The organism is Parabacteroides leei (assembly GCF_023369805.1).
Classification (GTDB): Bacteria; Bacteroidota; Bacteroidia; order Bacteroidales; family Tannerellaceae; genus Parabacteroides; species Parabacteroides leei.
Genome location: NZ_JAMBQG010000003.1, coordinates 1 through 57,671, shown reverse-complemented (window position 1 = coordinate 57,671; position 57,671 = coordinate 1). Strand labels below are relative to the sequence as shown.

Below are 57,671 nucleotides of genomic sequence, written 5' to 3'. Positions count from 1 at the left end.
TCTTTCGCCGGATAAGTCCAGTTGACCTATACGTTTTATTTTCTCTATCGTTAAAATAGAACAACGGTTGGATGCGGAAAGTTCTATGTTACAAGGTTTAAGTGTTGTAAATCCAATTTCTGTCAGCATATTTGTTATTCCTTAACAACCGGATGTTTTCCAGGTCACTTGCGTTGAACTCGTAATAACGGTTATTATCTGTATGAGTGAAAAAATAGTCCATCAGTGAACGCTTCAATTCATCGATGGAAGTGGGTTTCGGAAACATACCGGATAGGTTTGTGACCGGACTTTTTACCGATTTAACAAAATAAGGACGGGAGATGGTTCCGTGAGCGGATAAAATATCTGATGGTTGAAGAACCCGGTTAAGTATATCCAGATCCGTGGAAAATAATAAGGTGGCATGATGCATCATCCTGCGTTTATGGATAGCCTGTGCACTTCCGGATATTTTTAATCCGTTGACGGTTAATCCCTGTCGTTCATCGGCTTTCGCATGAATTCCGAGAGTTCCGAGAAAACGGATTATACTTTCTGTAAACCGGATGGAGTCGATCTGGCTGCTATTTTCAATAAAGGTGAGGTTCAGGTTTCCCATATCGTGATACACAGCACCACCTCCGGAGAAACGGCGGGCTATCCGTATCTGTTTTTCCTGTATAAACTCCATATCTGCTTCTGCCCATATATTCTGATGTTTCCCGATAACGACAGCCGGTTCATTCTGCCACAACATAAAGATATCTTCCGAAAAGTTCTTTAGAAGATATTCTTCTGCTGCGAGATTGAACCAGGCGTCTGTATAGGTGTTGTAAATGCAAAGCATTACAGGTATAAACTTTCATGTATGACTTCTCCAACCGTAGGATGGGGAAAGACATTTTTTTTGAATTGCTCTGTCGTGTAACCGTTTTCTACGGCAATGCCGGCTGCAATAATGATTTCCGACGCAGGGTTTCCTAATAGATGGCAACCGATAATACGGTCGTCTGTGTCGGTGATTAGCTTGCATAGTCCGGTTCCCGTCTCATTCTCTGCCATAAAACGACCGGAATAAGTCATAGGGATCTTTACCACATTATAGGAGGTACCTTCTGCTTTCAATTCTTCTTCTGTTTTTCCTACGCCTGCGACTTCCGGGTTGGTGTAAACAACGGCTGGAATAGCTTTGTAGCTCATCCTGTCTTCACGTCTCAGCAGATGATTGATAGCAACTTCCGCTTCCCGGTAGGCCGTATGAGCCAACATGGAGAAACCGGTTACGTCACCACAGGCATACACATGAGGGTGGGAGGTTTGCATATATTCGTTCACTTTCACTCCATTGCGGAGAAGTTCCACAGAGAGTGTTTCAAGCCCCAGATTACTAACATTTGCTCTACGGCCGACGCTGACCAATATTTTGTCTGCTTCGATCTTCTCTGTTTTTCCGTTTTTTTCCACAATGACACTGTCGGGTGTTACCTCGATAACTTTTGTCTCAAGGAAAAACTCGACACCTCTCTTTGCGTACTCTGTACGGAGCATAGCCGACGCTTCTTTATCCATAGCCCCAAGTATTTCAGGCATCATTTCAATTACCTTCACTTTGACGCCCATACTGTTAAAGAATGAAGCAAATTCGATGCCGATCACTCCACCTCCGATAATAGCAATCGACCGGGGAAGCTCTTTCATGTCCAGTGCTTCTTTTGAAGTCCAGTACTCTACGTCCGACAATCCTTTGATGGGAGGGATGACTGTTTCAGAACCGGTACAAAGCAGGATGTTTCTTACAGCGAATACCTCTTCACCGCATTGGATCAGGATATATTCGTCTTCTTCACCCCGGATAACCGCTTCTCCCTGCACGATTGTTACACCGTTACCATTGAGTTTGGCTTTGACTCCGAGCGTCAGTTTTTTTACAGTCTTGTTTTTTCGGGCAATGATTTTACCCAAATCGAAGCCCGGAGAAGCATCCGCCTGTATTCCATATTTGGAGGCACTCTTTATATTATCCAGTATTTTGGCTGAATATAATAATGTCTTGGTAGGAATACATCCTTCGTTCAGGCATACTCCACCGATGGCATTCTTTTCAAAGAGAATAGTTTTTAACCCATTTTCAGCGGCCCGTTCACCGGCAGTGTAGCCGGCAGGTCCTCCTCCGATAATGGCTATATCGTATTTCATAATGGATGAATTTTAAATGTTTGAAAATCTTAGATAACAATCTTTGTATATACTTTTGTCTAATATATAAACAGCCGGAATTTCTGTTTTGTTGTGGAAATAAATTTAGTATTTGAAAACAATATTAAGGTGTGATATTTTGATCTGAAGGATTTATTTATGTAGTTTTGTGGAAAATCAATGATAAAATGGCAAAACAATCACATTCATACGAATTAAGGGACAAGAAGCCTTCTCCCAAGTTAGAGGAGCCTGTTGTTGCTTATGTTTCTGTTAACTTGCGAGAGACTTATTTGGATATTGTCTCTGAAGATATGTTCAGAAATACCATATCGAAGGCTGTTTCTGATTTTGAGAATGGGCTGACAATGCCCCATGATAAGATAGATGAATTGGTGAAAGTTCGAATGGGATGGAAATAGTTTGGTCATCTCTGGCTACAGAAGGGCTTCTTTCCATATTGGAATATGTTGAAACTGATTTTGGTAGCTATATATCTCAAAGAGTATATACAGATTTGACAGGATATATAGAAACTTTAACTCAATACCCTAATTTAGATATCCATGATGAATTATTTTCTACTGTAACTTAAGAGGTTCGTTATTTGATTTACAAGCAAAATATAATTTATTATTTGATCTATAAGGAGACAATATATATTTTGTCGATAGCGAACTCAAATCAGTCCCCGGAGCGTATACGAAAAGTGATATTAGATTATTTGCGGTCATATAAATAAAGATCGTTTTGAAGACCGGAAAAGTCTCAAAACGATCTTTATTTATGAAATATTTTATTTGAATACCAGAACCCTTTCACTCAGCGGTTTGAAATCTTTTTTACCCGGTTCTTTGGTCGGTGTTCCGAACGGCATTTGGGCGATCAGTTTCCAGTTGGGGTTGATGTTCCATTCTTCCCGTATCCTTTCATCGATCAATGGATTATAATGTTGCAGGGAAGCACCCAGACCGGCATCCTCTAGCATTGTCCATATAGCGAACTGATGCATCGCTGATGTCTGCTGCGACCAAATAGGGAAGTTATCTTTGTAGCTTGGAAATGCTTTCTGTAAATTCTCCACCACTTCCATATCTTCATAAAACAGGATAGTGCCGTATCCGCAATCGAAGCTGGTATTTATCTTGGCTAGTGTTTTTTCAAACGCTTCTGCCGGTACGATAACACGCAGGGCTTCTTTTGTGATATCCCAGAACTTCTTATGATTTTCACCTAAAAGAAGAACAATCCTTGTCGATTGTGAATTGAATGCAGAAGGAACGTTCGTTACGGCAAAGTCGATAATCTCTTTAATTTCATTGTCTGATATAGGAGAACTGTTAGTGATATTATAATAGGATCTCCTGTGTTTTACTGCTTCTTTAAAATTTTTAGCCATATTCATTGTAAGTTTTTATGTATCTATTTTAATAATATAACCATTTAGGCAGCTGTTTTGTTGCTCTAATTGATTTTCGTCTAAAAAACAATTGTATTTGTAATCAAAAACAACTGTTTTTAAAATCAAATACAATTGTTTTTGCTACTGAAAACGATTATCTGCAAACACTAAAGGGAAGGTTTGTATCAGCAAAGTGAAATGTGCTCTTTGATTCCTTTTAAAAGCTGAAAAAAATGCCGAAGGCCTTATATAATCTTTATATAAAATAATCTTTCTATATTTAAAGAGAAAAATAAGGCCATCCCCGATGTCTAATATGACGGTTACTTAAACGACTGGTAATAAGTTTACTAAAGGAGTAAATCCGTAATAATGCGCTAATATGAAATATCAACTAAAAAAATAGTATCATGATCTGTTTGAAAGGCGTTGTAAATGAGAGTGTTATATTAATCTATCCGGGGAATTTTATAAAGAGGCACAGGAATAAACGTCTGTCTATACAGTGAAATACTTGTTTGAGCCTAAAAAAACGGATGATACCGTTTTCGGAGATTTGTTGTAATATTTTTGGGCGTTTTGTATGGAATAATAAAAAATATTTTTTACCTTTGCGCCCTGTAAAGAGAGAAACTCTATTAGAATCTTCGTTCTGATCATGATGCTAGTTCGGAAAGGGAAGACAGATAGCAGGAGTTGTAATTAATTTATTGCGTTAATAAAAAAAGAAGATAGCAATGTCTAAAATTTGTCAAATTACCGGAAAGAAAGCAATGGTTGGCAACAACGTTTCTCACTCTAAGAGAAGAACGAAACGTAAGTTTGATGTTAACCTGTTTACTAAAAAGTTCTACTGGGTAGAACAGGATTGTTGGGTTAGCCTGAATATTTCAGCCGCAGGCTTGCGTACTATCAATAAGCTGGGTCTAGACGCAGCGATTAAAAAGGCAGCTGAAAAAGGTCATTTAAACGCTTAATTTGGAGGAGAATAAGAAATGGCAAAGAAAGCAAAAGGTAACAGAGTTCAGGTAATCATGGAATGTACCGAACACAAAGAAAGCGGTATGCCGGGTACATCCAGATATATCACTACCAAGAATAGAAAAAATACAACTCAGAGATTGGAATTGATGAAATACAACCCGATCCTGAAGAAGATGACTTTACACAAAGAAATTAAGTAATAGGAGATTTTAAACGATGGCAAAAAAAGCAGTTGCAACATTTAAGAAAGGTGACGGTCGTACTTACTCAAAAGTAATTAAGATGGTTAAGTCTCCGAAAACTGGTGCTTATATCTTCCAGGAAGAAATGATTCCTAACGAAGCGGTAAAAGATTATTTTGCGAAATAATTTTTATTCTATAAAATACAGAAAGAGGTTCTCCCCAAAAGAGAACCTCTTTTTTTTGTTCTTTTCTTTCAGGAGAAAAGAACGTATATAATAATGCTTCAAATCAAATATTTTTTTACTTTTGTATGGGCGTTTATGACGCATCGTGAATAAAATGTATAATAATAAGATTAATAATATAAACAATTAAGAACCATGAGATTTGATGTATCCAGCACTGCGCTGTTATCCCGTTTGCAGTCTATCAGCAAAGTTATTGCGTCTAAGAATTCTTTACCTATTCTCGACAGTTTCCTGTTCGACCTTGACGGTAATAAACTGACTATAACAGCTTCGGATGCTGAAACACGTCTGGTTACTTCTGTTGAGGTGATGAATTCAAAAGGCACCGGGCTTTTCGCTGTTTCTGCCAAGATACTGCTCGACCCTTTGAAAGAATTGCCGGAGCAACCGCTTACTTTTGATATCAACGATGAGAACCTGGAGATCTTTATCCATTTCCAGAACGGAAAGTATAATTTCATCGGGCAGAAAGGAGATACCTATCCGCAACAGAAACCGCTGAATGATAACGCGATTGCAATTACTGTCGAATCGCAGATGTTGCTCAACGGTATCAGCCGCTCTTTATTTGCAACAGCCGACGACGAGCTTCGTCCGGTGATGAACGGTGTCTATTTCGACATCCATACGGACGACCTGACTTTTGTCGCTTCAGACGGACATAAACTGGTTCGTTTACGTAACCTGTCGGTGAAATCGCCGGAAAGAGCTTCTTTCATCCTGCCGAAGAAACCGGCCAACCTATTGAAGAATGTACTGGCTAAAGGTTCAGAAATGGTAAGTATCAAGTTTGATGACAATAATGCTTATGTGAATTGTACGAACTTTGAAATGGTTTGCCGCCTGATCGAAGGACGTTATCCGAACTATAACAGCGTAATCCCGCAGGAAAATCCGTTTAAGGTAACGATCGATCGTGTTTCATTTCTAAATGCACTGAAACGTGTATCTGTTTTCTCCAACCCGGCGAGCAGCCTGGTTAAGTTGCAGTTGAAGGAAAGTGAAATGGTTGTTTCTGCACAGGATATCGATTTCTCTACTTCTGCGGAAGAAAAGATCGTATGCCAGTTTGACGGAACAGAACTGAATATCGGTTTCAAGGCGACTTATCTGATTGAAATATTGAGTAACATTAACTCGGAAGAAGTAATTCTGGAATTGGCTGATCCATCACGTGCCGGTTTGATCGTTCCTGCAGAAAATGAAGAGAACGAAGACTTATTGATGCTTCTCATGCCGATGATGTTGAATGACTAACAAATAAAAAATGCAATTAAACTTAAAGAACCCGATAGTCTTCTTCGACCTGGAGACTACGGGTATAAATATAGTAAAAGACCGTATCGTTGAAATCTCTTTTGTGAAGGTTCACCCTAACGGCAAGGAAGAGACGAAGACGAGAAGGATCAATCCGGAAATGCCGATTCCACCGGAGTCGACAGCCATTCATGGTATTACGGATGAAGATGTAAAAGATTGTCCTACCTTTAAAGAAATAGCCAAGTCACTGGCTGCACAGATCGAGGGTTGCGACCTGGCTGGATACAACTCTAACCGTTTCGATATTCCTCTGCTGGCGGAAGAATTCCTTCGGGCAGGCGTGGATATCGATCTCAACAAACGAAAATTTGTCGATGTACAGACTATTTTCCATAAAATGGAACAACGTACATTGTCGGCTGCCTATAAGTTCTATTGTGACAAGAGTCTGGAAAATGCCCATACGGCAGAAGCAGATACAATGGCTACCTACGAGATCCTGAAAGCGCAGCTGGACCGCTATTCCGAATTACAGAACGATATTGATTTTCTTTCCAAATATTCCAGCTTTACCGACAATGTGGATTTTGCCGGACGCATGGTGTATAACGAAAAGGGAGAGGAAGTGATCAATTTCGGTAAATATAAAGGAAAGCTGGTGGAAGAAGTATTAAAGACAGACCCCGGATATTATTCATGGATTATGAACGGTGACTTCCCGCTGAACACCAAGAAGATACTCACCGAAATTAAATTGAGAGGTTTTAATTCGAAATAACAGCAATGAATAACTTTGAGTTTGCCAATCCTGTAAAGGTTGTCTTCGGGAAAGGCTCAATTGCACGTTTATCCGCTTTGATCCCTTCTGGAAGCAAGGTATTGATGGTCTACGGAGGCGGAAGTATAAAGAAGAACGGTATCTATGACCAGGTGACAGAGGCATTGAAAGGTTTTGAGGTGACTGAATTTCAGGGAGTCGAAGCCAATCCGCACTATGAAACCTGCATGAAAGCGGTAGAGATCGTCAAGGAGAAAAACAGTAACTTTCTGTTGGCTGTAGGTGGAGGGTCGGTTATCGACGCTACCAAATTTATTGCGGCCGCTTATTATTACGAAGGAGAGCCCTGGGATATTCTATCGAAAGGTGGAGTGATAAAACAGGCATTGCCATTGGGCGCTGTCTTGACTTTATCGGCTACCGGTTCGGAAATGAACGAACGTTCTGTTATCTCACGTGTCGAGACTCGCGAGAAACTGAATTTTGCCAGTCCGTTAGTTTTCCCTCAGTTTGCTATCCTGGACCCGGAAGTGACCTATTCATTACCTGCCAGGCAAGTGGCAAACGGCGTGGTGGACTCGTTTATCCATGTCGTCGAACAATATCTGACCTATCCCGTTAATGCAAAAGTACAGGATGCTTTCTCCGAAGGCCTGATGAAGGTAATCTATGAAGAAGGAATGAAAGTACTGGATCATCCGAACGATTATGATATCCGTGCCAACCTGATGTGGGCTGCTACCAATGCATTGAATGTATGGATCGGACAAGGAGTGCCTCAGGACTGGTCGTCCCACCGGATGGGATATGCCCTGACTGCCCAGTTCGGTTTGGATCATGCACAGACACTGGCTATTCTGTTGCCGGGTGTTATGACTTACATGTTCAAGGAAAAACAGGTGAAGCTGGCACGTATGGGTGAAGTCGTATTCGGTATTGCAGAAGGAACGGAAGAAGAACGTGCCCGTAAAACGATTGCTGCCTGTGAAAATTTCTTCCGTCATATGGGGTTGAAAACCCGTTTAGGTGAATGCGGCATTAAGGAAAGCGATCTGGATGCACTGGCTGCCCCGGTAGATAAGCAGGGCTGGCATCTGGGTGAACACCATAATATTGATAGTAAGGTAACGCGCGACATCCTGATGTTGCGTTTATAAGAAAAAAAGATGTTGAAAGGTAAACATATCATACTGGGAATTACAGGAAGTATAGCGGCATACAAGGCAGCTTATATTATCCGTGCCCTGGTGAAGAAAGGTGCCGAAGTACAGGTGGTGATAACCCCTGCCGGAAAAGAGTTTATTACACCGATAACGCTTTCTGCTTTAAGTAGTAAGCCGGTTATCAGTGAGTTTTTCTCTAACCGGGACGGTTCATGGAATAGTCATGTCGACCTCGGATTATGGGCGGATGCTATGCTGATTGCTCCGGCTACGGCTTCGACGATCGGTAAGATGGCGAACGGTATTGCAGATAATATGTTGATCACGACTTATCTGTCATGTAAAGCTCCGGTGTTTGTGGCTCCCGCTATGGACCTGGATATGTTTGCCCATCCTTCTACACAGCAGAACCTTGATCGTCTCCGTTCATTCGGAAACCATATCATTGAACCGGCCGAAGGCGAGTTGGCGAGCCATCTGGTCGGTAAGGGAAGGATGGAAGAACCGGACAAAATAATCACTGTCCTGGAAGAGTTTTTTGCCTCCCGATCCATACTTGAAAAAAAAAAGATTGTAATAACAGCCGGTCCGACGTACGAAAAGATTGATCCCGTACGTTTTATAGGTAACTATTCTTCCGGAAAGATGGGATTTGCACTGGCGGAAGCCTGTGCAGCACAGGGAGCGGAAGTTACATTGATCGCTGGACCGGTTTCGTTGACAACGACGCATCCGAATATACACCGGGTCGATGTAGAGTCTGCCGAAGAGATGTACGAGGCGGCTATGGCTGTCTATCCGGAGGCGGATGCCGGGATTTTGTGTGCTGCCGTGGCGGATTACCGTCCGGAGGTACAGGCTGGCGAGAAGATCAAACGGGAAAGTAAAGGGGATATTATGCTTCACCTCGTACCCAACAAGGATATTGCTGCCTTTTTAGGAGCAATCAAACGGGAGGGGCAGGTGCTGGTCGGTTTTGCGTTGGAGACGAACAATGAAGCGACCAATGCTGAAAGTAAGCTGAAGCGGAAAAACCTCGATTTCATCGTGTTGAATTCACTTCGCGATGCCGGTGCCGGATTTCGTTGCGATACCAATAAGATCTCAATTATCGACAACAAGGGAGAAGTAGCCAGCTATCCGCTGAAAAGTAAACAGGGGGTGGCGACTGATATCGTAAACAAGTTGGCAACATTATTGAAATGAAAATGATTAAAAGACTGTTATTCCTGTTCCTGTTGGGAACCATACCTTTCACCGGTAAAGCACAAGAATTGAATGCCCAGGTCAAAATCAACAGAGAAAAGATCCAGGGTACCATGACGGTGTTTGAAACGTTGGAAAAGGCATTGACCGAGTTTATCAATAACCGGAAATGGACGGATGCAACCTTCGCTGTCAACGAACGGATTGACTGTACTTTTAATATTATCATCAATGAAAAGCCTTCCGATAATAGCTTCAAGGCTGAAATACAGGTGCAGGCACGCCGTCCGGTCTATAACTCCAGTTATACAACCACATTATTGAACTTCCGTGATACTCAGCTCGATTTCGATTATACGGAATACGAACCGTTTGAATATACGGAAAATTCATTGAGCAGTAATTTGACGGCTACACTTGTTTTCTATATTTATACCATTCTGGGACTAGACTTCGACAGTTTTGCTCCGAAGGGGGGAAATCCTTTCTTCCAGCAGGCACAACAGATCGTAACCCTGGCGCAGGCACAGATGTCGTGGAACGGCTGGAAGGCTTTCGACAGCGACCGTAACCGTCATGCTCTTGCTACTGCCCTGACAGAGAATAGTTCCGAGGCTTTTCGTAATATGTGGTACGACTATCACCGTAAAGGCCTCGATGAAATGGCTGCTAATCCTGATCGTGGCCGTACGACAATCATATCTCTGTTACCGGTTATGGAGGAGTTGAAGAAAACCCGGCCGAACTCCGTCCTGTTGCAGATGTTTGCCGATGCTAAACTGGATGAAATTGTTGCTATCTATTCTAAAGCGACTACAACGGAGAAACAGGAAGGATATAAATTGCTTTCTAATCTCTATCCGGCAATGACTACCCGTTTGGAGGCACTTAAAAAATAAAAATGAACTATGCTGAAATCTTTATTTATACAGAATTTTGTCTTAATAGATAGTCTGGATATTCAGTTCGATAACGGCTTTTCGGTGATAACCGGTGAAACGGGAGCCGGAAAGTCTATTATTTTAGGGGCATTATCATTGGTTCTCGGTCAGCGTGCAGACGGGAAGAGCATAAAGAACGGCTCCGACAAATGTGTGATCGAGGCGACTTTTGATGTTTCCAAATACCAGTTGGAAGAGTTTTTCCATACCAATGATCTGGAGTATGATCCGGAGATCTGTATCCTTCGCCGGGAATTATTCGCTTCCGGTAAATCGCGCGCTTTCGTAAATGACTCGCCTGTCTCTCTGAATGTGATGAAGGAGTTAGGCAGCCGTTTGATCGATATCCACTCGCAGCATCAGAACTTGTTGTTGGGGGATAACCGTTTTCAGTTGAAAGTGATCGATGTAATGGCAGAGAACGAGATCCTGTTGATTCTGTATCGTAAGGAGTTCCGGCGTTACCAGTCTCTGAAAAGGGAATTGAGGGAAGTGACGGAGAAAGCCGACCAGAACCGACAGGAAGAGGATTATATTCGTTTCCAGCTGGAGCAATTGACGGAAGCCCGTTTGATTGCCGGTGAACAGGAAGAACTGGAACAGGAGCTGGAAACGTTGTCGCATGCCGAAGATATCAAAGGTTCATTATATAAGATAACCGAGTTGCTGAATGGAGAGGAACAGGGGAGTGTCCGCTTGATAAAAGAGGCGCTTTCTACTGCCGACTCACTGGAACGTTATTACCCTAAAGCGAAAGAGATTGCCGAACGTTTGCGGTCGGCTTATATCGACCTGAATGATTTGGCTTCCGAAACCGATGTCCTGAAAGAAGATGTGGAATTCAGCCCCGAACGTCTGGATTGGGTGAACGAACGTTTGAATACGCTTTATACCTTGGAGCAGAAACATCGCGTTTCTACCGTCGAGGAACTGATTACCATACAGGATAAATATACAGAGCAACTACGTGATATCGACTCGTTCGACGAACAGATAGAAGCAATAAAGGGACAGTTGGATATTTCTCACCAGGAACTGCTTCAACAGGCTGCCGTACTGAGCGAACAGCGTAAGATTGCCTCCCGTGCGATTGCTTCCCAATTAGTCGAGATGGTCATTCCGTTGGGAATGCCTAATGTGCAGTTTGCCGTCGATTTCGTTTCCCGTCCCGAACCTGAAAGCGATGGAATGGACGATATCCGTTTTCTCTTCTCTGCCAATAAGAGCGGCGAACTGCAACCGGTGGCACAAACAGCATCCGGTGGTGAAATTTCCCGCCTGATGTTATGTATAAAGGCAATGATTGCCGGTTTTACAGCTCTTCCTGCAATTATTTTTGATGAAGTGGATACAGGAGTTTCCGGAGATATTGCCGATAAAATGGGGGATATTATGCAGGATCTGGGTGCAAAAATGCAGGTGATCACCATTACGCATCTACCACAGATCGCAGCAAAAGGCAAAGAGCATTTCTTTGTCTATAAGGAAGATACGACAGAACGTACAATTACGCGTATCAAGAAACTGAACAAAGAAGAGCGCATAAAGGAAGTGGCCCGTATGTTGAGCGGTGCCTCCCTGACTGGGGCTTCGATTGCCAATGCGAAAGAGTTGTTGAAAGTGAAACGATGATTTTGCCTGTTAAACCATTTCATCCGAGATTGGTCATAGTAATAATTACTAACTAAAAACTAAAAGTCATGAAACGGATTAGCTTTATATGTTTGTTGATTTTGTTGTGTAGTTTGCCGGGACGAGCTCAGTTTTGGATCAGTTTTGGTTGGAATGAACCACATTGCCAGAGTTGCCTTTGGATGGAACAGGCCATGCGTCTGAATGGACGACAAGCTGCCGATTATCACAATATCGTTCATAAATACGGCCAGAAGATAGAGAAAGAGGCTCGTAAACATTACCGTTACTGGGATCAGTCTGCCAAAAAGATATTTAACCTGCGTATGGAACGCGACCGTAAGTTGCAACGCGTTCTTTCTCCTTCACAGTTCCGCCTGTATGTTCGTTTCGTTCGCGAACGTCCGCAGCGTATCCATGATTATCAGGGATGGTATAACAACCCTCATTATCCGGAATATCGCCCGTCGAATGTTTGCTGGCGTTATGAGGATCATTACTGGCATAACCAGTGGGAATATACTAACGGACGATGGAATGGACATTTTGATGATGGTAAATGGTATCCGGGTAAATATGATCGCCCCGGTCATCCCGAACATCGTCCCGACCGTCCTAATCATAACAACGGTCAATGGCGCCCGGATAAAAATAACCGTCCCGGTCATAATCAGCATTACGACAGACCTTCCAGACCGAAGAACGACCGGTATAATAAAGATAAAAATTCCGATAACAGGAAAGATCGTGATAAAGACCGGAAAGACAAAGATCGTAAGGAAAAAGATAAGAAAGATAGCAAACGACAGGAAAGTAAGCGTTCTGAAGTTTATCGCAGAAGCTGAAAGTCGGAATGAACTGAAACGGTTTACCGGACAGTATTCACAGGTAAATATCCGCCGGTTGCGGGCTGAGTTAGGCACTTATTTACTCCTGGGATTGGAATTGTTGATCGCCTCCGATATTCTTAAAACCGTCTTGGAGCCTAGTTTGGATGAACTGGCTATCCTTGGCGGTATTGTTGTTTTAAGGACAGTCCTGTCTGTCTTCTTAAATAAAGAGATCAAGGAATTAGATAGTGAAAAGAACGCTTCATAGTCAGTCGGAATTAGGATATATCGTTAAAAATCGTACTTTTGCATTGCAGTAAAAGTAGACGAATGTTCAGAGTCAATAAGCACATATTATTATTAATAGCCGGTTGTGTATGGATCATAGCAGGAATTAATATTCTACGGATCGGAATTCTTACATGGATGCATGATGCCCATTACTCGGTGCTTAAGGTGGGAGAAGCAGTTATCGTATTTTTGTTGTTCCTTAATTTTGTGTTTCTACGTCTTTTCAGGAAGCATAGCGAACGTATTGCCCGAAAGGGAGAAAAAAATTGTCCTTTCTCTTTCTTTGATGTAAAAGGTTGGATTGTGATGATTTTTATGATCACTTTCGGTGTAGGAATCCGTCATTCCCGTATATTGCCTGACTCCTTTATTTCTGTTTTTTATACGGGCCTTTCTTCAGCCCTTATCATAACCGGAATATTATTTCTTATTCAAGGCATGAAGGAACGGCAAAACAGTAAATAATGTTTGTATATTTGCATTCGCATTCAATTGAAAGAATACAGTTAATATATATTTGATGAAAGAGAACGAAATGGTATTCGGCATACGTGCCGTGATAGAGGCTATCCAGGCCGATAAGGAAATAGATAAAATTCTTATAAAGCGCGAGTTGCAGGGAGAGTTGTCCCGTGAACTGTTTGAAGTACTGAAAGGACGTGAGATTCCTGTTCAACGTGTACCGGCAGAGCGTCTCGATCGTTTGACCCGGAAAAATCACCAGGGAGTGATTGCATTTATTCCGGCTGTGACTTATCAGCGTCTGGAAGATATCATACCTTTTGTTTATGAGCAGGGAAAAAGCCCTTTCATCGTACTTTTGGACGGAGTTACCGATGTCCGTAATTTTGGAGCGATAGCCCGTACTTGCGAATGTGCAGGAGTCGATGCTATCGTTATTCCGACAAAAGGAAGCGTCACTGTCAATGCTGATGCGATTAAGACATCTGCCGGAGCCCTGCATGTATTACCCGTTTGTAAAGAGAAGAGCATTTCGGAAGCGATCCGTTTCCTGCAGGCAAGCGGAGTGAAAGTATATGCTGCGAGCGAGAAAGCCTACGAGAACTATACGGCTATCAAATATGCGGGTCCCGTTGCTATCGTAATGGGAGCGGAAGATACAGGTGTCTCGATGGATAACCTGCGTATCTGCGACAGTATGGTGAAGATTCCTCAGTTCGGAACGATCGGTTCACTCAACGTGTCGGTGGCAAGTTCTATCCTTATTTACGAGGTAGTGCGTCAGCGTATGAATGAAGAACAAAACAACTAATAGATAAACACAATGAAAAAAGTTATTGCAACAAAAAATGCACCTGCCGCAATAGGCCCTTACAGCCAGGCAGTACAAGTAGGAAATATGTTATTTGCTTCCGGACAGTTAGGTATCGATCCGGCAACAGGCAACTTCGTGGAAGGTACTGTTAAGGAGCAGACAGCACAGGCATTCAAAAACGTGAAAGCTATCCTGACAGAAGCAGGATACGATATCGACGATGTTGTTAAAACAACCGTATTCCTTGCCGATATGGGTGATTTCGTAGCAATGAATGAAGTATATGCTTCACAGTTTGAAGGAACTTTCCCGGCTCGCTCTGCCGTAGCCGTAAAAACATTACCGAAGAATGGTTTGGTAGAGATTGAAGTGATTGCTGTAAAGGCTTGATAATTGGATGGTGTGTTAAGAAAGTATTTGTTTATATTCCTTAATGTGAGCTTTTGACACACCATCCCATTTTTTACCCACCTCATTACCCTGCTTTCCTTCTATATCTGAAAATTACCGTTAGATACAATTATGTTCATCATAGTTGTGGTGAACTAATTGGTTACAAATTGAAAAAAGGTTTTGTATCGCTTGCGAAGGGTTATACTAAATATCTCAAAGGCTACTTATCGAGTAAGGTTGAGCTTACTTGAGGAGTAGCCTTTGCTTTACTCGAGGAGTAAGATGAAGCTTACTCGATAAGTGGGGTTTGAGTTCACCTAAAATCATATTTTTATGATTCGAAGAACTTTTGTTTTGTCAAACTCTTTTTGGACAAAAAAAGGTTATCGTCTTAAAGATGTGAAAATAAATGGAGTTAGTAAAGGAAAAATCACATCTTATGTTGCAAGCGTTGGCAAAAACTATCAAATAGAACCTATCTGGGAGAAGAAGCCAGAAACTTATACTGTAAAGGTTACTTATTTGGATGGTGGAAATGTAAAAGTAGATGATCAATCCATTACTTATACCGGTCAATCGGTCACAGTATCCGCAGATGCTGATGTGAAAATAACAATAATACCTTATACAGATTATCATATTCAACAAGTTAAGTTAGGAAATGAAGATGTGACTGATCGAGTAAATAATAATGTATTGACTATATTATCAATATCAGCCGATCAAGAAATAGATGTTAAGTTTGAAAAGGATGTACCAAAGACTTATACAGTGAAAATTACTTGTTCAGAAGGTGGAAGTGTAAGAGTCAATGACCAGTTTGTCACTACGGGTCAATCAGTAACAGTTGTTGCTGATTCGAATGTAAAAATTACTGTAATGTCTCAAAATGATTATCATGTTAAGTACATAAAACAGGGGGCAACAGATGTAACCAGTCGGTTAAGTAATAATGTACTAACTATATCATCAATATCAGCCGATCAGGAAATAGACGTTAAGTTTGAAGAGGATGTACCGAAAACTTATACAGTAAAAATTACTTATTCAGAAGGAGGAAGTGCAAAGGTGAATGACCAGTCTATCATTTCAGGTCAATCAGTAACAGTTACAGCAGCTACTGATGTGAAAGTAACTATAATGTTCCAAAATGGGTATCACCTTAAAGAGGTAAAGTTAGGAACAGCAGATGTTACTAGTCAGATAAATAATAACATTCTGATAATTTCATCCGTTTCTTCCAATCAAGAGATAACTATTATTTTTGAAAAAGATGAACCTGTAAGTTATACTTTTCAGGTTTATCTTTTGGGCAATGGAGAGGTTAAAGTGAATGGGCTAACGATACAAATGGAAACTCTGTGTCAGTGCCTGTATCGGAAATTAAATTAGAATTTTTACCAAATGACCAATATTATACGGCAAAGGTTATGCTTGGTTCACAAGACATAACCGATAAGATTGTCAATAATGTATATAAAATAGCTTCTGTTTCTTCAGATATGTCACTTTCTGTGACGTTTGAGAAGATACCAACTTATACATTAAATATTAATATGACAGGAGGAACAGGCTGTATAAAGGTAGAAGATAAAACTATAACGGAATCTGATTGTATATCGGATCTGAAAAAAGGAACTATGTTTAAACTTTATTTTCAGCCAGATAATTCATTCTGCAAATACAATTCCGGATAAAGCATTTTACAATAATCAGACATTACAGTATGTCTATTTACCGTATTCAATAGAAGTTATAGGAAAGCAATCTTTTTCAGGCTCTACTATTTCCACATTCTATTCATTTGAAGGAGAAAAAATAGAATCATTGAGAGAGATAGGAGAAGAAGCTTTTAAGGATTGTAAAAACTTAGTACATTTTCCTTTTTATGTAACTACTATTGAAAGAGCTTCTTTTGAGAATTGTTCGAGTTTGACTTATGTAACTTTACCTATTACACAGGAAATAAAAAGCAGTGCTTTTAAGAAATGTTTGAGTTTAATAGAGTTACCAAGTTTTGAGAATTGTTTGAAAATGCAATCTATAGTATTCCCTCCGAATATCAAACAAGTTCCCTCAAATTTGTTTATTGGATGTAGTTCTCTTCAAAAAGTACATATGACAGAGAGTGTTTCGGTAATAGATGAATATGCATTTAAAGATAGTCCCTCTATTGATTATGTATATTTATCATCCGATAAAGTTCCACAAGTTTCAGAAAATAGCTTTTGTAGTTCTGTTTATCAATCAGCAAGATTGTTTGTTCCGGTAAATAGTTTACAATTTTATAAAGAAGATGCCGTTTGGGGGAAATTTGAAAATATACGTACGAGTGGGATTGCAACAAATTATAGGGTTGAAATGCTTTTGTCAGAAGGAGGAACTGTCGGAATACGACAAAATGAAGATGATTGGGAATATTATTATTATGGTTATATAGAAAGAACAGAATCTTCTCGTATAGAATTTCATATTCGACCCAAACAGGACTATATTATCGAATCTGTTGTCTTAAATGATAAAGATATAACTAATACGTTGGACGAAAACAATGAGTTTGTGATTCCTTATCTAATGGAAAATACTTATTTATCTGTTAAGTTTAAAAAAGATGATCCTACAGCAAATGAAAAGATAGAGGTTTATAAATATGTCTATCGTTCTGCTCCTGGACGTTTATGTTTATCAGGTTTTGAAATAGGAGATTCTGTGTATATTTTCGATGCCGGTGGACGATTAGTTACATCAAAAAAGATTAGTAATAACATAGAAGAAGTGGATTTATCCACAAAAGGTTTATATTTGATTCGTTCGGGAAAAGATTTGTTTAAAGTGATTTTGTAAAAAGAGAAATGATTAAAATGAAAAAAGGTGTATTTAATGTAGGTTTGGTAGAGATCGAAGTGGTCGCTGTAAAGGCTTGATAATCAATATCCAAAAAAACAAGGGACTTTTCAAGTTAAAAGTCAGGACTTTCGTTTTTAAAAGTCCTGTCTTAACATTTCAAAAGTCCCTTACTTTTTATACGGGCATCTGTTATCCTATTCTTTCGTCAGCGGCAAGCCTAAAACTTTGAAGCAGGAATCGCAGTCACTTTCGATGAAATCGACTGTTTTTGTGTCAGCGGGCAGGGGAGGAAAATGCAGTTTAAAAGAATATTCTCCCGATTCGGGCATGGTGAAGCGTTCTTCGGGTGTAATGCCGTCTGCAGATTTCAAAGGAAAATGCGTGCCGTCTTCGGTTTTCAGATACGTATCCTTGCTGATGCTTACCCAATATCCCGGAGCATTGAATGCCTTCATATAAAAGACTGTTTCCGTATCGGTTAGTTCTATTCGGTTGATCTCTATCGTTTCCGTATTGCTGGATTTCTCTATTGGAGACTCGACGATCGTCGTGTTCCCTTCCTTTTTTACAGTCATGATACGTTTTGCCTTGTTTATCCATTTGTTGAGCTTGCGTTTGAGCAATCCTTTGCCGTATCCGTTCCAGGAATGCAGGATAATTCCTTCGGGGGAGATAATGACATAATGAGGTATTCCTCTCACGTTATATTTTGCAGCCAGTCCGCTCATTCCTCCAAAGTCATTCAGGTTTACCCACGGCATATCTTTTGTCTTGGAGACTTCTTTCCAGCCTTTTTCTGTGTCCGTACTCAGACTAATAACGGTTACTTTGTCCTTTTGGGTTTCGAATATCTCTCTCATTTCCGGTAAAGCCATCATACAAGGACCACAACCACGGCTCCAGAAATCAATCAGGAGATATTTTCCTTTGTAATCAGCCAGATGATGGATGTTCCCTGCCAGGTCGTACAAGTCGGCATCTGCCATTTCATCGCCTTCTTTGACTGTAACGGGGGGATATAAATAGACGGAAATTTCTTTACCTATTGCTGATTGTTGCTCGTCATCCGATAGTTTTTCATATAGGGCAAAGACTTCTTTTTTATACGGAAAATCTTTCATGTATTTCATTTCCATACTTAATCCCCGTAATTTGTCCATCCAAATGGTTTCTATAGGTGTTTGCTGCATGATTTCAATCTCTTTTTGGGAGATGATGTGTCTCACCGAATCTTGTTTCTTTTCGAGTTTGCTCATTTCCCTTTTCAGCTTTTCACTATCCTCTGTAGAAAGATTTCCGGATTGCAGAAGAGGTATTTTCTTCATCCTTTCGATGGATAACTCCTGATCCAGATTAGTTTCGTTGATTGTAGCTTGCCTGTATCGGTTCAATATTTGCTGTTCCTTGATAGTACTGGATACATCCCAGGTGCGTAGCAACTTATTATTGCCTCTGACGGTACTGACTGTGTTCGGAGCCACCCATACATCCAGCCAGGTACTGGGAAAATCTTTGTCCCTCGCCATGATCATTAATGCTTCCGGCTTGTCTTCCGCAGTTTTCTCCTTGAAGCAGAAAGATTCATTAAGGACTGTATCCTGGGCGATCGAACTCATGACCCGTCCGTCACTTCGGTAGAGCATTATCACGGTACTGTCTTTTAATCCGGTTACCGTTCCTTTTATTGTAAACTCGTTTTGTGCCTGTGCAGACACCGCCAGAATGAGCGATATGCCTGTAAAAAGTGCTTTTACCATATTTGTATGAATTAAGTAAATGCAATATTACGAATTTTTCGTAATTAACAAGCAGAATAAACGGAATATTATCACTTACCGTCCGAATAATTTGTTGAGTAAATCCTTCTTTCCCATCTTTTGTAATGCCTGGGTAATCTGGCGGCGAAACTCCGGTTTATACCAAAAGAAAAACTGTCGTTGTGCCAGTTTTTGTTCCTTTGTACGGGCGGTATATACTTTTTCCAATGTGTATGGATGATACCCCGTGTAATACATTTCCGTAGCCAGTGTCATGGGTGTAGGAGTGAAGTCCTGTACCTGTTCCAGCTGGAAATGCAGCTTTTTTGTTTCGATAGCCAGGTTGGCCATGTCCATATCCGTACATCCCGGATGGCTGGAAATAAAATACGGTATTAACTGTTGGTTGAGTCCGTATTGTTTGTTGACGCGGTCGAATATCCTTTTAAATTGTCCGAACTGTTCGAAAGATGGCTTGCGCATCATTTTCAGTACGTTATCTTCCGTATGTTCGGGAGCTACCTTCAGACGTCCGGATACGTGCCGGGCGATCAACTCTTCCGTGTAACTCTGTATTGACTTATTCACGATTTCATCGTCATAACGATGCAAAAGAAGGTCGTAGCGTACTCCACTGCCGATAAACGATCGTTTGATACCGGGCAGACGGTCGACAGCTTTGTAGATATCCAGTAGTGGGGTATGGTCTGCATTCAGGTTTTTGCATATGACAGGAGAGATACAGGACGGCTTTTTGCATTTGGCACAGATACTCTGATCCTTGCCTCTCATCTTGTACATATTAGCCGAAGGACCTCCCAAGTCGCTCAGGTTACCTTTGAAATCGGGCATTTCCGTAATTGCTTTTACTTCTTTCAGAATAGACTCTTTGCTTCGGGAAGCAATGAACTTTCCCTGATGTGCAGAGATCGTACAGAAGGCACAACCACCAAAACATCCCCGGTGCATATTTACGGAGAATTTGATCATCTCGAATGCCGGTATCGTTTTCCCTTTGTATTTAGGATGTGGCAGGCGGGTATAAGGCAAATCGAATGAGGCATCCACTTCTGCTTCCGTCATGGGCGGGAAAGGAGGGTTGACGACAATTGTCCGTTTCCCCACCTGCTGGAGGATACGGGATGCATTATATTTATTTGATTCTTCTTCGATATGCCGGAAGTTTTTGGCCTGTTTCAGTTTGTCGGACAAACATTCCTCATGTGAGAAAAGTACGATGTCATCGGGCTTTTTCTCTTCTTTATCAGTCAGGTAAACTGTTTGGCGGATATCTCTCAGTTGATCGAACGATTCTCCTTTCTGCAAGCGGGTGACCAGTTCTCTGATAGGTAATTCGCCCATTCCATAGATCAGCAAATCGGCCGGACTGTCTATTAGAATACCGGGCCGAAGTTTGTCCTGCCAGTAGTCGTAATGAGTCAGTCTGCGTAAAGAAGCCTCGATTCCACCGAGTACGACTGGTATATCAGGATAGAGTTCTTTTAATATTTTGGTATAGACTATGCTAGGGTAATCCGGTCGCATACCTGCCCGTCGATCCGGTGTGTATGCATCATCACTGCGCAACCGTTTGTTGGCAGTGTAATGATTAATCATCGAATCCATCGCACCGGGAGATACACCGAAGAAGAGACGTGGAACTCCCAGCTTTTTGAAATCCCGATAATCTCCACGCCAGTCCGGCTGCGGTACGATCGCGACACGAAGCCCCATAGCCTCGAGCGTACGTCCGATAACGGCAGCGCCAAACGAGGGATGATCCACGTAAGCATCCCCACTAAAAAGAATTACATCTATATAATCCCATCCACGTGCTTCAACTTCTTTTTTAGTTGTAGGCAACCAGGCATCAGGTCTGAAAGTTTTCATGTTGCAAAGGTAGACATTTGGGGTATAACTTTAGCTTATAGGGGATAGAATTTAATGATTGGTATATAAAAAAAGGATCCTTTACCTTTGTAGCCGAAAAGAAAAATATAAGTGAAACAGCAAACATTATCAATAAGATATGTGTTATCCTGGCAAACACAATTATTAAAAACAATACAGTATGAAAGCATTAACAGACGAAAAGCTGACCATTGTAGGTGCAGCAGGTATGATCGGTTCTAACATGGCCCAAACAGCTTTAATGATGGGGTTAACCTCTAATATTTGTCTTTATGATCCTTTTGCTCCGGCTCTGGAAGGTGTAGCAGAAGAAATGTTCCAATCCGGATTTGAATATGCCAATATTACTTACACTTCTGATATCAGCGAGGCATTAAGAGGTGCTAAATATGTCGTTTCATCCGGTGGTGCAGCCCGTAAAGCAGGTATGACCCGCGAAGATTTACTGAAAGGTAATGCCGAAATTGCAGCCCAGTTCGGTAAAGATATACGCTCTTATTGCCCGGATGTAAAGCATGTGGTAGTGATCTTTAATCCGGCCGATATTACCGGATTGATTACCTTGTTATATTCCGGCCTGAAACCTTCACAGGTGAGTACGTTGGCTGCTTTGGACAGTACACGTTTGCAAACAGCACTGGCACAACATTTCGGTATTCGTCAAAACCTGGTGAAAGGATGTCGTACCTATGGAGGACATGGCGAACAAATGGCTGTTTTTGCATCTACTGCGACTGTCGACGGCAAACCACTACTGGATCTGATCGGTACTCCCGAACTGACTGACGAACAGTGGGAAGACCTGAAGGTAAAAGTGATACAAGGAGGAAAACGCATCATCGAACTTCGTGGCCGCTCTTCGTTCCAGAGCCCGTCTTACCTGTCAATCGAAATGATCCGTGCCGCTATGGGTGGTGAATCTTTCCGTTGGCCTGCCGGAACTTATGTGCATACCGGTAAATTCGATCATATCATGATGGCTATGGAAACAGAAATTACCAAAGACGGTATTTTCTATAAAGAAGTAGAAGGTACGCCGAAAGAAAATGCAGAACTGGCGGAAAGTTATGTACACTTGAGTAAGTTGCGTGACGAAGTGATCGGTATGGGTATTATCCCTGAAATTCATTTGTGGCATACATTAAACCCACATATTAAATAAGCAGTTTCTTAATATTATATACGAAGAAAGGAGTGACCGGTTTACCGGCACTCCCTTTCTTTTTTATGGTGTTCTATTTATTATAAATTTCTTTCCGGATACATCGCATCCCACCATTCCGGTTCATCCTTCAGCCATTTGGCGAACCAACTGAAGATCGTGTTCTGCCATTCAAGACGTTTTTTATAGTCGACAACTCCGTGGTTTTCACCGTCTACCTGGATAAATTCGACTGTCTTACCGAGCATTTTTAATGCCAGGAACATCTGGATACTTTCACCGATAGGGACATTGGTGTCCGCATTACCGTGAAGTAACAGGAGAGGAGTCTTTATCTTATCGGCATTGAACAACGGACTCTGTTTGGTAAAGAACTCCGGATTATTCCACGGATAAGTCCCTGTATTGGCAACCGAGCAATAGCCATATCCCCAATAACCTTCTCCCCAGTAACTGCTCAGAGCACTGATACCGGCATGGCTGACTGCTGCCGCAAACAGATCGGTACGTGTTTGTAGATATTGTGTCATAAAACCACCGTAACTGGCTCCTGCACAACCAATCTTTTTAGGATTTACGAAGGAATGTTCTTTACAGAATAATTCCGTACCGCGGATAATTTCTTCGGCTGTTACTTTTCCCCAGGCATTAACGTGGCGGGCGGCAAATTCTTGTCCGAAACCGGTTGTCCCGCTCGGATTAAGCGTGTAGACAACGTAGCCTAATGCTGCGTACATGTGCATGGAGTAGCTGAACTCTAAAGCACGGTTTGTCGGGGATGTGCCACCGTAATAGTAAACGATCATCGGATATTTCTTTGACGGATCGAAGTTCGGTGGCAGGTAATACCGTCCCTGGATAGTTGAACCTTCGGCAGAGGTGAAGTTCCAGTCGTGTACTTCTCCCAATTTGATGTCTTTCAGCTTTTCGGCAGACAGGTCATAGATCAGACGGCTCTTCCCGTTTTTCAAATCAAAGGCATACAGTCGATTGGCGTTGGAAACGCTTTGTCCGTAATAGTACATGACCGGGGCCGTTTCCGCTAATGAATAGTTATAGACTACATCCTCAGAAGTATTCAGTTGCTTGATTTTTCCGTTTGAAGGATTGCAGGTATAAATACGCAGGTAATCCTGATCTTCCGTCTGCATATAGATTTGACCGTCGTATTTGTTCCAGACGGCATTTGTTACGTTCGGATCGAAGTCTTTGGTCAGGGCCGTCGCTTTCCGGGTGGCCGGGTCATAGAGGAACAATTGTCCGTCGTATGTATTTGAGATTTGCCCTTCCTTAATATTTAATCCGATTCCACCGAAAGCATTTCCCGAACCACTAACCAACAACTGTTTCCCATCGGGAGAGAAAGAACCGCCATTTACGTATTTGGCCTTTTCCCAGATGGTGTCGACCGCCATTGTCTGTAAGTCGAGTTTATAAAGGGAATTGCTGGAGAAAGGCAAAGAGGTGTAATCCTGTTCGCTGGTACTGAACAGCAGGTAACGGCTATCCGGACTTACATCGTTGATGTAAGTGCTGTTGTGCCCGAATGTCAACTGTTCGTACAAACCGGATTGCAGGTCATACCGCCAGATGAAGTAACGGTTGCGGAAACCCGGCAGACGGTCGTTGGGTTCGAGGATACGGAGCATGTCGGGGCCATCCTTCGGACCTTCTTCCTGTATGGTGAAAAGGAGGCTTTTTTCGTCAGGCGTGAAGCTGAAACTACCTTCCGGCAAATTGTTTGCCAGTATTTCTTCCTGCATAGTGGCGGGATCGACGGCAACCAACTCTTTTCCTGTTGAGCCTGTACGTGTGAAATACATCTTATTGCTTGTCGGCATCCAGCTGGCTTCCATTATAAATCCTTTATCCTGCAAGAGGATACGTCCGGTTGAAGCATCGCGCAATTGGGCGAAAGATTCACTTTTGCCACCTTCCAGACGGGTATAGTATTTGACCAATACATATTTCCCGTTGGGTGAAACACTGGCTCCACGGAAGTTTGTTCCTTCCAGAACGTCACGCGAAGTATAACGTTTCTCTGGATTGAGGGATGCAATGACTTCGGCCTTTTCACCGCTTTTATAGATCGCTTTTAAGGTAGGAGGACAGGTGTCGTTCTCGGCTGCCAGGTATTTGATCACAACTTCATACCGGTGGGGTTCCATCGTTAATTCGGAAGTGGCACTTACCGGCTTGTTGTTTACATACACGTCGAATGAGCCGGGACCGGAAACTTCCAGTGTCCCTTTAGTATACCGGTCACTGTTCAGATAGAACGAGAAAAGGTGAAGTGCATATCCCTTTTCCGGAGCTTTGAAACGGACCATTCCGGCTGTATCGGCATCCAGAACAGTTGCATTCGACAAGGCCCGGTTAAAAGGCACAGTCGATTTGAGCAGATTCTTTATCTCAAAAGGTTTACCGTTCACATTCAGGCTGTCGGCCATGATCGGTTTGTTCACCGGAATAGGACCGGCGTGCAGGTACTGCATTACTTTTATATCTTCTGTCGCTTGTAAGGTAAAGGCGGAGAAAAGCATTGCAGAGAGAAGGTAGGTACATTTATTCATATAACTTGTGTTTATTGATTGCGTATGCCACTGACCAGGAAAAGATTGTCGGTATCTTCCATATCCTGTATATGGAAGAACGGTTCCATCATTGCGGCTACTTCCCGTACGGGAGGCAGACCGAATGAAATCCGGTTGGCTTGTTTGTTGTGGTGCCCGTTGATCGATTCGCGTCCTTCGCTATGGCAGATCACGAGTTCCCCACCGGGAACAAGCAATCCGGCCAGATGGGCGATCAGTTTTTCCGGCTGTTCAAAATGAGGAAATACACTGTAGGCTATGATGAAGTCGAACTGTTCATCTTTCAGATCCATCACATCCATACAGCGGAAATCGACCGTATCCACCCCATATTTATTGCGGGCCTGCTCGATCATCCGGGGAGAAATATCTATCCCTGTGATATGGGCAGGGGAATAAGTAAGTAGATATTGTTCCAGTATACCTGTTCCGCATCCCACATCTAATATCTTCAGCCCTTTATGCAAGGTGGTATGTTCCAGTATATAAGTGATCTTTTCGGGATCATGGTAACAAAGTTCGTCCCACCGATCGGCTAGGGCATCGAAGAAACCGGCTATTATATTCATGTTAATTGCCCCTCCCAGACAAAGCAACCGGAAAACTGCTCTTTCAGGTGAATCGGATTTTCAAACAGTCCGAATACGGAAGAGCCTGACCCGGACATAGATGCATATACGGCCCCCGCCTGGTAAAGCGTTTCTTTGATTTGTCCGATAACCGGATGTTTGGTGAATACGCTTTGTTCAAAATCATTTATCATCAACTTTTTCCATTCGGAAACGGGCCTGTTTATAATCTCCTTAAGAGATTGAGCCGGGGCTGCCGGTGTGACCAGTGAATAGGCTTCGGGAGTGGATACCGCTACATCGGGTTTTACCAGACAGAGATGATAATCTTTCAACGATAGCTCGACAGGTTCAAAAATATTTCCCGTACCTGTAGCAAAGACAGGTGTGTTACGGATAAAGAAAGGACAGTCGGCACCGATGGTCGCTGCTAACTTCTCCAGTTCTTCCGGTTGTATATTCAACTGACAGAAGTCATTCAACAGTTTCAACATGAAAGCGGCATCAGCCGATCCTCCGCCTAGCCCGGCACCGAAAGGGATTGCTTTCAGTAAATGGACTTCCAAAGCCGGAATATCATATTGGGTTTTAAGCAGGTTCAATGCTTTTATTACCAGGTTCTTTTCCATAGGGGCATCTACTTGTATGCCGGTTTGGGTGAAAGATAACTCATTCGCACTTACTATTTCAAGTGCGTCTTTCACGGGTATGGGATAGAATACAGTTTCAATATTATGATAACCGTCCGGTCGCTTATTGACGACGTTTAGACCCAGGTTTATTTTGGCATTAGGAAAACAAATCATAGATAGAGTTTTTTAATTATGTTTTGTAGACAAACGTAGACAAAATAATCTTTATAAGCAAGTTGTTTTGCTTGGTTTTGTGTCGTTCATATAGGTGATGTGTTAGGGATGGCTTTATTATTCTTTTTTGGAAATAAGGAAGCGTTGATTTCTCGAAATATTGATTATCTTCGCCGCGTGCTAATTTAATTCTAATCGACAAATTCAAGAAAATGAAACGAATCGTTTTTTTAGACTATGTACGCGTGTTTGCCTGCTTCCTTGTTATGGTCGTTCACGCCAGTGAAAATTTTTATGGTGCTCCCGGATCCACAGACATGGCGGGGCCGCAATCCTTTTTAGCTAATGAGGCAGACCGGCTGTGGGTGGCTGTGTATGACGGTTTCTCACGTATGGCAGTTCCCCTGTTTATGATTGTCTCCGCCTTTCTTCTTGCACCGATGAAAGAAGGACAGACCATGTGGCAATTTTACCGCCAGCGTTGTATCCGTATCCTGCCGCCATTTTTCATATTCATGATATTATACAGTACTTTGCCTATGTTGTGGGGGCAGATAGATGGAGAAACGTCAATAAAGGATTTATCGCGAATATTGCTGAATTTCCCTACGTTGGCCGGGCACTTATGGTTTATGTATCCTCTGATCAGCCTTTATCTCTTTATACCTATCATATCACCCTGGCTGAGTAAAGCTACGGCGAAGGAAGAACGCTTCTTTATCGGACTGTTCCTGTTAACGACATGTATACCGTATCTCAACCGCTGGTGCGGTGAAGTGTGGGGGCAGTGTTTCTGGAACGAATACCATATGTTGTGGTACTTCTCCGGTTATCTGGGATATCTTGTTCTGGCACATTACATACGTGTTCATCTTACTTGGGATCGCTCCAAACGTCTTGCCATAGGATTCGTCCTGATGGTCGTAGGGGCTGCACTGACCATCTATTCGTTCTATGTCCAGGCTATACCCGGAGAACTTCATATTACTCCCGTAATAGAAATAGGATGGGCTTTCTGTACGATCAACTGTGTGCTTCTTACCGCGGGCACATTCCTTATGTTCACATGTATAGACCGTCTGAAGGCTCCAAAGCTGATAACAGAAATGTCGAAACTCAGCTATGGTATGTACCTTATGCATATATTCTGGCTCGGATTATGGGTAACGGTGTTCAAGCAAACTTTGGCATTGCCGACTGTTGCCGCCATACCCAGCATTGCTGTGAGTACTTTCGTCAGCTGTTATGTAACGACAAAGATTCTTTCGTTCTTACCCGGTAGTAAATGGATAATCGGAGATTAAGATAATGGAAGTGTTTTAGTATAAAAAAAGTCCCGGTATTTTACTCGCAGAAGAAAATACCGGGACTTTTTTATGATTACCTTAGTTCATTAAGGCTCTGCAATCGTTTCTTCTGCGAGGATACGTGCTTTATCGGCATCGCTCTGGATATTGGGCTGTTCCAGACCGTAATGTTTGATTTTATCTTCACGCTTTAACAGTAAAGCGATGATCAATGCCAACACACCGAAACAGGTAAAGATTGCCATTGGCAGCGTATAATCGTAGGCCGGCTTTCCGGTACCGTTGTCGATCTTGCAATAGGTATCCAATACCCATCCGATCAGAAGTGGAACCATACTTAATCCGATATTCTGAACCCAGAAGATCAGGGCATAAGCCGTACCCAACTGCTTTTCCGGGATGATCTTCGGAACGGAAGGCCACATGGCTGACGGAACCAGGGAGAAAGCAATACCCAATACGACCATAACGATGGTAGCAAACCACCATTCGTTGAGGATCGGCAAAGTGAACAGCAAATGAACACCTATCAGCATTAATGCACCGTAGATCATGATAGTAGCTCCTTTTCCTTTACGGTCGTACAGGTTTCCGAAGAACGGTGTCAACAGGATCGTACCGAAAGGCAGGATGGCAGGAATGTTACCCGCCAGATCGGGGCTTACATTGTATTTATTGACCATTAGGTCTGTCGCATATTTCAGGAAGGGGAATACGGCTGAATAGAACAGTACGCAAAGCAGGGCGACTAACCAGAAACCTTTGTTGGTAACGATCAATACGATATCTTTCAGACGGAACGGTTCTTCCTCTTCAGCCTGTTCCATTGCATCCATTGAACTATCGAGTTTGCGGTCCATCACACAGAATACAAGGAATGCGATCAGACCGATACACAACATACAAAGGCAAAGCAGGATAGGAGCGGAGATGCTACCGAAGAATTTCGCTGCCGGAACAGTGACCGATAATGCCAATGCCGTACCCAGACGTGCCGTAGCCATTTCCAGCCCCATAGCCAATGCCATTTCTTTTCCTTTGAACCATCGTACGATGATCTTGGAAACAGTGATTCCGGCTGTTTCCACACCCACACCGAAGATTGCATAACCGAGGGCAGCCACCATTACCTGGGCTTTCCAGCCGAACAATTCACCATCCATTGTGAAGAAGTCGGAGATTGCATAATATTTAAGTGAACAACCGACGATCATTAATACACAGGCACCGACTCCGGTAAAACGGACACCCATCTTATCCAGTACGATCCCTCCGATGATCAACATGAAAAGAAAAACGTTGAACCAACCGTAGGCGCTTGTGAAGAAGCCGTATTCTGTACTGCTCCAGGAAAGTTGTTCTTCCAGCATCGGTTTAAGCGGGGCCATCACATCGGTGAGGAAATATCCGCAAAGCATGGTAAATGCGACGAGCGCGAGTACGCTCCATCGAGCGACTTTTGAGTCGCTCAGTTTCTGGTGAATTTGTTCAATCATGATATTTGTTTTAATTAAGTTATATTACTTGTCTTCTTTCTTAAAGAGGGGGAGTGCATCGGCTACGATAAATGTACTTCCTCCGATAAAGATCGTATCCTCTTCATGAGCCCGTTCCAAAGCCCGTGCAACGGCATCGGCTACGCTGTCACAGATAACTCCGCTAAGTCCGTGTCCAACCGCCATCGCTGCAAAATCGGTGGCAGACATGGCTCGTGCAACCGATGCCTGGGTGAAATAATAGAAGGCGTCTTTGGGCATCAGTTCCAGTACGCCGTTAATATCCTTGTCGTTTACCATTCCGACGATCATGTGAGTTTGTCGTGAATGTTTTATTACTTCATTCAGTTGTATATTCAGGTATTCCCAGCCCCCTATGTTATGGCCTGTGTCGCATATCACCTTCGGTTTTTCCTGTAAGGTCTGCCAACGTCCCATTAATCCGGTCAGTTCTACCACACGTTCGAAACCTTCCCGCACCGCTTCCTGTGGAATATCGACTCCCACACTTTCGAGCAGGTTGAGGGCTGCCAATACGGTTTTTGCATTCCTTACCTGTACTACACCGCCCAGTTCTCCGAACAATTGTCCGTATTCAACGGAATCGAGGTACCATTCGCCGGTATCCATCAGGTAAGACTCTCCGAGCAAATCCTCTTCAGAAGCAAAATACACCAGTGTCTCGTTTTTGACAGCTGCTTCGGAAAATACTTTGGCCACGCTGTGAGTATACACTTCTCCGACCAATGCAGGTACATTCGGTTTGATGATTCCCGCTTTTTCGAAAGCGATCTTCTCGACCGTGTCGCCCAGAAACTGGGTATGGTCGAGACTGATGTTCGTTATGATGCTCAGAATCGGAGTAATGATGTTCGTACTGTCCAGGCGTCCGCCCATACCGACTTCAATAACGGCGAAGTCTACCTTCTCGGCACGGAAATAATCGAAAGCCATGGTAGAAGTCAGTTCAAAGAAGGAGGGATGAAGAGGCTCGAAGGTGCTACGGTGGCGTTCAACAAAATCTACAACATATTCCTGTGGAATCATTTTTCCGTTGACGCGGATACGTTCGCGGAAATCAATCAGGTGGGGAGAGGTGAAAAGTCCTACTTTATATCCGGCCTGCCGGAGAATCGCGGCCAATAAGTGGCTGACGGAACCTTTACCGTTTGTCCCCGCTACGTGAATCGTTTTATAGGTTTTATGCGGATTACCCAGATAGTTGTCCAGTGCGATACTGGTGTCTAATCCCGGCTTGTAAGCGGAAGCTCCGCTGTGCTGAAATACCGGAATGCTTGTATATAGATAGTGAAGCGTTTCTTCGTAAGTCATGCTGTTCGTTTTTATAATTGGCAAAAGTAGTTAATTTTATTTATACCTTTGCACCCTGTTAATATAAAAATAAGAGTAGAAAGGAGATGAATAAACAACGTGTAGCTTATACTCCGAGCGGTGGAGTATGTTCTAAAATGATGATTGTGGATGCGGAAGATAACATTATTACCGGCGTGCAGATTGTAGGCGGTTGCCAGGGTAATACGCAGGGATTGAGTAAACTCTTGATCGGTATGGGAGTACAGGATGCCATCCGACGGCTGGAAGGTATCGACTGCCGCGAACGGGGTACCTCCTGTCCGGATCAGTTGGCACAGGCCTTAAAGAAAATCAATCAATAATCAGCTTGTATCCGATTCCCCGGACGTTCAGTATCTTTATCGATTCGTCTTTCGATAGTTTGTGCCGCAGTTTCGTAATAAAGACGTGCAGACTGCGGGCGTTGAAGAATGAGTCGTCGCCCCAAAGGTCTAATAGTACGTCTTTCATCGGCAATACGTGGTCTTTGTTTTCGCAAAGCCGTTTGAGTATTTCCGATTCACGGTTGCTCAGGAGCTGTTTCTCTCCGCAATAGAGGAGCGTTTGCGTGATCGCATCGAAGGTATATTGTCCGAGATTAAAGGTCGATTTTTCTTCCTTCCGGACAGTGATCTTGTTCAACAGGGCTTTGATACGGACGATCAGCTCCGCCATACCGAAAGGCTTTTTCAGGTAATCGTTGCCACCCAGCTCGAAACCTTCGACTACATCATTGGCAGAGGAACGGGCAGAAAGGAAAAGGACCGGTATCTGGCTGTCTGTTTTACGGATATGCCGTATCAGGGTGAAGCCGTCTATTTTAGGCATCATGATGTCGGTCACGATAATATCCGGTTTGATCTCTTTGTAAAGCGCCAGTCCTTCTTCACCGTTGGCTGCCAATACGATGTCGAATTCTTCACCGTCCAGCGTATCCTTGATGATCATTGCCAGTGTCGGCTCGTCTTCTACTAATAAAACTTTTATCTTTGCCATTGTCTTTTCTTTTAGTTTTTGAAATGAAGAGTGAATGTGGTTCCTTTGCCCGGTTGGCTTTTTACGGTGACCGATCCTCCATGTTTCGACATCATATCTTTTACATAATATAATCCCAGTCCGAACCCTTTTACGTTATGCAGGTTGCCACTGGGTACGCGGTAAAACTTGTCGAATATTTGTTGCTGGTTTGCCTCGCTGATACCGATGCCGTTGTCCGTAACGGATACACGGATCTCATTCGACAGCTTTTCAGCACTGATGAAAATTTCAGCCGGATTATCTCCGGAGTATTTTACAGCATTGTCGATCAGGTTGCCCAGTATATTATAGAAATGAGTCCGGTCGGCAAATACAGCAATTGCCTCCGGTATATTTGTCGTTATGTTGACAGGTTTACCGGCTTTCAGTTTATGCTGTTCAATGAGCGGAACGATTAACTCGGAGATAAGGATCGATTCCTGTTTCAGGCGGAAGGTATTGCGATTTTCCACGGAAAGAGTGAGTATTTGTTCTACGAGGCCGGTCAACTGTGTGAGCTGCTCGCGGACGATACTCAGGTATTTCTTTTGTTTTTCGCTGACGTTGGTGTCGTAATTGAGCAGAACGTCATTGGCTGCATAAGCAACGGAGATAGGTGTTTTCAACTCGTGTGTCATATTGTTGGTGAAGTCCGTCTTTAGTTCTTCCACCGTTTTCTGGCGAAGGATGGTATAAATCAGGTAAACAAATGCAATCAGGATCAGGATGACCAATAAGAAAGATGAAATAAGTATTCCTGACATTTGTTTGAAGACCAACTGGAAAGGTGTTTTTAACGTTAGTCGGTAATATACTTCCGGCTGTGTACCTTTGATCGGATAGGTAAATTCTAAGCCTTTGGTACTGAGCGTGTCGGCCGACCGGAATGTTATAACAGTCTCCGGCAGGCTGTCTTTTACCTGAACCACTTCCAGTTTATAAGGGACGGAAATATCGTGCTGTTTGAGTTCCTGAACCAGCAGACTGTCGAATAAAGCATAGTCGATCGGTTTCAGTGAATCGAGCTTCTCATGTAAGGCTCCCTGTATCTGACCTTCCATCGAGGTCAACAGGGCCAGGTATTCGTTGAGCGATTCTGCGGTTTCGTCATATTTGAATGGGTTCTTATCTGCTTTTACAGAGAAGGTATCCATTAATCCGTTTCGGGAAATTTCTTCTGTGCTGTCTTTTGAAATTTTGAACTTTGAAGTGATGGTTCCCGGGCTTTTATTCTCTGTCAGCGAATCCATTCGGATGAAAAGTTCCTTATAATCGGCCATACGCATGGCATCCTGTATATTCCCGTTTACTTGCTCCCAGGTGGAATCGTAGAGCCCTTTCAACCAATACCCCTGTGAAAACAATAACGCTGCCAGCGATAAACTTATCAAAGTGGCTATGATTTTGAAACTTAATTTAGTTTTCATATATTGTTCCTGATCTTTCAGACAAAAATAATGGATATGTTTGGGAGTTTGGGATTACGGTAAGACTAAATAACACTTTTAGGGAATATAACAAATATCGTTTATTCCAAAAAGTCCATTTTATTTTATAGCTTTGCGCCTTATTTCCTATAAGATAGCCAGATGTCGATATTAAGATACCTTTTCATATTGTCAGCCTGTTCGCTGATCACTTCTGAATTACAAGCTCAGTTTCTGGATTATGGTGCGGATCCGGCCCGGTTTAAATGGAATGTGGCGAAGTTGCCGCACTACAATCTTATTTATCCCCAGGGTAACGATTCGATGGCTTACCGGTATGCTTTGTATCTTGAAAATGTATATCCGCGCGTTAAGAAGACGATAGGGGAACCGATGAAGATCAAATTTCCGGTTATTCTCCATCCCGGCAGTATGTCGTCGAACGGATTGGTTTCGTGGGCGCCGCGCCGTATGGAGTTGATTACGACTCCTTCGTCGAAACTGGATGCGCAAAGCTGGGACAAGCATCTGGTGTTGCATGAATCGCGCCATGTGATCCAGATGGGAAAGCTGATGCATGGTATCTTCCGGCCATTGTATTATATAATAGGAGAGCAGGCGGCAGGTGTGGCCGCCTTCTTTTTACCGACCTGGTTTCTGGAAGGGGATGCGGTAAGTACCGAAACGGCCATGTCGAATGCCGGGCGGGGACGGTTGCCGGAATTTAATATGACCTATCGTGCCCAGATGCTGGGAGATGGCAAATTGTTTTCGTTTGACAAGTTACTACTCGGTTCTTATAAAGATTATACCGGCGATTATTATGCGTTGGGGTACGATCTGACCTCTTATGCCCGTTACCGTTATGGCAGTGATATCTGGGATAAGACGACGAGTCGCTATGTCTCTGTTCCGTTTCTTTTTTCGAGTGCCTTCAAACATCATACGGGGATCAGTATAGATAGGCATTATAAGGAGACATTCGATTACCTGCGGGATGAATGGAAGAAGCAGGATACGGCTGTACTTGTTCCCTCTTATCTTTCTCCGGCAAAAGATAAATATACCTCTTACCGGTATCCCCAGTTATTGAACGACTCTTCTGTTATTGCAGTCAAATCCGGTTTGGAGGATCTGAACTCTTTGGTCTTACTGACAAATGGAAAAGAAAAACGTCTGAGCTATATCGGACGTATCAACAGTCGTCTTAACCTTCGTAACGGACAGGTTTTCTGGACTGAGATTGTACCGGGGCTTCGCTGGACACATGAGAATTATTCGGTATTGAAACGTTATGATCCGGCAACCGGACGCATTACGACTCTCACTCCGCGTCAACGTTATCTGGCTCCTGCTATCGATGAAGCAGGAAAGACGGCTGCCGTTTCCCGTTTTACTATGGCCGGGAAGAGTGAACTTGTACTGGTCGATCTGGAAAATGGAAAAGAACGGGTCTGTTTCGATGTACCCGACAATGCTTTTATCAAAGAGTTGACGTTCGGAGAAGATGGGAATGTGGTCGCCATAGCTGTCAGCGATGCCGGAATGGGGATTCTACAATTGAATACTCAAACTGGTGATTGGACTGAATTGATAGAGACTACTTCTGCCAATATTACTGCTCCGGTCTGGAATAAAGGACGTTTGTTCTTTGAATCCGGTGTTTCCGGTACGAATAATATTTATAGCCTGAATCCTTCGGACAGTCTGGCTTATCGTTTGACCTCTTCCCGGTTCGGTGCTTTCGACCCGGCTTTCAATCCGCAAGGGGACCGTTTATTCTTTTCGGATTATCAGGCAAAGGGATACCGGGTGGCTTCCCTGTCGACAGATAGTTTATTGGCAGAGGCCACGGATTTAGGCCAGCCGTATCGTTTCCCTTTAGCAGAGACATTGGTTGAACAGGAACAGTTCAATCTGGATTCGGCCCGGTTGGATTCGATCGACTTCAATCCTGTACCTTACCGGAAAGGATTGCATACGTTTAAAATACATAGCTGGGCTCCGTTCTATTATGATGTGGCCGAGGCGATGAATAGTGGAGCCGATGATCTGGCTACCATCGTAAAGCCCGGTGTCATGGTCTTATCGCAGAATTCGTTGAATACGGCTATCATGCAGGCCGGTTGGTATTATAAAAAAGGGTATCATCACGGTAGGATGGCTTTTACCTATAAAGGTTGGTTTCCTGTGTTCGACCTGGCTCTCGATTATGGAGAGAAAGCATTCGATATGAGCTGGACTAAGAATGAGGAAGGGAAAGAGGTGACCCAATTGCAATACACCCATCGTAACCAGTTGGAAGCCGATGTCCGCGTTTATCTGCCTTTTAACCTGACAAGGAATCACTATACACGTGGTATCCAGCCTTCTCTTACCTATTATTATACCAATAATAAATACCAGCAGTTCGAGAGCAGGAAGTTCAGAAATTTCCAGTATATCTTACCGGAGTTACGGTTTTATAATTACCGGCAGCTGGCACAACGTGATATTTTGCCTCGCTGGGGATATCAGGTTCGTTTGCAGTATCTGCATTCTCCCTTCAATACGGAGAATTATGGGGATTTGTATGCAGCACGTCTGACGACTTATTGGCCGGGAATTATTCGCAATCATGGTTTGATGCTTCGTCTCGGTTATCAATATCAGACATTGGATGGAAAGTCGTTGTATCTTCCCAAACGTTTATTGGATGAAACCCGAGGGTATAATTATTTGTATCAGACCCGCCAGCAATGGGCGCTCAAAGCTGATTATGCCTTTTCGATCTTTTCACCCGATTTGAGTCTGGGACAATTCGTTTATATCCGTCGTTTGAGGGCGAATCTCTTTTATGACCTGACTCGTAACCAGGCCCGTAAAGCCGGGGGATGGGCTACCCAAAGCTCGTATGGTACCGACCTGATATTCGACTGGAATCTCCTTCGTATGACTTTCCCTTTGACTACGGGTGTGCGTCTGATACAGCCAATTAACTATGGCAAATTCCAGGCAGAGATGTTGTTCTCGATTAGTTTCTAATGCGGAGTAACAACTGTAATTGCTACCCGTGTTCAAATGTCACAGCTACATTTCGTCCCATATAGTATCAGTAAACAAGGTTATACAATCTGTAATTTGGGTTGTAAAAGTGATAGAAGTATCCCGTATTTTTGTAATCGATATACGAATACTGTATACAGAATAATCTGTAAGTTGGATATGGAAAAGGAAAATACATTGGATTTCAAGACCGTATATGATTGTAACTGTTGTCTGGATTGCAAAACGCTGCATCCGCAGGTGAGTCTTATCAATCTGGAGAACCCGTCGCTGGAACAGGATACCGTCAAGTTTGAGTTTTATGCTATCCTTCTGATAGAGAATTGCCCTGACGATTGTTCATGTTGCGGACGGAAATACTATGATTATTCCAATGCAACAATGGTATTTCTTACCCCCGGTGAAATATTCCGTATGAGTGAGGAGAAAACCCTGCCCGGCAAAGGCTACCTATTGGTTTTTCACCCGGACTTGCTGTTTCAGACCACACTGAAGAATCACATAGGGAATTACACTTTCTTCCATTATCGCAAGGAAGAAGCATTGCATCTGTCGCAGCGTGAAACGGAAAAAGTCACTTGCTGTCTGTGGAATATAGAAGAAGAACTGCATCACTCGATCGATATGCATAGCAGTACTATCCTTTCCCGGCACATTGAATTGTTGCTGGACTATTGTACCCGTTACTACGAACGTCAGTTTATCACCCGTGAGAACAAGAATAAGACTATACTGGAAAAAATGGAGCGGTTGCTCGATGACTATATAAGCTCCGGCAAATTACAAAACGGTAAACTGCCCGCACCCGACTATCTTGCGAAGAGACTCAATCTTTCCGCATCCTATTTCAATGACCTGCTGAAATTTGAAACGGGCAAGACGCTGGAACAGTATTTTGAATTCAAACGGTTGGAAGTTGCTAAACGGATGTTACTGAAATCCGATGCCACACCTGCCAGCATAGCCTGTCAACTGGGTTATCCGAATGTGCAGTATTTCAGTCTTATATTCAAGAAAATAACGGGTGTTGCACCCAGCGATTACCGTTATTCGCAAAACTGAAGAATGTTTATCTTTTTGATTAGAAATTGTTTTGAATTTATTATTTGATTCTACTTTAGGAAAAGGTGAACCCAAATGACAGGTTTTGTAGGGGTGGGGTTTGCCCACCCTTTGCGACAATAATATAACAACCTGTGAAGAAGGGCGGGTAGACCCCGCCCCTACGGCCGAACCTGCCTGTTCCATTGTGACGGCGCCTGTAAGGGCGGTTCGCGAACCGCCCCTACCAACGACACTACATTCATATCTGTCAAGAAATGAATCAAACAATAAATTCAAAACAGTTTCTTATGCTCTTGACGGAGTGTGGTTTCTCGTCTAATTGACTATATTTGCATCTTGATTATAAGAAACAAGTTAAAAACCATTAATCAGAAAACAATGAAATTCAGTAATGTAAGATTATTAGTAAAAGACTTCGCTAAATGTTTCAGATTCTACACCGAACAGCTTGGATTAGAACCAGCCTGGGGAGATGAAAATAGCGGATATGCCAATTTTAAAGTGGCCGACGGAATAGAAGGATTCGCCCTTTTTGTATCCGACTGGATGGCACCATCGGTAGGCAATACCGATAAACAGCAGCCTGTTGCGATGCGTGAAAAATCAATGATCTCTTTCAGTGTAGATAACGTAGACGAAACCTTTGCCTCTCTAAAAGCAAAAGGTGTGACGTTTATCAGTGAGCCTACGGATATGCCCGATTGGGGAATGCGTACCTTGTACCTGCGTGATCCCGAAGAAAATCTTATAGAACTCTTTACCCCTCTGGCAGTGGAGCAATTTAGCCAGGAACTCCTCGAAGAGGATAAGAAATTTCAATAAAAGATGTTGCCAAAAAGAAACGGCTTATGCAAGTGAGCCGGACAGATGACATTTAATGAACCCTATAGTGATGCCGCTATGGGGTTCATGCATTTAAATTTACCAGTAATTTGGGTTAGATAATCAGTGATTTATATACTTTTATATTGGATACTATTCTGTAATTTTGTGTCATAACAATAAAAATAAGAATTGCATATGACAATAATGAAAGTGAAAGGTATGATTATGGTAGTGATCATGATGTTATGTATCCCCATAAATGCACAGACGCAAAGTGATAAGACGTTGGTTGCTTATTTTTCGGCAACAGGAACAACGGAGAAAGCAGCTAAGTTGATTGTAGAAGTTACAGGTGGAACGCTCTACGAAATACAGCCTGAAAAAGAATATGTAGCTGCTGACCTGGATTGGCATGACAAGTCCTCGCGTAGCAGTGTGGAGATGTCAGATGCCAAATCACGCCCTGCATTGAATTCCAAACCTGAGAATTTAGCAGATTACGATACCATTTATATAGGTTTCCCTATTTGGTGGAATTCTGTTCCGAGAATCATCAATACTTTTATTGAGAGCAATGATTTCGCAGGCAAGACGATTATTCCGTTTGCAACGTCGGGGAGCAGCAGTATTTCTAATGCAGAAAAAGAGTTGCAGGAAACCTATCCTGATCTGAAATGGCAGAAGGGCCGACTTTTGAATGGTGCGACAAAGGAAGATATTAAGAAATGGACTAAAAAATAAATTATTATGAGAAAGAATTTTGGGGCAAAGCCCTTTACTTATCCGCAACCGGTGTTTATTATCGCAGCTTATGATGAAAACGGTATTCCCAATGCAATGAATGCCGCCTGGGGTGGTATCAGCGAAATGCATGAAATTAGTATTTGTATCAGTGAGGGACATAAAACAACTGCAAATATTTTGAAGCGTAAGGCTTTTACCGTAAGTATGGCAGAAGTCGGGCAGGTGGTTGCCTGTGATTACGTGGGGATTGTTTCCGGTAATAAAGTTTCGGATAAATTTGCCCGTGCGGGTTTTCATGCTACCCATTCGGAGTTTGTGGATGCACCGTTGATTGATGAATTGTCTGTAGTATTGGAATGTAAATTGAAGGACTATAACCCTGAAACCTGTATTTTGCGAGGTGAAATAATAAACGTAAGCGTAGATGAGCGTGTTCTCGACGAAAACGGTAAAGTGGATGTATCCAAAGTGTCTCCCATTATATTCGACCCGTTCAATAACGATTACCTGGAAGTCGGTAAAAAAGTCGGTAATGCTTTTTCGGATGGTAAGAAATTGAAATAGGGAATGGCAATAATGGAAGCTTGTCCCTTATTACAGGATTACAGGATGTCCCTTTACATTGGATGGTAAGACTAAATAACACTTCATAAGCCAACGGTAACACAGTTTCTCATTGCAACTCCTTTCCTTTGCAATGAGAAACAAATAAAATCGATGGATATGAAACGAATACTTTACTACATGATGTTTTTGTTGGTTACCGGTAATGGGATGTTGATCGCTCAAAATACGATTCACGGAAAGGTAACCGATACGGATGATATTCCGGTAGATGGCGTAGCTGTCGTACTTCAGACATTGGATTCCGTTTATGTGGATGCTGTGGTGACCGATAGTCTCGGACAGTTTAACCTGAACCGGGCAGCTGATCAGACTTACCGGCTTCTCTTCCAACATCTCTTATACGAACCTTTCCAACAAGAGATTTCACAGGCGGATGCCGAAACGATTCGTCTGACAGCTAAAGATTATGAGCTGGACGGAGTGGTGGTAAAAGCCGAACGCCCGAAGGTCAAAGTGGAGAACGGCGCATTGAAGTATGATGTTCCGCAACTGATGAAAGATAAATCAGTGAGTAATGCTTTTGAGGCTGTAAAACAATTACCCGGTATTATCGGCGGTACAGACGAAATTCAATTGCTGGGAGCGGGGGCTCCGAGAATTATCCTGAACGGACAGTTGACGACGATGTCGGCAGACCAGTTGATCACGATGTTGAAGAGTATTCCTTCTTCGCGGGTAAAAAATGTAGAGGTTATGTATAATGCCCCTGCAAAATACAATATTAAAGGAGCTGTTATTAACGTTATATTAGATAAGGGATCGACAGAAGAAACGACTTTACAAGGCGAAGCAGGCGTTGATTATCTACAGAAACATTTTGCAACAGGTAAGGCACATGCAAACCTCTTGTATTCTACTTCTAACCTGACTGTCGATTTTCTGGTAAACGGAGAGAAAGGACGATATTTCGAAGGGGAAAATATTATGGCAAGACATACCCTGGAGAATAGTGTGACGGAAGTTTATCAGTCAGGCCGTGGCAATGGCCGTATAAACAGTGGAGACATGCGGTTAGGCGTAGACTATAAATTGAAGAACGAAGATATGTTATCTGCTGCATATACTCTGGGCGGCAATAATATAAAAAAGAATCGTGTAGCAGAAACTTCTTTTTCTGTACTGCAGGATGCGGAGACGAGTGACCAACGTTTCAGCCGGACTACCGGAGAGGATAAAGTAACTTTACATAATATCCGTATGCAATATGACGGTCATACGGGTATAACTGCCGGAATGGATTTTACGCGTTATAGTTCTCCGTCTTTCCAGAACTTTAGGGAAAACCGCGGACAAGAAACGTTGACGGATATGCAGAATAATTCTAAACAGAATATTTCACAATGGGCACTATTTACCAACCATACACACACTTTTGCCACCGGATGGACACTGAACTACGGTGTCCACGGTGGATACACTTCCTCGAAAACTTATATCGATTATCTATATAATAAAGGTTATGGGTATGAACCAGATCCGGATTTACTGGAAAATAATACGCAAAAGGAATACACGGGTAATCTCTTTGCGGAAATGTCTAAGGATTTCGGAGAGCATTTTTCGGCAACCGCTTCATTGAAAGGAGAGTATTTCAGGTCGGATTATAATTCAAACGGAAGTAAATCGACTCTTTGGAATGACTGGACATTTTTTCCGAATGCTTCTTTGAGTTATGTTTTTACACCGCAACATATTTTGCAGTTAAACGTGAACAGCGACAAAACCTATCCTTCTTATTGGGAAATAACACCGCAGATAACACCTATAAACTCTTATTCTGTCGTGATGGGTAATCCGGCTTTGAAGCCTTATCGTTCGTATGAAGGGCAATTCCTCTATATTCTGAAACAGAAGTATACCTTTATGGTTTTCGCGCAGTACGAACCGGATTACTTTGCGCAGTTACCGTATCAAAGTTCTACGGAACTGAAAAATGTGTTCCGTTATGAGAATATGGATTATAATTTGATGGCTGGAATAGGGGCTGTTATTCCGTTCCGTATCGGTGAGTTCATGAATAGCCAGTTTACGGCACAGGGAATCAGGATGCGTCAGAAACTGGATCATTTTAATGATATTTCTTTTGATAACAGTAAATATCTGGGACAATTCTTTCTGAATAATACGTTCACGCTTTCCAAATCGCGTCCGAACCTGAAACTGGATTTAAATGGTTATTATATAACAGGAGCAGTGCAGGGTATCTACGATCTGGGTTCCGTTTATAATGTTTCAGCCGGTTTGAAATGGCAGTTTGCCAATGATAAGGCGACGGTTCTCCTGAAGTGCGATAATATCTTCCGGAGCAATCTTCCGAAAAAGGTAGAGATCAATCAGGCAAACCAATATAGTCGTATGACGAAGATTGACGATACACGTTGTGTGACGGTTTCCTTTATCTGGAAGTTCGGGGGGTATAAGAGCAAACAACATGATAAGGTGGATACTTCCCGGTTCGGAAAATAATAGGAATAGTTTGATTAATATTCCGGTGTCTAATGAATATTCATAGTTCTGTATTTTAAGCTTTGTGTAAAATGTGATTGATTTTAGTATTTATTTTATAGTTTTGTAAGTGAATAAATTAGAACCATTTTAATCTTATGCAAATGACAGGCTTGAAGGCATCTCTCTTATTATTTATTTTTCTTTCTTGTTTTTCCTGTAAAAATAGAAATACCGGAAATACATTGGAGGGAGAAGGGCAATCTACGTTGTCAGTATCTGTTCCGGACTTCAATTCAGATAGTGCTTATACTTATGTGGTAGCTCAGGTTGATTTTGGACCACGTGTTCCGAATACGGAAGCACATCTGCATTGTGGAGATTATCTGGTGGATGCCCTGAAACGTTTTGGAGCAGCCGTGCATGTACAGGAAGCAAAACTTACTGCATATAATAGAGACCGTCTGAATGCGCGTAACATAATTGGTTCATATAATCTGGAAAACTCCCGGCGAATACTTCTTTTTGCCCATTGGGATACCCGCCCGTATGCAGATCACGATCCTGATCCTGCTAAATGGCGTGTACCTATTGACGGTGCGGACGACGGAGCCAGTGGAGTAGGTGTCTTGTTGGAGATTTGTCGTCAGTTGGGTATGAGTAATCCGGATGTCGGTATTGATGTCATATTTTTCGATGCGGAAGATTATGGTACACCCCGTTTTATAACAGCTAATAGTCCGAAAGAAAGCTGGTGCCTGGGGTCGCAATATTGGGCTGCTAATCCTCACGTAATAAATTATCGAGCGGAATATGGTATCTTGCTGGATATGGTAGGTAGTCGTAATGCGTCATTCTTTAAAGAAATGACATCTATGGAATCGGCTCCTCAGATAGTGGAAAAGGTTTGGGGGGCGGCACGTGATCTCGGATATGGTAAGTTCTTTATTAATGAAGAAGGTGGTGGTGTACTGGATGATCATACCTTTGTTATAGAAGGACGTAATATACCGTGTATCGATATTATAAATAATGATCCGGAAAGCTCTCACAGCTTTGGCTCTTACTGGCATACACATGCTGATAATCTGGATAATATAGATCGCAATACATTGAAGGCGGTTGGTCAGACTGTTCTTGAGGTGGTTTATAAAGCAGGAGAAAAGTAATAAAAAGCGTAGATCGATAAATTCCGGTCTACGCTTTTTATTTTATCTGGGCACGATTTCAAAAGGAACCCTGATTGATACGCCCTGTTTCATCAGATTCATCAAATTGGGATACATCCGTTCTTTGAACGAATCCCAGCTGCGATACTCCATTTGCGTCCATCCGGCTTCTGCCAGAGCCAGCCCACGCGGATAAGTCATATAAGTTACCCGGTTGATATCTTTTATCGCTTCTCCCCATAATGTGCCGGAGATACCCAGGATATGTGCCTGTTGTGCTGCCGGAAGTCCGTAACCCGGATCGAACTGATAACAGGTTTCCAGTGTGGTAACAGGCATTCCCCAGTTATTGAATTCCGGAAGATCTCCTTTGAACTGAGGATAATCCAGGTAAGTGTATTCACCCGGAGCCATGATCAGCGGGTTGCCGTGTTTGGCTGTCAGTTCGATACATTTAGGAGTAAGTCCGGCACGCCAGGTGACCAGTGTAACATCTTTCGGATAGTCGAACAGATACTCGTTAGCCGGCATGCGAATATTGTCCAGTTCGCACCACAGCATAGGCTCCTTGCCATATTTGCGTACGGAAGCCAGTATCTTATCGAAGAAATAGTTCATAAGCTGAGATTCTTTTGTATATCCCAATTGTTTCATTAACGATTGGCAATGATCGCATTTGGTCCAGTTCTTTTCAATAACAGCCTCGTCACCGCCCAAATGAATTTTGGATGACGGGAATATAGCTGCTATTTCCTTGATAATATCATCGTAAACGGAATATACTTTCTCATTGTTGGCACAGAGCATCAGATCGACTGTCTTGCCCATTTCTTTCTGAATGGTATCCGTGTGTGTACAGCCCAGTTCCGGATAAGTCGCCAGTACGGCTACCGTATGGCCGGGAATATCCAATTCCGGTATGATCTCTATATTCCGGTCGGCAGCGTAACGGACCAGCTCTTTTAATTGTTCCTGCGTATAAAAACCGTTATCCGGTCCGTTCGGACCTGTTTTCGGATTACGGAAAGCACCGATCTCTGTCAGTCCCGGGTGTGCCTTTATTTCGACACGCCAGCCCTGATCGTCTGTCAGGTGTAATTGCAGGATGTTGTATTTGTATTTTGCCATCTGGTCGATGTAAAATTTAACATCTTCAAGAGGCAGGAAATGGCGTGCCGGATCGAGCATTAAGGCACGGTAACCGTAGCGGGGTTCATCGTCGATACGGATAGGAGCGATCTGTTTATTCGCCGTATTGCATACATCGCCCAGTAATATCTGGTCCAGCGTCTTCAATCCGTAGAAAAGAGCTTTCTGTGTACTTCCTTTGATGGAAAGTTTGCTTTCCGAAATCTCGATCATGTAATGTTCTTCTCCTTTTATAGCAGAGTCTGTCCAAAGTTCGATCACGGAGTTTCCGCTTGCCTGAAAGCCTCCCATAATAGTGCTTTGCCTGACTCTGTCTCTCAATATACGTTGTAGTTCGAACAAACAGAATGCCTGCTTGGGCAAATTTGTTTTCACTACTGTTTGCGGAGTGACTGTAAAGTTCTTTTTGCCTGTTACCTGCTCGATATGGTTCGGCAAAGGCAATAAAGCCGAAGTGTTGCTCTGTCCGAATGACAAAGTTGCTGTTAATAGAAACAGAGAAATGAGTTTGAGTTTTTTAGTACTTAAGATCATAGATGTTAGATTTATTATTTTGTTGATTTCCTTCGAGGCAAAGATACATATCTGGTTGAATAAAAGAAACGCTTAGAAACAGATAAGGACAGATAGGAACAGATAATGGCGGATAAAAGCAGTTTGTGGACTTAAATTCGGAGTTTTTTTGTTTACATTTCTTAGTATTTGTCGTGTTATACGCATTATATTCGCGTTATTTGTTGATATATGGCTGTTAACAGCATGTTTGTATAGGGGCTCTATTTGCTGTTATCACATTCCTCTTTAATATAATAAGAAGTATTTATATATAAAGATTATATAATATAGGGATTTTCTGTTTTTTTTGAAAACTGACGGAACTAATCCTGATTCTTCCGTTTTCACGACATAGGTGTTTTGTTCGCAAACCATATATGTTTTGATGATAAAACACCTATGTTTCGATGAGTGGGGTTTTGTGCCATTAGCCCGAATACGGAATAAATTAGTCATTCAACTTTATTTTACCTTTTAAACTAAATAAGTCTCAAAAATGTTTTTAACTTAGAAGCGATAATCATTAAATCGAAATGATCATGGGAGCAAAGAAGAATTTTGTATTAGATACGAATGTTATCTTGCATGACTACAAGTGTATCGAAAATTTTCAGGAGAATGATATCTATCTTCCTATCGTCGTGTTGGAAGAGTTGGATAAGTTTAAAAAGGGGAGCGACCAGATTAATTATAACGCCCGTGAATTTGTACGCGAGCTGGATCTGATAACCAGCAATGATCTCTTCCTGAAGGGTGCTTCGTTGGGAGCAGGCTTAGGAACATTACATGTGGTAACCGGCGATAAATATCAGGAAAAGATTGCATTGTCTTTCCCGGACAAGACACCGGATCACCGGATTTTATCCTGTACACTTTCCGTTGCGGAAAAGAATCCGAAAGTACAGACTATCCTGGTAACGAAGGATGTCAATCTTCGTATGAAAGCCCGTGCTTTGGGTATTCAGGTGGAAGACTATATCACCGATAAAGTGGTCAATGTCGATATCTTTGAACGGGCACAGGATACCTATGAAAATATTGATCCTGACCTGATCGACAAGATCTATTCGACACCGGACGGACTCGATGCGGATCTGTTTGAATTCAAGTCGAAACTGGAGCCGAACGAATGCTTTATATTAAAGAGTATACGCGCTTCTGTTTTAGCTCGTTATAATCCGTTTACAGGAAAGATAAAGAAGGTGGAAAAGAGTTCGAATTATGGGATACAACCCCGTAATGCGGAGCAGAGTTTCGCCTTTGAAATTTTGAATGATCCGGATGTTAAGCTGGTTGGACTGACTGGTAAAGCCGGAACCGGAAAGACGTTGCTGGCCCTGGCTGCTGCCCTTAAACAGGCCGGGTTATACAAACAGATATTGCTGGCCCGTCCGATCGTTGCATTGGCCAATAAGGATATCGGATTCCTGCCGGGTGACGAGAAACAGAAAGTGGCTCCTTATATGCAGCCTTTGTTCGATAACCTGAATGTAATTAAGAACCAGTTTGCTCCGGGAAGCCAGGATGTTCGTAAGATAGACGATCTGCAGAAGAATAACCAGTTGGTTATTGAGGCTTTGGCTTTTATCCGTGGCCGTAGTTTGTCAGAAACATTCTGTATCATTGATGAAGCACAGAACCTGACACCGCACGAGATCAAGACGATCATCACCCGTGCCGGAGAAGGAACGAAAATGGTCTTTACCGGTGATATCCAGCAGATCGACTCGCCGTATCTGGATGCCCAGAGTAATGGTCTGGCCTATATGGTGGATAAGATGAAAGGACAGGAGTTGTTTGCCCATATCAATCTGATCAAAGGCGAACGAAGCCAGTTGTCGGAATTAGCTTCCGATCTGTTATAAATCGGTGGTTGTAATATTATAAAAATAGAAGGTATCCGTTTTGGGATACCTTCTATTTTTATGAAGCCCTCAGCTTTGCAGGTAGGTCTTGATGGATCTATTTAACTCTACGACTAAAAAAATATTCGAAACAAATGTTCATTATACTGGATAATGAGAGGTTTTTTGATTGATGTATTATCAATGTAAGAAGATTGTATGCTGCTTGATTGAAATTCTATCCTTGCTATCCTGTAGGTTTGTTTCTGGCTTAAACTAAGGACAGATAACTAGTCAGAACATCCATAATAATTTTGTATCTTGATACGCTGAATTATAGCAGTTTTACTATCTTTGCAATAATGGAACATAAAATACTGAAGTATGAGCTATGATATAAAAGACAAACTGGAATGGACGGTTATCTTCGTTTTGGAGTTCGGACGGAAGTATGGACTGACGATGAAGCAGGCATTTAATTACTTGAGCCGTTTCAAAGGAATTGACTTTATAGATCGTCATTATGGGTATGTACACACACAGTCATTTGCTTCAATGGTAGATGATATAGCAGAATATTGCCATCGGCACGGAGGAGCATTGATATGAAACTATATCATGGCACAAACAAGGATTTTGACAAGATAGACTTGTTGAAATCGAAACCCAACAAGGACTTCGGGCGTGGCTTTTATCTTTCGGAAGAATGGGCTAAGTTTATCCTTCTGAACCGTAACAATTCTACAGATTTACCTGTGCACGAATATGATGTGGTGATTGGTCCAATTGCCAATGACCGGGTAGGAGTACAGTTATGGAAGTATGAGAATCGTTCGATAGATTTACCTACGCTGGTACGTAACCTACAATACATGAAGGGTGTAACCATACAATATTTCTTCGGTACGGAACGTGCCATAAAATTATTGCAACGATTATGAGCGAAAAGATGGATATGAAAGCAGATATGGTAAAGAACCTGGCCTTATTGTTAATCGAGCAAAATAATGAATTAACAATGGAACAGGCTCTTTCCGATGTATTTAATTCGGACACCTATCAGAGAGTGATGGATGAGAGAACTCATCTCTATTACCAAAGCCCAAAATATGTCTTTGCCTTTTTGGATGAAGAGTTAAAAAAGGGAAAACTTTCATGATGAAGGATGTTTTATTTTAAACATTGCACTTTATCAGGAAATCTATTTATTATCCATTTCTTTATAAGCCTCGATCAATTTTTTGATCACAACAGCCTCCGATATATCCTGTTGGTATGTTTCCGGCTTATAATAACTTTCCAGAAAACGATCGGCACCTGACCATACGGTTTCGATAATACCCTGGAAACGGTTACTCATTTGAGAGCCGGATTGCAGACGGAAACGTTTCATGTCGTCCAGTTGTTTGAGGGCAACTTCCGGTTTACGCCAGGGGCAGGTGGCAACGTCGAATCCCTTCATGGCAAAATATACGGCAGTCTGTTCCGGACGCTCGTAATGCCAATCGCATATGAAAACCTCTTTGGGGATAAGGTCTATTGCACGGTAGGTGTTATTCATACTGGCTTCCCAGGCACCGATACCGGTTGTTTTTCCATCGATCAGCCGGTCGCCCCAAATCATTAACCGCTTGCCTTGCTGTGCCAGATGATTTTGTATTTTAGTCACTTCTCCTGCATATAATTCGGCTTTATCCCGACCGCTGCAACGGGGACATTTATCATTGCCGATATAGAAAACTTCATCCATGCCGGCATGAAACAGATTTGTTTCGAAAGCGTCTGTCAGTTCATCGACCAGAGCAAATACAACTTTATGAACATCGGGGTGGAGCGGACAATAGCTTTTGCAGTATAAGCCATCCGGATTAGGCCATCCGGTATAGTTATTAGTGTCTACATGAGGCGTTTCATCGAATTCCGGGTACACCCGAAGCAGGGCATAAGTTGTTTCTGCCCATGACTGATGACCGAGCAAATTTATTTGTGGAGCTATCCGTATGTTATGTTTCCGGCAGGTGGTGACAATCCGTTTTACATCCTGAAGCGTAAGTGGGTTGGGATCGCTTAATTCCGGATGCGATTTGTAGTCGTAATTCCAGTCTACCCTCAGAATAAGCAGATTGAAATGTCCGGGAGCCAGTTCTTCTTCTATAAATTTCAGGAAAAGATCTATCTTCTGTACGGAAGGTGCAGCTATTGCCAGACCTCGGGTGGGTATAATGCTGTCTAGCGGGACTGTGCCCGTTTGAGCCAAAATACTATTGCTTGTCATACAGACCAGAAGGCATAAAATGGCGATGAAGTGTTTCATGGTATTTAAGTATTAAATTTGCTGGTACGAATATAATCAAATAAATTGGATTTCAAGCCTTTTTCCCCTAATAAATGAAGTGTTGTATAAAGTTGATATTCATAGAGATATAATAACTCAAAAAAAGACCGGTCTTTTGATTTTAAAAGTCCAGTCTTTTATTTTTTTAAGTCTTGTCTTTACTTTTGTAAAGTCCTATGCTTTTTTCAGAGAGGATATTTTCTTGAATTTTTTATCATCCTCCCTTTGTATTTATTATATATAATATTAATTCTATATTAAAGAGAGCTGCAACCACCGCTGTAGTCATTACTGATCGTAACTCTATTATAGATCTTGTAAATCAATATTTTTTGCATAGTTACTTTCACGGGACTTTGGGTGGGACACTTCGGATGATAAATAATTAACGAATAAAAGTGATAATTTGTAAGCTCTATAGACTTACAGATTATTAGTTGTCCACCTCCATCCGCATAATGTAATCATTCATATAATACCCATTACCGATATGGAAATCGCGTGTTGCATGTTCATGGAACCCCATGTGCTTGTAGAAACCGACAGCAGGGTTTTCGCGGTTCACATTCAGCTCGACAGTAAACGGTCCTGGATGGATACTTTTCAGGTAAGCAATGCCCTGTTCGATAATAAAACGTCCGATACCCGAACCATGCAAAGAGGGGAGTGAATAGATTTTCTGGAACTCGTACAGGTCTTTTTCAACCGTTTCGATAGAGAGATAACCCGAAGGCTCGCCGTCTTTGTAGATAATGAAGAACTCGTGATGAAGTTCATCCATTTGATTGAGAATACTTTCCGGGGCATACATCATCTCGAACATGTAGTCGAGTTGCTCGCGGGAGAGGATAGAACCATAAGTCGGCTCCCATATTTGAGATGCCAAGTTTCTGATTAACAGGATATCATCTGTTGTCGTTTTTCTAATTGAGAACATATTATGTGAATTTTAGACGAGCAAAATTAAAAATTAAATTATAGTGTTTTATTTTTTAGCTTGATTTTACATTTATTTCAATGTTTATTCACAGAAAAGAATAACTTTGTAGGCGTTTAATATTAGGGAAAAATACAATTTAATAAATATATATAGACATGGATACAAAGATTCAGGAACTGACCGACAAGATCTACAAAGAAGGAGTAGAGAAGGGGAATGAAGAAGCTGGACGGATCATTGCCGATGCGAATGCTCAGAAACAAGCGATTGTTAGCGAGGCGGAAGCAGAAGCAAAACGTATTGTTGCAGCAGCACAAAAACAGGCTGCCGAACTGAAAAAGAATACAGAAGCCGAACTGAAGTTATTCGCTACCCAGGCTGTAGAAGCGCTGAAGAGCGAAGTGGTAAACCTTATAACCGGAAAGATTACTTCCTCGAATGTGAAAGCGATCGTTTCTGACACTGCGTTTATGCAGAAGGTGATCCTTGAAATGGCTAAAGAGTGGGCTAAGAAAGAAGCTATCACTATCCAGACAGCCGATGCGGATGCATTAACCAAATATTTTGAAGCAAACGCCAAATCGTTGCTCGACGGTGGCGTGAAAATAGAAAAAGTAAGCGGAAAGAAAGCCGATTTCACCATTGTTCCTGCCGACGGTTCCTATAAAGTAAGCTTCGGGGAAGACGAGTTTGTTGCATTCTTTAAAGAATTCCTGCGTCCCGGGCTGGTAGAAATGTTGTTCTGATATGAGTAAATACTACTGTCTGATTGCCGGACTCCCTAATATATCATTGGATGATAGTAAGCTGACCTATTCCGTTTCTGAGTTCAGAAAGGAGTTGGACGGTATTCTTACGTCCCGTGATAAGAAGCTGGTAGACTTGTTTTTCCTCAAATTCGATAATAAGAACCTGCTTAGTTTCTCACAGCGTCCGGACAGTGACCCGGATGAAAAGGGAAGTATAACATACGACGAGTACAAAAGTCTGTTCGATGCTTGGAAGGATGGCGAAAAGCCGCCTAAGAACAAACTGATTCCTCCTTATTTCATAGAGTTCTTCAAACAGTATCTGGATAGCCAGAAGAAAGAGGAAAAGCAAACGATCTCCTGGGAAGACCGTCTGGCAGCCCTTTATTACGACTATGCGATGAAATGCAGCAACGGTTTCATCCGTAACTGGTTTGAACTGAACCTCAATATCAATAACATGCTGACCGCCATAACCTGCCGCAAGTATGGATTTGATAAAGCAGAATATATAGTGGGAAACAACGAGGTAGCCGAGGCTATCCGTACTTCCAATGCCCGTGATTTCGGACTGGGGGATACGGTAGACTATCTGCCCGATCTGCAACGCATTGCTGAAGAGCCCGACCTGATGGCCCGCGAAAAGAAAGTGGATTTGCTGAAATGGAAATGGCTGGACGATAATACGTTCTTCAAAACTTTCGATATCGAAAGCGTGTTCGCCTACTTGCTGAAACTGGAAATGATCGAGCGCTGGGTTACTTTGGATAGAGTGACAGGCGAGAAGACTTTCCGTGAAATAGTAGGAGCAATGAAGAAGGGAAGTGAGAATGCGTTGGAAGAATTTAAAAGAAACAATAATAAATAATTATGGCTACGAAAGGAATTGTAAGGGGAATCGTATCCAACCTGGTAACCGTAGAGGTGGATGGGCCGGTTTCTCAAAATGAAATCTGTTACATTTCCGTAGGAGGCGTCAAGCTGATGGCGGAGGTTATTAAAGTAATAGGAAAAGATGCCTTTGTACAGGTATTTGAAAGTACACGTGGGATGCGTGTAGGTGACGAAGCCGAGTTTGAAGGGCACATGCTTGAAGTTACATTGGGGCCGGGTATGCTATCGCGTAACTACGACGGTTTGCAGAATGACCTGGATAAAATGGACGGCGTGTTCCTGAAACGTGGTGAATATACATTTGCACTCGATAACGATAAATTGTGGGATTACAAGCCGCTGGCGAAAGTGGGCGATGCAGTAACGGCCGGTGACTGGTTGGGCGAAGTGGATGAAAACTTCCAGCCTCACAAGATCATGGTCCCTTTCACGTTTAAAGGCACTTATACCGTAAAGAGCCTGGTGGAAGCCGGACAATATACCATCAACCAGACAATCGCCGTATTGACAGACGAAGATGGTAAGGATATCGATATAAATATGATACAGCGCTGGCCGGTAAAGAGAGCCATCACTTGTTATAAAGAAAAACCGCGTCCATATAAATTGCTGGAAACGGGTGTCCGTACAATCGATACGGTAAACCCGATCGTTGAAGGTGGTACAGGATTTATCCCCGGCCCCTTCGGTACAGGAAAGACAGTGCTTCAGCACGCTATCTCCAAACAGGCGGAAGCCGATATCGTGATCATCGCTGCCTGCGGTGAACGTGCGAATGAGGTAGTGGAAATCTTTACCGAGTTCCCTGAACTGATCGACCCGCATACAGGACGTAAATTGATGGAACGTACCATCATTATCGCCAATACTTCAAACATGCCTGTGGCAGCCCGTGAAGCATCCGTATATACGGCGATGACTTTGGCTGAATATTACCGTAGCATGGGACTGAAGGTATTGTTGATGGCGGACTCTACTTCCCGTTGGGCACAGGCTTTGCGTGAGATGTCTAACCGTCTGGAAGAACTTCCGGGACCCGATGCGTTCCCGATGGACTTGTCTGCGATCGTGGCAAACTTCTATGCCCGTGCAGGTTTCGTTCATTTGAATAATGGGGCGACAGGTTCGGTAACCTTTATCGGTACGGTATCACCCGCCGGTGGTAACCTGAAAGAACCGGTAACGGAAAATACGAAGAAGGTAGCCCGTTGTTTCTACGCTTTGGAGCAGGAACGTGCCGACCGTAAACGTTATCCGGCCGTAAACCCGATCGACAGTTATTCGAAATATCTGGAATATCCCGAATTCCAGGAATATATCGCCAAACATATCTCTCCGGAATGGATCGACAAGGTGAACGAGATCAAGACCCGTATGTTGCGTGGAAAGGAAATCGCCGAACAGATCAACATCCTGGGTGACGACGGTGTACCTGTAGAATACCATATTACTTTCTGGAAATCGGAATTGATCGACTTCGTGATCCTGCAACAGGATGCATTCGATGCGATCGATGCCGTGACACCGCTGGCCCGTCAGGAATTTATGCTGGACAAGGTGGTGAAGATCTGTCATGCGGAATTCCGTTTCGACACCTTCCTCGAAGTAATGGAATATTTCAAAAAGATGATCAACATCTTCAAGCAGATGAACTATTCCGAATACGAAAGCGATCAGTTTAAGAAGTTCAACGATCAACTCGACGCCCTGCTCGCAGAGCGTATGGAAAAATAAAAGAATGTATGGCAACAAAAGCATTTCAAAAAATATATACGAAGATTACCCAGATCACGAAAGCTACCTGTTCGCTGAAGGCAACGGGAGTTGGGTATGACGAGCTGGCTTCCGTAGACGGCAAGCTGGCACAGGTGGTAAAGATCATCGGCGACGAGGTTACGCTACAGGTGTTCTCCGGTACGGAAGGTATCCGTACGAATGCCGAGGTGGTATTCATGGGCAAAGCGCCTACGCTGAAAGTGGGTGACCAGTTGGCCGGACGTTTCTTCAATGCGTATGGCGACCCGATCGATGGTGGTCCGATCCCGGAAGGAACGGAAGTGGAAATCGGTGGTCCGTCTGTAAACCCGGTTCGCCGTAAACAGCCATCTGAACTGATTGCTACGGGTATTGCCGGTATCGACCTGAACAACACACTGGTTACCGGACAGAAGATCCCGTTCTTCGCCGACCCTGACCAGCCGTTCAACCAGGTTATGGCGATGGTAGCCCTGCGTGCCCAATCGGATAAGATTATCCTGGGTGGTATGGGTATGACCAACGACGACTACCTGTTCTTTAAAAATACATTTAGTAACGCCGGTGCACTCGACCGTATCGTGAGCTTCATCAATACAACCGAAGACCCGTCCGTAGAACGTATCCTTATTCCGGATATGGCGCTTTGTGCGGCTGAATACTTCGCCGTACAGAAGAATGAAAAGGTGCTGGTGTTGTTGACCGACATGACCAACTACGCGGATGCTTTGGCGATCGTATCGAACCGTATGGACCAGATCCCGTCGAAAGACTCTATGCCGGGTTCGCTTTATTCCGATTTGGCAAAGATCTACGAAAAGGCGGTACAGTTCCCGGCAGGTGGTTCCATTACCATTATTGCGGTAACGACTTTGTCCGGTGGCGATATCACACACGCCGTGCCTGATAATACCGGTTATATCACCGAAGGCCAGTTGTATCTGCGCCGTGATAGCGATGTCGGTAAAGTAATCGTCGACCCGTTCCGAAGCTTGTCACGTTTGAAACAGCTGGTAACAGGAAAGAAGACACGCGAAGATCACCCGCAGGTGATGAATGCTGCCGTTCGTCTGTATGCCGATGCTGCCAATGCAAAGACAAAGATGGAGAATGGTTTCGACCTGACGGACTACGACAACCGTACACTCTCTTTTGCAAAGGATTATTCGGAAAAGCTGCTGGCTATCGACGTAAACCTCGACACAACCGAAATGCTCGACGTGGCATGGGGCTTGTTCGGCGAATACTTCAAACCGGCGGAAGTGAATATCAAGCAGGAGTTGGTAGACAAATACTGGAAAAAGTAAGAACGGTCCGCAAAACCGTTCCATTCGGATGAAAAAAGAATTTCTCTCGGAAGAAACCGGAATTCCATCCGAAAGGAATTAAAAAACGATATAATATGGCAATAAAGTTTCAATATAATAAAACCTCTCTTCAGCAATTGGAAAAGCAGCTGAAGATGCGCGAACGTTCCCTGCCTACGATTAAAAGCAAGGAAAGTGCATTGCGTATCGAAGTGAAGCGGACTAAGGATGAAGTGACGAAATTGGAACTTCAGCTGGAAAAAGAGATTCAGAGCTATGAGAACATGGTGGCTTTGTGGAACGAGTTCTCTCCCGAACTGATTGCGGTGAAGGATGTGACACTCTCTACGAAGAAGATTGCCGGTGTAATCGTTCCTGTATTGGACGAGATTCAGTTTGAGATCGGACATTACAGTCTCTTTAATTCCCCTGCCTGGTTTACCGATGGTGTCGAGCTGCTGAAAAAGCTGGCGCGTACCGGGATAGAAGCCGAGTTTTCGGGAATGAAGCTGGAGTTATTGGAGCATGCCAGGAAGAAGACCACTCAGAAGGTGAACCTCTTTGAGAAGGTACAGATCCCCGGCTATAAAGATGCGATCCGTAAGGTGAAACGATTTATGGAAGACGAAGAAAGTCTTTCCAAGTCGTCACAGAAGATCATGCGGGCTAACCAGGAAAAGCGTAAAGCAAAAGAACAAAAAGAGGAGGCTGGCGTATGATAGTAAAAATGAGTAAATATGCCTTTATGGTATATCACAGGGAGTATGATTCGTTCCTGACACAATTGCGCGAACTGGGTGTCGTGCATGTGAAAGAGGGCAAGTCTATTCTCGATAATGCAGAACTTCAGGATATTCTGGCTATACGTAAGCGTGTCAACTTGTTAATGCGCTTTTTCAAGAACCTGAATTCAGGAACGAAGGACCTTCAGTTGGCTCCGGCCCGTGAACTGGATAAGAAAGCGGGACTGAAGTTGATCCAGAAGATCGAAGAATTGCAGGATAAGAAAGTGCAGCTTCAATCTGTCAAGGCATCCCTTGAAAAGGATATTGCCTATATGGAAATCTGGGGTGATTTCAGTTGGGCTAATTTCAACCGCCTGAAGAAGGCTGGATATGATATTACGTTCTGGACTTGCCCGACGGCTAAATATGAACCGAAATGGGGTGATGAGTACAATGCAATATTGATCAATAACTTCCAGTCGGTTACTTATTTCCTTACAATCACGAAAGTCGGTACGACGATCGACATAGATGCGGAACGTCCGAAGATGCCGGACAGAGGCTTACAGAAACTAAATGCACGTCTCGACCTGTTAAAGCAGGAAATGAAGGTATTGGATGCTGAAATGAAAAAGCTGGCAGCGTCTGATTATAATACGCTCGATTTGTTTGACAAGAATTTGCAGAATGAGTTCAATCTGTCGAATGTGCTTGTGCAAACCGATCGTCAGGCAGGCGATAAGTTGATGTTGCTGGAAGGCTGGGTACCTACGGAGAAGGCTCCGGCTATGGAGGAAACGCTTGAAAAGGATGGTTACTTTTATCAGCCATTGGAAATAGAAGAGGGAGATAAAGTACCTATTCTGTTAAAGAATGGGAAGTTTGCCAAACTATACGAGCCGATCACAAAAATGTTCTCTCTGCCTAATTACGGAGAGTTCGATCCGACACCGTTCTTTGCTCCGTTCTTCATGTTATTCTTCGGACTTTGTTTCGGGGATGGTGGATACGGACTGTTAATGATTATTGCCTGTACGATCCTGAAACGGAAAGTTAATCCGGACTACAAACCTTATTTGAGTTTGTTCCAGTATCTTGGACTGGCGACATTGATCGTCGGAACTCTTACCGGTTCGTTTTTCGGTATCGCTTTGGTCGACATACCTGCTTTTGCTTCAGTGAAAGAGTATTTTGTTTCGAGCGACAATCTGATGACGTTCTCGATCGTAATCGGATTGGTACAGATCCTGTTCGGAAAGACGATCGCTGCACTGAAGATCATGTCACAGAAGGGCAAGAAATATGGTATTGCACCGTTGGCATGGGTATTCATTATCCTGGCATTATGTCTTGTTTTCGGTTTGCCGATGCTGGACGTACAGTTGCCGGAAGTGGTGAAAAATGTCTTCCTGGTGATAGCCGGACTGGGATTGCTCGTAGCCTTCCTTTACAATACACCGGGTAAGAATATCTTCCTGAACTTCGGTACAGGTCTGTGGAATACCTATAACATGGCTTCCGGACTGCTGGGTGATACATTATCTTATATCCGTCTGTTCGCGATCGGTCTGACCGGTGCGATCCTAGGTGGCGTATTCAATTCGCTGGCTGTGGATATGACGGAAGGTATGAACATCGTATTGCGTGTGATCTGTATGTTGCTGATCCTTTTGGTCGGCCATGCGATCAACATCGGTCTGTGTACCATCAGTTCACTGGTTCACCCGCTCCGTCTGATCTTCGTAGAGTATTACAAGAATGCAGAGTTCGAAGGTGGCGGTAAGGCTTACCAACCTTTCAAAAAAGCATAAACAAAACGTGATTTAAATAATAACAAAAAAATAATTAAACAAACAAATTTCATTATGGAACCAATTTTATTAGCTTATCTTGGTATTGCGTTGATGACAGGTTTAACCTTTATCGGCAGTAGTTATGGTGTAACAATCTGCGGTAACGCAGTAGTAGGAGCAATGAAGAAGAACCCGGATGCACTGGGTACTTACATCGCATTGAGTGCGTTGCCTTCTTCACAAGGTTTGTACGGATTCGTAGGTTATTTCATGATGCAGAAATTCCTGGTTGACAGCATTACGATGCTGAATGCAACAGCTATATTCGGTGCCGGTCTGGTATTAGGATTCGCTGGTTTATTCTCTTCTATCCGTCAGGCAGAAGTTTGTGCAAACGGTATTGCCGGTGTTGGTGCTGGTCATAACGTATTCGGCGCAACGATGGTAATGGCCGTATTCCCTGAGTTGTATGCAATCTTGGCTTTGCTGGTTGTTATCCTGATCGGCGGAACTCTTCCGGTATAATATTTAGTATTTAACATAGTAGTATCCCCTGTTTTATCGGTTGAAGTGACCCCGAAAAGTTGGACAAGTTATCTACTATATATTTTGATAAAGAGTTCGGTACTGCACCGGACTCTTTCCATTTAATCTGATTTTAATTCTTTTATTGTTATAATAGTCTATATATTC

General features: G+C 42.8%; 55 protein-coding genes and 1 pseudogene. 40 read left to right on the top strand and 16 right to left on the bottom strand.

What is annotated here, in order from left to right; genetic code table 11:
* Positions 1-97: 97 nt before the first annotated feature.
* Positions 98-829, bottom strand: a complete 732-nt coding sequence (locus tag M1P97_RS05925; RefSeq protein ID WP_249388640.1) for a lipoate--protein ligase family protein — start codon at positions 827-829, stop codon at positions 98-100.
* Complete coding sequence (gene lpdA, locus M1P97_RS05920; RefSeq protein ID WP_249388639.1) at positions 829-2,178, bottom strand: dihydrolipoyl dehydrogenase; 1,350 nt, start codon at positions 2,176-2,178, stop codon at positions 829-831. Before lpdA ends, M1P97_RS05925 begins: the two co-directional genes overlap by 1 nt.
* A 188-nt stretch (positions 2,179-2,366) precedes the next feature.
* On the opposite strand from lpdA, the gene M1P97_RS05915 reads away from it, so the two are divergent.
* Entirely contained in the window at positions 2,367-2,600 is a 234-nt protein-coding gene (locus M1P97_RS05915) for a hypothetical protein (protein WP_249388638.1), read from the top strand.
* A complete protein-coding gene (locus tag M1P97_RS05910) occupies positions 2,591-2,773 on the top strand; it encodes a hypothetical protein (RefSeq protein WP_249388637.1) in 183 nt (60 codons plus the stop codon). The genes M1P97_RS05915 and M1P97_RS05910 overlap by 10 nt, the downstream gene beginning before the upstream one ends.
* 201 nt (positions 2,774-2,974) lie before the next feature.
* Here the strand turns inward: M1P97_RS05910 and M1P97_RS05905 are convergent, their stop codons facing one another.
* The gene (locus tag M1P97_RS05905) at positions 2,975-3,577 is read right to left on the bottom strand and encodes a nitroreductase family protein (RefSeq protein WP_249388636.1); all 603 of its coding nucleotides are present in this window, start codon (positions 3,575-3,577) and stop codon (positions 2,975-2,977) included.
* Between the two features lie 740 nt (positions 3,578-4,317).
* Between M1P97_RS05905 and rpmB the strand changes: the two genes are divergently transcribed.
* The 17 genes and pseudogenes from rpmB (at position 4,318) to M1P97_RS05820 (ending at position 17,610) form a co-directional block, all read left to right on the top strand.
* Entirely contained in the window at positions 4,318-4,557 is a 240-nt protein-coding gene (gene rpmB / locus M1P97_RS05900) for a 50S ribosomal protein L28 (RefSeq protein ID WP_195373840.1), read from the top strand.
* 18 nt (positions 4,558-4,575) lie between these two features.
* Positions 4,576-4,764: a 50S ribosomal protein L33 gene (rpmG, locus tag M1P97_RS05895; protein ID WP_007657199.1), complete on the top strand. Its 189-nt coding sequence runs from the start codon at positions 4,576-4,578 to the stop codon at positions 4,762-4,764.
* Positions 4,765-4,780: 16 nt separating this feature from the next.
* A complete protein-coding gene (locus tag M1P97_RS05890; protein ID WP_005638125.1) occupies positions 4,781-4,933 on the top strand; it encodes a DUF4295 domain-containing protein in 153 nt (50 codons plus the stop codon).
* Between the two features lie 195 nt (positions 4,934-5,128).
* A complete protein-coding gene (gene dnaN, locus M1P97_RS05885; RefSeq protein WP_129733466.1) occupies positions 5,129-6,253 on the top strand; it encodes a DNA polymerase III subunit beta in 1,125 nt (374 codons plus the stop codon).
* Between the two features lie 10 nt (positions 6,254-6,263).
* Positions 6,264-7,034 carry a 3'-5' exonuclease gene (locus M1P97_RS05880; protein ID WP_075557641.1) on the top strand — a complete coding sequence of 257 codons (771 nt, stop codon included), beginning with the start codon at positions 6,264-6,266 and terminating at the stop codon, positions 7,032-7,034.
* Between the two features lie 5 nt (positions 7,035-7,039).
* Positions 7,040-8,191 (top strand): iron-containing alcohol dehydrogenase, encoded by a 1,152-nt coding sequence (locus M1P97_RS05875; RefSeq protein ID WP_195373842.1) that lies wholly within the window; start codon positions 7,040-7,042, stop codon positions 8,189-8,191.
* Between the two features lie 9 nt (positions 8,192-8,200).
* Positions 8,201-9,403 carry a bifunctional phosphopantothenoylcysteine decarboxylase/phosphopantothenate--cysteine ligase CoaBC gene (gene coaBC, locus M1P97_RS05870; RefSeq protein WP_249388635.1) on the top strand — a complete coding sequence of 401 codons (1,203 nt, stop codon included), beginning with the start codon at positions 8,201-8,203 and terminating at the stop codon, positions 9,401-9,403.
* Entirely contained in the window at positions 9,400-10,302 is a 903-nt protein-coding gene (porD, locus tag M1P97_RS05865; RefSeq protein ID WP_195373855.1) for a type IX secretion system protein PorD, read from the top strand. Before coaBC ends, porD begins: the two co-directional genes overlap by 4 nt.
* 9 nt (positions 10,303-10,311) lie before the next feature.
* Positions 10,312-11,976: a DNA repair protein RecN gene (gene recN / locus M1P97_RS05860; RefSeq protein WP_195373857.1), complete on the top strand. Its 1,665-nt coding sequence runs from the start codon at positions 10,312-10,314 to the stop codon at positions 11,974-11,976.
* Between the two features lie 68 nt (positions 11,977-12,044).
* Entirely contained in the window at positions 12,045-12,821 is a 777-nt protein-coding gene (locus M1P97_RS05855; protein WP_249388634.1) for a hypothetical protein, read from the top strand.
* Between the two features lie 4 nt (positions 12,822-12,825).
* Positions 12,826-13,074, top strand: a pseudogene (locus tag M1P97_RS05850) (DUF1622 domain-containing protein); the annotation flags it as partial.
* 62 nt (positions 13,075-13,136) lie between these two features.
* Positions 13,137-13,562, top strand: coding sequence for a hypothetical protein (locus tag M1P97_RS05845; RefSeq protein ID WP_195373860.1), 426 nt, complete (start codon positions 13,137-13,139; stop codon positions 13,560-13,562).
* A 55-nt stretch (positions 13,563-13,617) separates the two neighbouring features.
* Entirely contained in the window at positions 13,618-14,370 is a 753-nt protein-coding gene (gene rlmB, locus M1P97_RS05840; RefSeq protein WP_249388633.1) for a 23S rRNA (guanosine(2251)-2'-O)-methyltransferase RlmB, read from the top strand.
* A gap of 12 nt (positions 14,371-14,382) precedes the next feature.
* Complete coding sequence (locus tag M1P97_RS05835; protein WP_249388632.1) at positions 14,383-14,763, top strand: RidA family protein; 381 nt, start codon at positions 14,383-14,385, stop codon at positions 14,761-14,763.
* A 336-nt stretch (positions 14,764-15,099) separates the two neighbouring features.
* Positions 15,100-16,158, top strand: a complete 1,059-nt coding sequence (locus M1P97_RS05830) for an InlB B-repeat-containing protein (RefSeq protein WP_249388631.1) — start codon at positions 15,100-15,102, stop codon at positions 16,156-16,158.
* Positions 16,134-16,463, top strand: coding sequence for a hypothetical protein (locus tag M1P97_RS05825; protein ID WP_249388630.1), 330 nt, complete (start codon positions 16,134-16,136; stop codon positions 16,461-16,463). Before M1P97_RS05830 ends, M1P97_RS05825 begins: the two co-directional genes overlap by 25 nt.
* Positions 16,420-17,610: a leucine-rich repeat domain-containing protein gene (locus M1P97_RS05820; protein WP_317242474.1), complete on the top strand. Its 1,191-nt coding sequence runs from the start codon at positions 16,420-16,422 to the stop codon at positions 17,608-17,610. The genes M1P97_RS05825 and M1P97_RS05820 overlap by 44 nt, the downstream gene beginning before the upstream one ends.
* Before the next feature lie 197 nt (positions 17,611-17,807).
* Here the strand turns inward: M1P97_RS05820 and M1P97_RS05815 are convergent, their stop codons facing one another.
* Together M1P97_RS05815 and M1P97_RS05810 are read right to left on the bottom strand one after the other, a co-directional pair.
* On the bottom strand, positions 17,808-19,370 hold the full coding sequence (locus M1P97_RS05815) for a TlpA family protein disulfide reductase (RefSeq protein WP_195375072.1): 1,563 nt from the start codon (positions 19,368-19,370) through the stop codon (positions 17,808-17,810).
* Between the two features lie 75 nt (positions 19,371-19,445).
* The gene (locus M1P97_RS05810; RefSeq protein WP_249388629.1) at positions 19,446-21,260 is read right to left on the bottom strand and encodes a YgiQ family radical SAM protein; all 1,815 of its coding nucleotides are present in this window, start codon (positions 21,258-21,260) and stop codon (positions 19,446-19,448) included.
* Between the two features lie 181 nt (positions 21,261-21,441).
* Here M1P97_RS05810 and M1P97_RS05805 point away from each other — a divergent pair, with 181 nt between their 5' ends.
* Positions 21,442-22,443, top strand: a complete 1,002-nt coding sequence (locus M1P97_RS05805) for a malate dehydrogenase (protein ID WP_075557631.1) — start codon at positions 21,442-21,444, stop codon at positions 22,441-22,443.
* Positions 22,444-22,523: 80 nt separating this feature from the next.
* Here M1P97_RS05805 and M1P97_RS05800 read toward each other — a convergent pair whose 3' ends face one another.
* Genes M1P97_RS05800 through ispE form a run of 3 tightly spaced genes read right to left on the bottom strand, consistent with a single transcriptional unit; the run spans position 22,524 to position 26,412 of the window.
* Positions 22,524-25,016 (bottom strand): S9 family peptidase, encoded by a 2,493-nt coding sequence (locus M1P97_RS05800; RefSeq protein WP_249388628.1) that lies wholly within the window; start codon positions 25,014-25,016, stop codon positions 22,524-22,526.
* Positions 25,017-25,027: 11 nt separating this feature from the next.
* Complete coding sequence (locus tag M1P97_RS05795; RefSeq protein WP_249388627.1) at positions 25,028-25,606, bottom strand: class I SAM-dependent methyltransferase; 579 nt, start codon at positions 25,604-25,606, stop codon at positions 25,028-25,030.
* The gene (gene ispE, locus M1P97_RS05790) at positions 25,603-26,412 is read right to left on the bottom strand and encodes a 4-(cytidine 5'-diphospho)-2-C-methyl-D-erythritol kinase (RefSeq protein WP_195375067.1); all 810 of its coding nucleotides are present in this window, start codon (positions 26,410-26,412) and stop codon (positions 25,603-25,605) included. The genes M1P97_RS05795 and ispE overlap by 4 nt, the downstream gene beginning before the upstream one ends.
* Positions 26,413-26,624: 212 nt before the next feature.
* Between ispE and M1P97_RS05785 the strand changes: the two genes are divergently transcribed.
* The gene (locus tag M1P97_RS05785) at positions 26,625-27,716 is read left to right on the top strand and encodes an acyltransferase (RefSeq protein WP_249388626.1); all 1,092 of its coding nucleotides are present in this window, start codon (positions 26,625-26,627) and stop codon (positions 27,714-27,716) included.
* Positions 27,717-27,805: 89 nt separating this feature from the next.
* Here the strand turns inward: M1P97_RS05785 and M1P97_RS05780 are convergent, their stop codons facing one another.
* Positions 27,806-29,215, bottom strand: a complete 1,410-nt coding sequence (locus tag M1P97_RS05780; RefSeq protein ID WP_249388625.1) for an MFS transporter — start codon at positions 29,213-29,215, stop codon at positions 27,806-27,808.
* A gap of 24 nt (positions 29,216-29,239) precedes the next feature.
* Positions 29,240-30,547 (bottom strand): bifunctional folylpolyglutamate synthase/dihydrofolate synthase, encoded by a 1,308-nt coding sequence (locus tag M1P97_RS05775; RefSeq protein WP_249388624.1) that lies wholly within the window; start codon positions 30,545-30,547, stop codon positions 29,240-29,242.
* An 86-nt stretch (positions 30,548-30,633) separates the two neighbouring features.
* Here M1P97_RS05775 and M1P97_RS05770 point away from each other — a divergent pair, with 86 nt between their 5' ends.
* Positions 30,634-30,891 (top strand): TIGR03905 family TSCPD domain-containing protein, encoded by a 258-nt coding sequence (locus tag M1P97_RS05770; RefSeq protein WP_195375063.1) that lies wholly within the window; start codon positions 30,634-30,636, stop codon positions 30,889-30,891.
* Here the strand turns inward: M1P97_RS05770 and M1P97_RS05765 are convergent.
* Both M1P97_RS05765 and M1P97_RS05760 read right to left on the bottom strand, forming a co-directional pair.
* Complete coding sequence (locus M1P97_RS05765; RefSeq protein WP_195375062.1) at positions 30,881-31,564, bottom strand: response regulator transcription factor; 684 nt, start codon at positions 31,562-31,564, stop codon at positions 30,881-30,883. The two genes, M1P97_RS05770 and M1P97_RS05765, sit on opposite strands and share 11 nt — an antisense overlap.
* A gap of 11 nt (positions 31,565-31,575) precedes the next feature.
* Complete coding sequence (locus M1P97_RS05760) at positions 31,576-33,012, bottom strand: sensor histidine kinase (RefSeq protein WP_249388623.1); 1,437 nt, start codon at positions 33,010-33,012, stop codon at positions 31,576-31,578.
* Between the two features lie 162 nt (positions 33,013-33,174).
* Here M1P97_RS05760 and M1P97_RS05755 point away from each other — a divergent pair, with 162 nt between their 5' ends.
* The 7 genes from M1P97_RS05755 (at position 33,175) to M1P97_RS05725 (ending at position 42,932) form a co-directional block, all read left to right on the top strand.
* A complete protein-coding gene (locus M1P97_RS05755; protein ID WP_249388622.1) occupies positions 33,175-36,036 on the top strand; it encodes a TolB family protein in 2,862 nt (953 codons plus the stop codon).
* Between the two features lie 180 nt (positions 36,037-36,216).
* On the top strand, positions 36,217-37,119 hold the full coding sequence (locus tag M1P97_RS05750) for a helix-turn-helix domain-containing protein (protein WP_249388621.1): 903 nt from the start codon (positions 36,217-36,219) through the stop codon (positions 37,117-37,119).
* Between the two features lie 381 nt (positions 37,120-37,500).
* The gene (locus tag M1P97_RS05745; protein ID WP_249388620.1) at positions 37,501-37,944 is read left to right on the top strand and encodes a VOC family protein; all 444 of its coding nucleotides are present in this window, start codon (positions 37,501-37,503) and stop codon (positions 37,942-37,944) included.
* Positions 37,945-38,151: 207 nt separating this feature from the next.
* On the top strand, positions 38,152-38,688 hold the full coding sequence (locus tag M1P97_RS05740) for a flavodoxin (protein WP_195375073.1): 537 nt from the start codon (positions 38,152-38,154) through the stop codon (positions 38,686-38,688).
* A gap of 6 nt (positions 38,689-38,694) precedes the next feature.
* Positions 38,695-39,255, top strand: coding sequence for a flavin reductase family protein (locus tag M1P97_RS05735; protein WP_249388619.1), 561 nt, complete (start codon positions 38,695-38,697; stop codon positions 39,253-39,255).
* 159 nt (positions 39,256-39,414) lie between these two features.
* Positions 39,415-41,784 (top strand): outer membrane beta-barrel family protein, encoded by a 2,370-nt coding sequence (locus M1P97_RS05730; RefSeq protein WP_249388618.1) that lies wholly within the window; start codon positions 39,415-39,417, stop codon positions 41,782-41,784.
* Positions 41,785-41,927: 143 nt separating this feature from the next.
* Positions 41,928-42,932, top strand: coding sequence for a M28 family peptidase (locus M1P97_RS05725; protein ID WP_249388617.1), 1,005 nt, complete (start codon positions 41,928-41,930; stop codon positions 42,930-42,932).
* Positions 42,933-42,974: 42 nt separating this feature from the next.
* Here M1P97_RS05725 and M1P97_RS05720 read toward each other — a convergent pair whose 3' ends face one another.
* On the bottom strand, positions 42,975-44,615 hold the full coding sequence (locus M1P97_RS05720; RefSeq protein ID WP_249388616.1) for a beta-N-acetylhexosaminidase: 1,641 nt from the start codon (positions 44,613-44,615) through the stop codon (positions 42,975-42,977).
* A 560-nt stretch (positions 44,616-45,175) separates the two neighbouring features.
* Between M1P97_RS05720 and M1P97_RS05715 the strand changes: the two genes are divergently transcribed.
* The 4 genes from M1P97_RS05715 to M1P97_RS05700 all read left to right on the top strand — a co-directional run bounded on the left by M1P97_RS05715 (position 45,176) and on the right by M1P97_RS05700 (position 47,639).
* A complete protein-coding gene (locus tag M1P97_RS05715; protein ID WP_195375053.1) occupies positions 45,176-46,501 on the top strand; it encodes a PhoH family protein in 1,326 nt (441 codons plus the stop codon).
* A gap of 363 nt (positions 46,502-46,864) precedes the next feature.
* Complete coding sequence (locus M1P97_RS05710) at positions 46,865-47,089, top strand: DUF3791 domain-containing protein (protein WP_075557604.1); 225 nt, start codon at positions 46,865-46,867, stop codon at positions 47,087-47,089.
* On the top strand, positions 47,086-47,421 hold the full coding sequence (locus tag M1P97_RS05705) for a DUF3990 domain-containing protein (protein ID WP_249388615.1): 336 nt from the start codon (positions 47,086-47,088) through the stop codon (positions 47,419-47,421). The genes M1P97_RS05710 and M1P97_RS05705 overlap by 4 nt, the downstream gene beginning before the upstream one ends.
* The gene (locus M1P97_RS05700; RefSeq protein WP_249388614.1) at positions 47,418-47,639 is read left to right on the top strand and encodes a hypothetical protein; all 222 of its coding nucleotides are present in this window, start codon (positions 47,418-47,420) and stop codon (positions 47,637-47,639) included. The genes M1P97_RS05705 and M1P97_RS05700 overlap by 4 nt, the downstream gene beginning before the upstream one ends.
* A 42-nt stretch (positions 47,640-47,681) precedes the next feature.
* Here the strand turns inward: M1P97_RS05700 and M1P97_RS05695 are convergent, their stop codons facing one another.
* The gene (locus M1P97_RS05695; protein WP_249388613.1) at positions 47,682-48,794 is read right to left on the bottom strand and encodes a family 20 glycosylhydrolase; all 1,113 of its coding nucleotides are present in this window, start codon (positions 48,792-48,794) and stop codon (positions 47,682-47,684) included.
* A gap of 454 nt (positions 48,795-49,248) precedes the next feature.
* Positions 49,249-49,752 (bottom strand): GNAT family N-acetyltransferase, encoded by a 504-nt coding sequence (locus tag M1P97_RS05690; RefSeq protein WP_195375050.1) that lies wholly within the window; start codon positions 49,750-49,752, stop codon positions 49,249-49,251.
* A 158-nt stretch (positions 49,753-49,910) separates the two neighbouring features.
* Here M1P97_RS05690 and M1P97_RS05685 point away from each other — a divergent pair, with 158 nt between their 5' ends.
* The 7 genes from M1P97_RS05685 (at position 49,911) to M1P97_RS05655 (ending at position 57,503) form a co-directional block, all read left to right on the top strand.
* Positions 49,911-50,501 (top strand): hypothetical protein, encoded by a 591-nt coding sequence (locus tag M1P97_RS05685; RefSeq protein WP_075557599.1) that lies wholly within the window; start codon positions 49,911-49,913, stop codon positions 50,499-50,501.
* Position 50,502: 1 nt separating this feature from the next.
* Positions 50,503-51,372: a DUF2764 domain-containing protein gene (locus tag M1P97_RS05680; RefSeq protein WP_249388612.1), complete on the top strand. Its 870-nt coding sequence runs from the start codon at positions 50,503-50,505 to the stop codon at positions 51,370-51,372.
* A 2-nt stretch (positions 51,373-51,374) separates the two neighbouring features.
* Positions 51,375-53,132, top strand: a complete 1,758-nt coding sequence (locus M1P97_RS05675; protein ID WP_249388611.1) for a V-type ATP synthase subunit A — start codon at positions 51,375-51,377, stop codon at positions 53,130-53,132.
* An 8-nt stretch (positions 53,133-53,140) separates the two neighbouring features.
* Entirely contained in the window at positions 53,141-54,460 is a 1,320-nt protein-coding gene (locus M1P97_RS05670) for a V-type ATP synthase subunit B (protein WP_007656318.1), read from the top strand.
* Between the two features lie 95 nt (positions 54,461-54,555).
* Positions 54,556-55,179: a V-type ATP synthase subunit D gene (locus M1P97_RS05665; RefSeq protein ID WP_075557595.1), complete on the top strand. Its 624-nt coding sequence runs from the start codon at positions 54,556-54,558 to the stop codon at positions 55,177-55,179.
* The gene (locus tag M1P97_RS05660; RefSeq protein ID WP_249388610.1) at positions 55,176-56,996 is read left to right on the top strand and encodes a V-type ATP synthase subunit I; all 1,821 of its coding nucleotides are present in this window, start codon (positions 55,176-55,178) and stop codon (positions 56,994-56,996) included. Before M1P97_RS05665 ends, M1P97_RS05660 begins: the two co-directional genes overlap by 4 nt.
* 54 nt (positions 56,997-57,050) lie before the next feature.
* Positions 57,051-57,503: a hypothetical protein gene (locus M1P97_RS05655; protein WP_005644070.1), complete on the top strand. Its 453-nt coding sequence runs from the start codon at positions 57,051-57,053 to the stop codon at positions 57,501-57,503.
* A gap of 75 nt (positions 57,504-57,578) precedes the next feature.
* Here M1P97_RS05655 and M1P97_RS05650 read toward each other — a convergent pair.
* Positions 57,579-57,671, bottom strand: a 93-nt coding sequence (locus M1P97_RS05650) for an IS3 family transposase (protein ID WP_249388746.1), incomplete at its 5' end; no start/stop codon positions are given.

Coding starts and splice junctions, on each gene's coding strand:
- M1P97_RS05925 (WP_249388640.1), bottom strand. CDS start 829: ATGCTTTGCATTTACAACACCTATACAGACGCCTGGTTCAATCTCGCA.
- lpdA (WP_249388639.1), bottom strand. CDS start 2,178: ATGAAATACGATATAGCCATTATCGGAGGAGGACCTGCCGGCTACACT.
- M1P97_RS05915 (WP_249388638.1), top strand. CDS start 2,367: ATGGCAAAACAATCACATTCATACGAATTAAGGGACAAGAAGCCTTCT.
- M1P97_RS05910 (WP_249388637.1), top strand. CDS start 2,591: ATGGAAATAGTTTGGTCATCTCTGGCTACAGAAGGGCTTCTTTCCATA.
- M1P97_RS05905 (WP_249388636.1), bottom strand. CDS start 3,577: ATGGCTAAAAATTTTAAAGAAGCAGTAAAACACAGGAGATCCTATTAT.
- rpmB (WP_195373840.1), top strand. CDS start 4,318: ATGTCTAAAATTTGTCAAATTACCGGAAAGAAAGCAATGGTTGGCAAC.
- rpmG (WP_007657199.1), top strand. CDS start 4,576: ATGGCAAAGAAAGCAAAAGGTAACAGAGTTCAGGTAATCATGGAATGT.
- M1P97_RS05890 (WP_005638125.1), top strand. CDS start 4,781: ATGGCAAAAAAAGCAGTTGCAACATTTAAGAAAGGTGACGGTCGTACT.
- dnaN (WP_129733466.1), top strand. CDS start 5,129: ATGAGATTTGATGTATCCAGCACTGCGCTGTTATCCCGTTTGCAGTCT.
- M1P97_RS05880 (WP_075557641.1), top strand. CDS start 6,264: ATGCAATTAAACTTAAAGAACCCGATAGTCTTCTTCGACCTGGAGACT.
- M1P97_RS05875 (WP_195373842.1), top strand. CDS start 7,040: ATGAATAACTTTGAGTTTGCCAATCCTGTAAAGGTTGTCTTCGGGAAA.
- coaBC (WP_249388635.1), top strand. CDS start 8,201: ATGTTGAAAGGTAAACATATCATACTGGGAATTACAGGAAGTATAGCG.
- porD (WP_195373855.1), top strand. CDS start 9,400: ATGAAAATGATTAAAAGACTGTTATTCCTGTTCCTGTTGGGAACCATA.
- recN (WP_195373857.1), top strand. CDS start 10,312: ATGCTGAAATCTTTATTTATACAGAATTTTGTCTTAATAGATAGTCTG.
- M1P97_RS05855 (WP_249388634.1), top strand. CDS start 12,045: ATGAAACGGATTAGCTTTATATGTTTGTTGATTTTGTTGTGTAGTTTG.
- M1P97_RS05845 (WP_195373860.1), top strand. CDS start 13,137: ATGTTCAGAGTCAATAAGCACATATTATTATTAATAGCCGGTTGTGTA.
- rlmB (WP_249388633.1), top strand. CDS start 13,618: ATGAAAGAGAACGAAATGGTATTCGGCATACGTGCCGTGATAGAGGCT.
- M1P97_RS05835 (WP_249388632.1), top strand. CDS start 14,383: ATGAAAAAAGTTATTGCAACAAAAAATGCACCTGCCGCAATAGGCCCT.
- M1P97_RS05830 (WP_249388631.1), top strand. CDS start 15,100: ATGATTCGAAGAACTTTTGTTTTGTCAAACTCTTTTTGGACAAAAAAA.
- M1P97_RS05815 (WP_195375072.1), bottom strand. CDS start 19,370: ATGGTAAAAGCACTTTTTACAGGCATATCGCTCATTCTGGCGGTGTCT.
- M1P97_RS05810 (WP_249388629.1), bottom strand. CDS start 21,260: ATGAAAACTTTCAGACCTGATGCCTGGTTGCCTACAACTAAAAAAGAA.
- M1P97_RS05805 (WP_075557631.1), top strand. CDS start 21,442: ATGAAAGCATTAACAGACGAAAAGCTGACCATTGTAGGTGCAGCAGGT.
- M1P97_RS05800 (WP_249388628.1), bottom strand. CDS start 25,016: ATGAATAAATGTACCTACCTTCTCTCTGCAATGCTTTTCTCCGCCTTT.
- M1P97_RS05795 (WP_249388627.1), bottom strand. CDS start 25,606: ATGAATATAATAGCCGGTTTCTTCGATGCCCTAGCCGATCGGTGGGAC.
- ispE (WP_195375067.1), bottom strand. CDS start 26,412: ATGATTTGTTTTCCTAATGCCAAAATAAACCTGGGTCTAAACGTCGTC.
- M1P97_RS05785 (WP_249388626.1), top strand. CDS start 26,625: ATGAAACGAATCGTTTTTTTAGACTATGTACGCGTGTTTGCCTGCTTC.
- M1P97_RS05780 (WP_249388625.1), bottom strand. CDS start 29,215: ATGATTGAACAAATTCACCAGAAACTGAGCGACTCAAAAGTCGCTCGA.
- M1P97_RS05775 (WP_249388624.1), bottom strand. CDS start 30,547: ATGACTTACGAAGAAACGCTTCACTATCTATATACAAGCATTCCGGTA.
- M1P97_RS05770 (WP_195375063.1), top strand. CDS start 30,634: ATGAATAAACAACGTGTAGCTTATACTCCGAGCGGTGGAGTATGTTCT.
- M1P97_RS05765 (WP_195375062.1), bottom strand. CDS start 31,564: ATGGCAAAGATAAAAGTTTTATTAGTAGAAGACGAGCCGACACTGGCA.
- M1P97_RS05760 (WP_249388623.1), bottom strand. CDS start 33,012: ATGAAAACTAAATTAAGTTTCAAAATCATAGCCACTTTGATAAGTTTA.
- M1P97_RS05755 (WP_249388622.1), top strand. CDS start 33,175: ATGTCGATATTAAGATACCTTTTCATATTGTCAGCCTGTTCGCTGATC.
- M1P97_RS05750 (WP_249388621.1), top strand. CDS start 36,217: ATGGAAAAGGAAAATACATTGGATTTCAAGACCGTATATGATTGTAAC.
- M1P97_RS05745 (WP_249388620.1), top strand. CDS start 37,501: ATGAAATTCAGTAATGTAAGATTATTAGTAAAAGACTTCGCTAAATGT.
- M1P97_RS05740 (WP_195375073.1), top strand. CDS start 38,152: ATGAAAGTGAAAGGTATGATTATGGTAGTGATCATGATGTTATGTATC.
- M1P97_RS05735 (WP_249388619.1), top strand. CDS start 38,695: ATGAGAAAGAATTTTGGGGCAAAGCCCTTTACTTATCCGCAACCGGTG.
- M1P97_RS05730 (WP_249388618.1), top strand. CDS start 39,415: ATGAAACGAATACTTTACTACATGATGTTTTTGTTGGTTACCGGTAAT.
- M1P97_RS05725 (WP_249388617.1), top strand. CDS start 41,928: ATGACAGGCTTGAAGGCATCTCTCTTATTATTTATTTTTCTTTCTTGT.
- M1P97_RS05720 (WP_249388616.1), bottom strand. CDS start 44,615: ATGATCTTAAGTACTAAAAAACTCAAACTCATTTCTCTGTTTCTATTA.
- M1P97_RS05715 (WP_195375053.1), top strand. CDS start 45,176: ATGGGAGCAAAGAAGAATTTTGTATTAGATACGAATGTTATCTTGCAT.
- M1P97_RS05710 (WP_075557604.1), top strand. CDS start 46,865: ATGAGCTATGATATAAAAGACAAACTGGAATGGACGGTTATCTTCGTT.
- M1P97_RS05705 (WP_249388615.1), top strand. CDS start 47,086: ATGAAACTATATCATGGCACAAACAAGGATTTTGACAAGATAGACTTG.
- M1P97_RS05700 (WP_249388614.1), top strand. CDS start 47,418: ATGAGCGAAAAGATGGATATGAAAGCAGATATGGTAAAGAACCTGGCC.
- M1P97_RS05695 (WP_249388613.1), bottom strand. CDS start 48,794: ATGAAACACTTCATCGCCATTTTATGCCTTCTGGTCTGTATGACAAGC.
- M1P97_RS05690 (WP_195375050.1), bottom strand. CDS start 49,752: ATGTTCTCAATTAGAAAAACGACAACAGATGATATCCTGTTAATCAGA.
- M1P97_RS05685 (WP_075557599.1), top strand. CDS start 49,911: ATGGATACAAAGATTCAGGAACTGACCGACAAGATCTACAAAGAAGGA.
- M1P97_RS05680 (WP_249388612.1), top strand. CDS start 50,503: ATGAGTAAATACTACTGTCTGATTGCCGGACTCCCTAATATATCATTG.
- M1P97_RS05675 (WP_249388611.1), top strand. CDS start 51,375: ATGGCTACGAAAGGAATTGTAAGGGGAATCGTATCCAACCTGGTAACC.
- M1P97_RS05670 (WP_007656318.1), top strand. CDS start 53,141: ATGGCAACAAAAGCATTTCAAAAAATATATACGAAGATTACCCAGATC.
- M1P97_RS05665 (WP_075557595.1), top strand. CDS start 54,556: ATGGCAATAAAGTTTCAATATAATAAAACCTCTCTTCAGCAATTGGAA.
- M1P97_RS05660 (WP_249388610.1), top strand. CDS start 55,176: ATGATAGTAAAAATGAGTAAATATGCCTTTATGGTATATCACAGGGAG.
- M1P97_RS05655 (WP_005644070.1), top strand. CDS start 57,051: ATGGAACCAATTTTATTAGCTTATCTTGGTATTGCGTTGATGACAGGT.